Consider the following 57,671-nt stretch of genomic DNA (forward strand, 5'->3'; position numbering starts at 1 on the left):
TGATAGGCTTGCCTACGTCTGGACTACCAACCAGAACTGTGTTTTTATCTTAGTTAGGACTATTATAGCATATTTATAATCTATTTTTATTGCTTCTTCAAATGCCTATCAAAAAAATGAATCGTAGCCAACCAAGAATCCTTGCTCTCTTTCATCAGTAAACGCCAAACTTTTCGATAACGATGATTTGGTTGATAGGCCACCGTCAACATGTGACCTGTTTCATGATATTTTTTAAATATAATGTAGTGTCCTTTATAATGGGAGACAATATCATCAATTGCTGACGAAGCATCCCATATTTCATCAACAGTACTTCCGAGCAATAAGATTGGTGAATGAATTTGACCAACATCTATTCTAGCAGAGCAATCTTTAGGGAAGGTTTTTCTAAAAAGTTTACTGAACAGATAATCTCTAAGTCGAAACTTTTGATAGGAAAGTTCTTTTTGCAAATACGTCCAAGAGGAAGTATGAGAGTTCCATTTTCCTTTTATTCCTTCATACACCACATCAGAGGGGGAATTTAGTACCAAGCATTGAACGTCATTAAAAAGGCTCTCCTCAGCTAAAACGAATTCTGTTCCCTTAGACCGTCCATGGATTCCAATTCTTTCACTATCTACTTGAGGATGCTGACGTAGATAATCCTTTGCTCCCACAAGGCCCTCTAAAGGAATACGTTCCAAATGTTTTGGTAACCCCTCTAAACCAAAGTAGGCAACTGCTAAGCAAATATAACCTCTGGAAGATAGAAGCTGAGCCATATTCTGTGCCTTTTCAATTCTTCCTTCACTACCGCTCACAATAATCAATGCCGGTGCTTTTAGTGACTTTTTATCATAAAATAGTCTCCCTTGAAAATGTTCCCCGTAAATATCTTGATGACTAATTTGCGAACTCATGTAACGTCTTGAGAAGGTTCTCTCTGCAATAACAGTATTTCCTTGCATAATTTTGATTTTCACAAAAAATTGATCTAGTAAAGGAATTTTAGAAAGAGAACTTGGGAGTTTCTTTTTCTTATTGGTCAAGGGCTTAGCATTAAAAAATAGTCCCATTGTTGAAATGCCTTCATAAGAGCCAGAACAAGATGGAGTTTGTGAAATATCAATAATGCCATTCTTATCTGATACAAAAGTCCCTGTTGATCTCCATAAAACATCATGAGCTAAAAGCATGGGAGCATTGATACAATAATAATCAGTTAGGTACATCTCGACTCGATATGTTTCTCTTGGTTTTAAGCCATTGATGACAATATTGAAAGATTCGTCTGCTAACTCAGACTCTGAGATAAGTTCAATTTGTATAGTCATATCTTCCTCTTTTTGTTAATGCTATTAACAATGTGTTTTTAAATTTGGATAATATCAGATATTTATTTTTTGCTTAATTGTAGAATGAAATTGAACACATAAAAAATCCATAGTGAACCTTGTGTTATGATTTAGGTGTCTAATCAAAATATAACCGAGGTAATCACTATGGACTACAATAATCATAACACGACATTACGCACAAACACTTAAACTTCTAAGAACGATTTTATTTAGAAAAGAGAATCGTTCTAGGAGATAGTATTGCTGCAATTTCACGTGCACTGGGCCGTTCTAGAACAACTATTTATACAGAATTAAAACGTGGTACTGTAATTCAAATTCGACAAGGTAAATCTCAACTTGTATATTTAGCTGATTCTGGACAAGCAACATATGAAAGACAACGTGTTGGCTCCTTTAATACCATGAGAATTGGTGCTATAGAATCTTTTATAAATTGGATTGAAAGCAAGACTTTAGCTAATCGTTGGTCATTTGATGCTGCTGTTGGATATGCTAAACATAAGGGGTTGTTTGTGCGTAATGAAATGGTTTGTACTAAAACTTTATATAACTATCTTCACAAAGGTGTATTAGGTATAAAAGCAATTGATTTACCATTGGTAGTACGGCGTTCCCAACGAAAATCTATTTCTAGAAAACATAAGCGAGAACTTGGTAAATCCATAGAACTTCGCGATCCTAATATTGAAACACGCGAGGAATTCGGACATTGGGAATTAGATACCGTCCGTGGAACAAAAGATAAGACAGACCATGTTTTAATCTCTTTACTTGAGCGTAAAAGCAGATTGTATGTGGCTTTACGGTGTCCCTCAGCGCGTGCTACTGATGTAAAAGAAACACTGCATGCATGGTTAAATACGTTTAAAGATGTTAATCTAGCTTGCTTATGTAAAACAATAACTGCAGATAACGGTTTAGAGTTTTCAGAGATATCTAATTTAGAAAATGAAACCTTGTCTATTTATTTTGCTAGACCTTATTCTGCTTGGGAACGTGGATCAAACGAAAGGCATAATGGTTTACTTCGTAGATGTATACCGAAAGGAATGCCAATAAAAGCCGTTTCAGAGGAAACAATTCAACGAACTCTTCAATAGTGTAATAATTTGCCACGCAAGCTTCTAAATTATAGCCCCCCCCCTTGGATGTCTTTCTTGAAGAAGTTAATAGAATTGTAGATTTGGATACTGTTCAATTTCATATTGCAATTTAAAATTTTAAATAATTGTTTTGAAAAACCCTTATTTTATCACTTAATTTATCATTGTTAGATATAAGATGTAAGGATTTCACTTTATCTCTAATTTCTCCTAATAAATCTAAAACACCTTCTGATGTAATATTAGATTCAAGATAATCTAACATTTCTGAAAATTTTTTTTGACATAAAGAAAATTGTAACTTACTCTTTATAGATTCATCCGTAAAAGAAATTAATGCAATAAATGATTGCCTTGCATCAAAATTTTTAATTAATTCAATATAAATTGGGTTTGCATCCCATGCTTCTCCACTTCCATTAGTCAAGAATACAGATACTATTACTTTTACATATTGGAAATTCATTTGCGAAGGAATAGTACCATGATTACCTACTACAGCACGCAATTGCCTTGCAAAAGAAGGTTCATTATAAAAATTATTAAAACTATTATGAGCCATCATTAAATGTTCTAAAGACACTTTGATTATGGGAGCTTTTACAGTATCTGGCAAGTAAGACATTCCTCCCACAACTTCTAAAAATCTCTTTGCCTCATTTTTAGTTTGGTTATCTCCATTCGCCAAAAATGTTGCATATCTGATACCAAAATCCGATTTTACTTCTTCAGATATTATTTTCCATAATTCAGGTGCTAAATTATTTATATTACTTCTTGTCTGTTGACTTGTTTTTTCGTCAATGTATATACCAAAAAATCCCTTTGCCAATGCATCAGCTTTTTCAATGCTTAATTCAGTAAAAAATGGAACTATCATTGACGCTTGGACATCATCAATCACTTCGGATTTAATATTTGATAATAGCTGACCAATTTTAACCTGTATACTTGATGGTGGGGTTGCGATTACTTCTTTAATACATATCTCTAACCAGGAAATTATATTTAGCCCTGTTAATTCTGCCTGATTAGGATGTGCTGCACTTGCCCAATTCCTCATATAGCGTATGAAGTCTAAATGCTTATACCCTATTTGTGTAATCAAACCAATTTCCAATGCACCCTTAATTAAATCAAAATCATCTAACTTCAATAAATCTTCTGGTGAAGTAAATTGTTTTCTTCTCTCATCACTTATTACAACATCATAGAAATACTTAATATCTCCGTTTATCACTCTAATTCTTAGTTGTTTAATCGTTTCGTCCCACAAATAATTTAATGCTGCATCAAACAAGCCTGTCGATACTGCAACAAAAAACTTAGACAAATAATACGATTCCCTAATCAGCTCATTATTCATCTTATCTATAACAAACGGAAGATTTGCTATTGCAATTTTTCGTTCGTCTAACGAAGATAAAACATTGTCTGTCGGTAACCCTACTGCATGTAACACTGATAAATACATATTATTTGAATCTTGTATAATTTGTGATATCTCACTTTGATTGTTCCTAATTGATAATTCAGTTTCCATAAAATTTTCTCTCCTTTTAAATATTTTTCAACAATATAGATATTAAAGATAGACATCTTTTATAAAAATATTCATAATATAAATCATTTGAAATATCTATTTTATTCTTTTCATGATGTCTTATCCGATATGAATTTCCTATATCTGTCAACACTTTAAATTCAATATCAAACATTTTTTTAATGTGTTCATTTCCATAGCTTATATCATTAATGATTTTTTCTACCGATTTCTTTTTATCCAAAGTAGGATAATAATAAGTTTTAATTCTTTCAAAAGCATCCCAGATTTTTTCAACAGCATAGGAATAATTAGCTTTATTATACAAATCTTCAGCTATCCTTATTAATTCTTCAAGACCAGCTTCATTAATGTTTGTTGAATCATCAAATCCGATTACTTTATTACTTGTAGAATGTATTTCTCCATCTCTAAGCTCTACATTGATATTATTTAATTTAAAGATAGCATTTATTTCATTTTCAAATTGCGAAGATTTTGTAGTATGCCTATCAAAACTTTCAATAACATCGAACACAGTAAATGGAGTCGTCCCTTTTATAAAATCATTAAACTCCTTTATTTCTACATACTCATTGTCTACAAAATGTCTTGGAATATAAAATTTAGTAATGTCATCAAAAGCAAATTCACTAACTGATTTATAATAGTTCCAGTTAGTTTCATCAGTTAAGTAAAATATTTCATTATACTCATTCATCACCTTAAAGAGTTGATGTCTCACTGCATTAGGAAGTTTAACGCTAATTTTTTTATTTATTATTAGAGTTTTATTTCTTTCTGAAAAAGGGATATACATAGCTGGCTTCATTCTATATATTTTCCAACTAAAGACATCTCTCCCAGACAATTTACTTGTGGCAACTATCTCATACCCATCTTCATTTAGTAAAGTATTTATTCTTTCTAAATATCGTTCCCAAGCTCCATTTTCATCTCTCACTTCTGGATGAAATACTTCACAAAGAAAATTTAGCAAAATATTATCTTCACCATCAAGCAGCTGAAATCTTTCGTCTTCGAATATCCAATCGTCTGAATAATCGCCATTATGTGTATGCATTATAATTTCTTCTTCTGCATTCTCCACTCTTGAATCTCTACTTTCCCAATCTGCTAAGTTATACAATCTTTTCAAAAATCCAACAACATCAAATCGACCATAATAAGGGTAAAATATATTTTCTGTTATTAACCAATTATCTTCCGTTATTCCTTTTTTGAATAAGTCAAAAATGTCTCGTCTTGTAACACCTGTAATTTTATTCAAAGTATAATCTCCTCATATTAAATTTTCACACATTCTACTATTTCCTCAATATCACAATCCAATGCATTGCAAATTCTAAGCAAAACATCCGTAGTTACATTTTGCCCGTTCTTCATTTTGTAAAATGTACTTTTACTCACTTTTGCCTTTTCCATCAATTCATTATTTGTCATATCTAAATCAATGAGTTTTTTGAACAATCTTTTATAACTAAAAGCCCTCATTTTTATCCTCCGTTCAAGAAAACTATATTTAGTATATTATATCACAAAATATACTTTTTTCATAAATATATTCTCTTTAATCAAACTCGCACAAATAAAAGAAAAAGACGATATTTTTTTTCTCTATCGCCTTTGGTTACCATCTTTATGAAATTTTTTATTTTACAAAACTGGAATTTATATGAATGATGTGAATACTGTACAAACCCTAGTTTAAAGCATAATATAAAGTATCTATATAGGAAGAATTCTTGCCATACTTGTTCTTTACATCACGCTCCTAATTAATCTAAAAACGTAGTTTTCATATATTTTAGGAAATCATTTGATTTTCGAAGAACCTCTTCGAATACATCTATTTTACTTTTTTCTGATAAGCCAAATGTATTTGAAATCTTACTATATTCTTTACCTTTTCTGTGTCCAGATCCAGTAGATCTTAACTTCTGTAAATCCCTTAAAAACTTAATATGATTTTCATATCCAACAGCCTCATTTGATTGTATCCATCTTTCAAGTTTACTTATTCCTTTAATATCAGTTTGAACATCTCCAAGAACGATTAATTGCTTTTCATTAAGTGAGTCAATCAAAACTTTAACTAACGACAAAACTAATTGATCGAATTCTGGCTGACTTTCCCAAAACGGGATTCTAATTTGAGTTAGATTATATTGATCTTCCACAGATAATGGCAGATATAAATCCCAGCCATATTTTGTGTTCCATTGCTTTATTAAAGAACCATAAAGAACTTGAAATTTATGATCTTCCATATTTGACTCCGTAAATATATTACAGAAATCCCTTTGGAAAGATACCTGGCTTACTCCTTCTTCACCTACTATATTGTAACTTTTCCAGTATCCACGCTCACTTTCAGGTAAATCTCTTCCTAAATCGCCCAAATAAACTGCTACACAATTTTTATGATGATTATCTATTTCAATACCCCATAATGATTGACAACTCAAATATCCATCTCTAATCTCATATAACTCAGGTTTATTTACATATTTTTGTAATACATCACGCTTAAAAAATACTGGTGTTAAATACATAGGAGCATCTGGATTAGACCCAAAATAATTATTCAGCTTATCCGGATTGCACGTATTAAAAATCTCTTTTCCAAACTCGTCAATACCAATAATAAAGTCCTCGTAACTTTCTTTTTTTTCATACGGCCAATAACCACATCCCTCAATTGGCGCTGGTATAAGAATTTTTTTACCCATTAAGATACTATACACATATGTTGGAAAATTCATATCACCGCCCCATAATCCATAAAACAGACTATTATCTTTAGATTCGGTATTAAACTCTTCTAGCCCAAAATCAGATATTTTTCCATCGAACTTAGTTCTAATATCAAAAAAAAGTAAAATTGCCATCTGTTTTGCTGATGAATAATTACGTAAAAACTTCTTTTTAATTTGAATCGTCGTAGCATCAATATATTTAACCGCTTCTTCACTTTCCCCATTTTCATACATAGCCCAATATGATTTACTATTTTTGTTATATCGAAGATTGTTTAGTAAGATAAACTCCTGTGATAACTCAATATAATCTTCCTCAACACCATAAAAATCACGATAATATAAAATAGATTCAAAACCATCTTTTAGCAAATTCGCTTTATACTGATATGCGTATCCATTTCCTTCAAATCCGGGATTTCCTTGCTCGTTAGCAGAAACATCCCACCCAACATCATTATATACCTCATCTATATGATTTAGCGAAACTAACCCACACCAAAATTCTGCATCTGCACCATTCATATCTTTGTGACCGGATACCTGTATCCATTGTTCTTTTCCTAAATTTCTCTTTATATATTCCACGTTCTTGGTCTGCAAAATTATTTCTTTTACTCCATCCATCAAAATAACTCCTAACATAATTTGATTTTTAGGTAGTCTAAACAACGTTGTAAGATATTAATAACCAAACCCATTATTTAGATTTTCTATGTTCTCTATATCTATCATCGTTATTCTATATTCTTATTTAGATCGATTTTATTGCTTCATTGATACCTTGTAAAAAGGCTATAACTGCTGCTCCAACCATCGGTATTCCGTATGGGCTTAACAAGAATCCTACTATCAATGCTTCTATACCTATTGAAAAATCCTTTTGAAACAATGATACGACTCCAACAACGATACACATAAGCATTAGCAAATACAGTATTGTTGTTCCTATGGCAAGTAAAAATGTCAGAAATGCAGTGAGGATACTTAACACCAAGCTAATTGGAAACAAAATTATTTTTAATATCCATCTCATAAATACCCTCCATTTCTACTGAATCATTTTAAAATGCCTTAAAGCATCCATAATAGCTTCCTCTTTTTCCGGTGTGCATTGTGGTATAACCTGTTTTTCTTTTTTTGATTTATTATAATTCTCCCTTAATTCAATACCACACTTCTTTTTAATCTGTGCAATATAAAGTGTTGGAACTTTTAATCCAAATTTTTCTAATATATTCCTTAATTTGTGCATAAGACGCTTTACTTTCAGCACTTGTCAAATCAAGCTCATCAAGCTTAATTTCAACATCTATATGCTTATCGACATCAAGTTTGGACAATAGTGCCACCGCCTCAACGTGAGCAGTCATAGGGAACATGTCTACAGGTTGTACTTCTTTTAGTTCATAGCCATAGTGTGTGAGGATTTCAATGTCCCTTGCCATGGTTGCTGGGTTACAGGATACGTAGACAATGCGTTTTGGTTCCATGCCAGCTGCAGAGGTTAGTACTTCTTCTTTACAGCCTGCACGGATTGGATCGAATACGATGACGTCTGGTCGTACGCCAGCTTTGTAGAGTTTTGGCATTTCTACAGCCGCATCAGCGACGATAAATTCCGTATTATCATAGCCATTTCGACGTGCGTTTTCACGAGCATTGATAATGGCTGGTTTTACGATTTCAATACCGATAACATGTTTTGCCTTATGGGCCAAAAATAGTGAAATAGTACCTGTTCCACAGTACGCATCAATCACTGTTTCATCCCCTTTTAACTCCGCATAGGCTAGCGCTTGGTCATACAGTACTGTAGTTTGTTCAGGATTAACTTGGAAGAAGGAATGTGGGGATAAGGTAAATTGTAAGTCCTTTATATGATCTGTAATTGTTCCATCACCGTAGAAGATATGATTCTTAGGTCCTAATATAACATTGGTACGCTTACTATTTACGTTATGAACGATTGTTTCTACTTGAGGGATGCATTCTGTTAATTTCTCTACCCACTTTTCTTGATGTGGTAAATGGTCGGTAGCAGTTACAAGGATAATCATCCATCCAGATTGTCCGATACGACCGATGACATGACGTAGTACACCCTTACCAGTATGTTCATCATAAGGTTCAATATCAAACTCTTTGGCGATTTGGTAACAAGCTTGAGCAATGATATTATTCCCTTCATCTTGAATAGGACAGTTTGTACCTTGCACGATATCGTGAGAGCCCATCGCATAAAATCCCATTTGAATATCGCCTTTAGTACCGCCTACAGGCATTTGCATTTTATTGCGATATGCCCAAGGTTCTTTAGGCCCTAATGCAGGTTTTACAAGGTCTGGATTTTGATGACCAATGCGTTCGATAACATCCTTCACCTTTTGTGTTTTAAGTGAAAGCTGACCTTCATAGGTAATGTGTTGTAGTTGGCATCCCCCACAGAAGCCATAGAGTTCACAACTAGCATCGATACGATTAGGAGCCATTGTAACAATCTCTAATAGTCTACCTGTAGCATACGTCTTTTTCACCATATTGATGGATACTTTTACAGTTTCTCCAGGTAAGGAAAAAGGAACAAAAACAGTAAAGTCATCTACACGACCTACTCCTTCACCGCTGCTACCAATACCGTGAATGGTTACAAACACTTCATCACCTAGTTTAACAGGTGCATTAAGTATAGCTTGTTGTTTTTTAGATACTACACCGCTCACAGTTTGCTGTGAATTAGAGCGATTCTCTCTTCTATGTTGTTTAGATTTTTTTTTACGAGATGTACGATTTGTACCGTTCATTACACGTCTCTTTTCTTCCAAATTTTAATCATACCAGTCACAATGAGTACGAAGAATACGGTACCAAATTTCACGAGTAATTCTTCACCTTGAATATATGGCATAAGAAGTGGATCTTCCACAATCATTTCGCCTGCAACCCAGCCAAGTAGTGCACCACCAGCCCAAAGAATGGCAGGAAATTTATTGATAATACGAGCAAATAACGTAGAGCAAAATACGATAATTGGAACAGTAATTAACATACCAGCGATAACAAGCTCTAAATGACCTTTAGCGGCACCTACTACACCGATGACATTATCAATACTCATCATCGCATCGGCTACAATAATTGTCCAAATGGCACCCATTAAAGAATTCTTAGCTTCGATATGTGCATCTTCATCTCCACCCTTGAGTAATTGAATGGCAATCCATACAAGCACAAGTCCACCACCTAAATGGATAAGAGGTACCAACGTTAAAGCTTCTACAAGAAGTGTGGCAAAGATAAGGCGCATTAGAATAGCCCCTACCGTACCCCAGATAACAGCCTTCTTTTGTAATTCTGGAGCTAATTTACCAGCCGCCATACCGATAACAACAGCGTTATCTCCTGCTAACAAAATATCTATTAAAATAATCTTACTAATGGTTATCCACGTAGCGGCTTCCAAAAATTCCATTCTGTACTTACCTCAATTCTGTCTACTAATTCTATAACTATCCCTTAACTATACCATAAATCTTCTATTTTCTCATCTACAAGAGAGCTATTAATTTACATAAAAAATCTCTCCTCCTGTGATTAGGAGAAGAGATGTATTACATTATTTCTTAAGTTTTTTAGCGAACAAAGATGCACCTACTACGAGGATTACTGCAGCGATTTTAATGAACAACACGTATGGTTCAACCGTATGGGCAATCAATGTATCCTCTACAGCCATGCCAGCACCTACCCAACCAAGAATACCACCGCCAACATATAAGATAATTGGAAAACGTTCAATAACTTTCACAAATAAAGTACTTCCATAGATGATGATTGGTACAGTAATCAACATACCAATAGCTACCATCGTCATATGACCACCTGCAGCACCAACTACACCGATAACATTATCGATGCCCATAATACCATCTGCAATTACAATAGTAGTAATAGCAGCACGCAAACTATCCTTCGCTTCAATATTATGCTCGCTATCATCATCAGCAATAAGTTTGTAACCGATCCATAAAAGAAGGATACCACCTACTAAACGAAGAGCAGGAATATTGTTCAGTGCCTCTACAAATAAGAATGCCATAACAAGGCGTAAAATAATGGCCCCCGCTGTGCCCCAGAAGATAGCTTTCTTCTGCAAATGAGCCGGTAAATTACGAGCCGCCATACCAATCACAATAGCATTATCACCAGCAAGTAAGATATCGATAACAATGATTTGTAGCATCGCCAATAAACCTTGAATAGATAAGATGTCCAATGTCTCCTCCTTATAATATAACTATAGTATATATATTATAATCGATATAGTTCAATGGTGTAAAATTCAATTTGTAAAATATATATTCATATTTAGCATACTCTATTCCTATTACTTTATTCATATTAATGAGAGAAATATAAGACTACAAATAAAATCTCTACGACACATAAACTCTTTATTTATAGAGTAATAATTAACATATATGGTTCTTTATTTCACTCTATATTTTACTCCATATTTAATTCCTAAATTTTAGGGAGTTTATCTATTAAATTAGACTACTTTATGGTATCGTATTATATATCATTACTAAGGGAGGTTAGTATGTATCAAACATATTCTATACTGCAAAAATTATGGTTGTTCATAAAACTATTTACTCCAATGTGCATTACTCAATTTTCCCTGATTGGGGCTACCTTCATCGCCATCTTTTTAACTGGGCAATATAGTACGACTGATTTAGCTGGTGTCGCTACGGGATATAATTTGTGGCTCCTCTTCTATATCTTTGCACAAGGTACATTAATGGGTATCACGCCAATTATTTCTCAACTATTAGGAGCTAAGAAAACAGGTGATATTCCAATAATCTTTCATCAAGGCCTTTTCATCGGTACAGGACTAGCATTTTTAATTTTATTAATTGGTATATTCGGCTTACGCCCTTTATTGACATATTTAAATCTTGAACCGGCTGCCGCCGAGGTATGTATTAGTTATCTGAAAGCCTTTGCACTTGGTTTATTCCCATTACTCTGGGTAAATACCTTGCGTAACACGGTCGATTCTCACGGATTAACACATTACTCCATGGCCATCGTCTTTACAAGCTTTGTGATTAACGTATTCTTAAATTACGCACTCATCTTTGGTCATTACGGCTTTCCTGAAATCGGTGGTGTTGGTGCTGGCTATGGTATTGCCGGTGCCTGTTGGACCAACTTTATTTTATTTAGCTTAGTCATTCTATTGCATCCTAAGTTAAAAGGCTATCACATCTATAAAGATTTCCATAGCCCTAATTTTCACTATATCCGTGAACAATTACAAGTTGGTATACCCATTGGTTTTTCCATCTTCTTTGAAGCTAGTATCTTTAGCATTGCTGGGCTTTTAATGGTTCACTTTGGATCTGCTGTAGTAGCAGCTCACCAATCGGTTATTTCCTTTACTAATGTTTTCTACTGCTTGCCATTAAGCATTGCCATGTCTTCTACCATTGCCGTTGCTTATGAACTCGGTGCAGGGCGAAAAAAGGAAGCTATTCAATACTCTTATATTTCTCGTGTATTAGCTATCATTATAGCCATTCTCATATGCGCCTTTACATTCACCCATATGGATAATATAGCTGATCTATTTACAAATGATGATGAAGTATATGAGCTTATTTATCACTTCCTCGGATATGGCGTATTCTTTGCAGCCATCGATGCCATAGGTACACCATTACAAGGTATTCTAAGAGCCTACAAGGATGTAAAAGTAGTTCTTTACATCTCGCTCATATCCTATTGGGGCGTATGTTTTCCAACGGCTTATACCCTTGCTAAAAATCCTAATTATGGACCATTTGGCGTATGGATTGGATTATTGGCTAGCGTGGTAGTTGCGGGTATATTATTTACACTTCGTACATACTACATACAACATTACAAACCTAGAACTATTACAAAATAATATAAGCACCTATTGATTACGCTCAAGTGTAAGTAATCAATAGGTGCTTTTTTATTTTAAAGCCTCTTGTTTCTCTACTTTGGACATACGGAAGAAATTATATAGCGTTTCTGCCGTCTTATAATTCATAGATTCTACATTTGCAAGTTCATCAATAGATGCCTCTTTCATTGCCTCTAAACTATTAAAGTGAGCCCATAAGGCCTTACGGCGTTTAGGACCGATACCTTCAATATGATCTAGAATAGATTCAAGATTTCGCTTGCCCCGCAACTTACGGTGATAGGTAATGGCAAAACGATGCGCTTCATCACGAATTTGTTGAAGTAATTGAAGCTCCGGCATGTGATGACTCAAAATGATACTTTCAGATTGTCCCTCTACAAAGACCTCTTCAATACGCTTAGCCAAGGAGATAACTGGCACATCTGTAACACCAACGGCACGGATTAACGGCAAAGCCGCATTGAGCTGCCCCTTACCACCATCGATGATAATAAGATCTGGCATAGGCCAGTCTGTTTCATTACCGTAACGACGTTCCATGATTTCAGCCATCGATTTAAAGTCATCAGGTTTACCTTGTGTGGTTTTCAGTTTAAAGCGGCGATATTCCTTCTTCGCAGGCTTGCCACCTTCAAAAACAACCATAGAAGCCACCGTTTCAGTTCCTTGTGTATGAGATATATCAAAACACTCCATACGTTCAGGTAAACGCGGTAAGTCGAGAATCTCGGCTAGTTTCTTAACCGCCCCGCCAGTCTTATCGATTTGGTGCTGCCACTGACGACGACGTTCTTCAAGGAAGGTTTCCGCATTTTCATGAGCCATCTTAATCATGTCCATCTTATAGCCACGTTGTGGCACAGATACTTCTACATGTTGACCTTTAAGCTGTGTAAACCATTCACTTAATAAGTCTCTATCAGAACTATCCATAGGTAGTAATAATTCCTTCGGAATGAAGTTTGTATCTCCATAGTATTGCTTGATAAAGTCCGTCATAATCGTTTCTGGACTATCGCCATCATGTTGCACAAAGTAATTTTCACGGCCTAGAAGACGACCACCACGGATGAATAGCAACTGTACACAGGCCATCGATGTATCAACAGCCAATCCTAAGACGTCTAAGTCGCCACGTTGGGTAACCATGCGTTGCTTTTCTTGTATCTTTTCAATGCTAGACAATTGATCACGATAACGTGCAGCATCTTCAAAGCGTAAGTCCTCTGCAGCAAGCTCCATCTTCTCTTTAATTTCCTTCAGTAAAGGGATAGGCTTACCTTCAAAGAGCTCTATGATTTCGTCAATATACTTTCGATAATCCGATACGGAAATCTTGTTAAAGCACGGTGCTTCACAGTAGTGCATATGATATTGCAAACAGGGTCGCTCTACCTTCATAGACTTACATGTCCTGAGTGGATAGTACTGGCGTATTAATTTCAATACCACATGGACGGATGTAACGTCTGTAAAAGGTCCAAAATACTTGGCTCCATCCCGTTCAAGACGGCGCGTCATATATACGCGTGGGTAATCCTCTTGCACAGAGACTTTTACATATGGGTATGTCTTATCATCACGAAGTCTAATGTTATATTTAGGTTCGTGTTCTTTAATTAAGGTATTCTCTAAAATGAGCGCTTCCATTTCCGTCTTGGTTTGAATGACTTCCACATCGACGGCACGCTTCATCATGGCCGTAACCTTTGGTGCGCGGTTCGCATCATTACGTACATAGGAACGCACACGGTTGCGCAGATTAATAGCTTTACCTACATAGATGATTCGGTTATATTGATCACGCCATAAATAGACACCTGGCGTTGTTGGCAGATGACTGACCTTTTCCAGTAATTCTTCAGACGGCATGTTTCCTCCTTTCCTTGTAGATTACAAGAGAATAGCTTACACACTTCTTTAAATAATGCCCTTTATGAGTTGCAGGATGTAATCTATTCTCTTTATGATTTTTCTTTTATGGAAACTTAAATATATGTACTATTTTATTTCTTATGCTTCGCTGCTTTCATAAATTTCTTAGTCTGTTCCAATACAGGACCTAAGAATTTGCCGGTATAACTTTCTTTCACCTTAGCAATTTCCTCAGGCGTACCAGTAGCCACGATAGTGCCACCGCGATTACCACCTTCAGGACCAAGATCAATAATGTGGTCAGCCATCTTAATCACATCTAAATTATGTTCGATAACGACAACAGTATCCCCGCCCTCTACGAGTTGTTGCAATACATGTAACAACTTACGAATATCTTCAGCATGAAGACCTGTAGTAGGCTCATCGAGGATGTATAGCGTTTTACCAGTGCTACGACGCGCTAGCTCTGTAGCTAATTTAACCCGTTGAGCCTCACCACCAGATAATGTAGTAGCCGCCTGACCTAAACGGATATACCCAAGGCCAACCTCTTGAAGAGTAACCATCTTACGATTGATTTTAGGTATGGCACTAAAAAATTCTACAGCATCATCAACTGTCATATCTAATACATCAGCAATGGATTTGCCTTTATATTTAACCTCCAAAGTTTCACGGTTATAACGCGCCCCTTTGCAGACTTCACAAGGCACATACACATCAGGTAAGAAGTGCATTTCAATCTTGATGATACCATCTCCACGACAGGCCTCACAGCGACCACCTTTTACATTAAAGCTAAAACGACCTTGTTTATAGCCTCGCATCTTAGCTTCTGGCGTTTGACTATATAGTTCGCGAATTGCATCAAATACACCAGTGTATGTAGCTGGATTGGAACGAGGTGTACGACCGATAGGACTTTGGTCAATATTGATGATCTTATCGATGTGTTCTAAACCACGAATCTCTTTATGAGCTCCTACCTTGTGGAAAGAACGATATAACTGATTGGCTAATCCTTTATAGAGGATTTCATTGATCAAAGTAGACTTACCAGAACCACTGACACCAGTAACGACAGTTAATATGCCGATAGGAAATTTTACATTAACATTTTGTAAATTATTTTCCTTAGCCCCCCGAATTTCAATACATTTCTTACCTGGTTTACGACGTTCGTCAGGAAGAGCAATAAACTTACAGCCACTCAAATATTGGCCAGTAATGGAATCTTTGACCTTCATGACTTCGTCTACTGTACCAGCTGCAATGATTTGACCACCATGTTCGCCTGCACCAGGACCGATGTCTACAAGGTAATCAGCAGCACGCATCGTATCTTCGTCATGTTCTACAACAAGCAAAGTATTTCCTAAATCACGTAACCCTTTTAATGTATCGATAAGGCGATCATTATCGCGTTGATGTAAACCGATAGAGGGCTCATCTAGGATATATAATACACCTACTAAGCCAGAGCCGATCTGTGTAGCTAACCGAATACGCTGTGCTTCACCACCAGATAATGTGCCTGCACTACGGTTCATTGTTAGGTAATCGAGACCTACATTATTAAGGAAACCTAGACGAGCATTGATTTCCTTTAAAATTTGAGCACCAATCACTTGTTCACGTTCAGTTAACTGTAGATTACCAAAGAAATCGAGTGCTTCTTTAATAGTTAACTGCGTTACTTCGTTTATATTCTTATCCCCTACAGTAATAGCTAATACTTCAGGTTTAAGACGAGCCCCATGACATGTAGTACACGGCTTAATAGACATAAACTTTTCAAATTCTTCACGCATAGAGTCTGTAGAGGCTTCACTATGACGGCGCTTAACCATCGGTAAAATACCTTCGTACTCAGTAAAGAATTCCTTTATCTCACCTCTCATATTTTCATAGGTGAAACTTACCTTATCCGTCGTACCGTACATCACCTTTTTCTGTAATGCTTTCGGCAATTCATCATAGGTGGAGTCTAAGGAATATCCATTAGCTTTTAATAGACCTTCTACTTGACGCATAAACCACGCATTAGGATTGGAGCTCAAGGCTTGCACGCAACCATCGGCAAAGCTAATAGATCCATCTGGAATAACGCGCTCCTCATCAACCTCCATAGTAGAACCAATCCCTAAACAAGATGGGCACGCACCAAACGGACTATTAAAGGAGAACATACGCGGTTCAATTTTAGGTAATGAAATATGACAATCTGGGCACGCAAAATGTTGGCTATACATGTGTTCAGGTCCGTCTACCTCTTGAATCACAACGATGCCTTCTGCCCATTTTGAAGCGGTCTCCATAGAGTCAGCCAACCGAGATTCAATGCCTTCTTTTACAACGAGACGGTCCACAACGATATCGATGGAATGCTTCTTATTTTTCTCTAATACAATTTCTTCGTCCAAGGTGCGTACTACACCGTCTACTCGAGCACGAACAAAGCCTTCCTTGCGAAGTTGTTCAAATACCGATTTATGTTCCCCCTTTTTACCTTGAATCATAGGGGCTAGCACTAAAACCTTAGTACCTTCTGGAAAGCTCATTACATCATCGGTCATTTGTTGTATTGTTTGCTGGGTAATAGGCTTACCACACTCTGGGCAATGTGCATGACCTACGCGTGCAAATAAGAGACGTAAATAGTCGTAAATCTCCGTAACAGTGCCCACTGTAGAACGAGGATTACGGCTGGTAGTCTTTTGGTCAATAGAAATAGCTGGAGATAAACCTTCAATATAATCGACGTCGGGTTTATCCATTTGTCCCAAAAATTGACGTGCATACGCAGATAGGGACTCAACATAACGTCGTTGCCCTTCTGCGTAAATCGTATCAAATGCTAGGGATGATTTACCAGAACCACTGAGGCCAGTTAAGACAATAAACTGATCACGTGGCAAGGATATATCAATATTTTTTAGGTTATGCTGACGCGCACCTTTTACAATCAATTGGTCTTTCATTATCTTTCCTATTTAAAGAGATGATACCAAACGGCATCATCTCTCCGATTACTAACATGAAATAATATATGTATATTATCGCACATATAGTCTATATAATCTATGTGTTTTCTTACAATCTTTTAAAATTGCTCCTAAGATTTACTTTTTTGACTTGTCCGCTTTCTAGATTTGGCAGAAGCAGGCTTCTTCAACTTGCTATCTCCTGCACTATGCATATCGGACCATTGTTGACGTAATACGCCCAATTGATCACGTAACTTAGCCGCAGCTTCAAATTCAAGCTGCTTAGCGGCGGCCTTCATTTGACGATCTAGCTCTTCAATCTTATTGTACAATTCTTCCGGTGTTATATCTGCCACCTTAGGTGCTGATGTATCTTGAACATATGGTTCGTGTCCATGGTCCATGCCCTCTGAGGATTTTTTTGGGTTTCCTTTTTTCAGTGAAAGTCCCTTTCCATCGGTAACCATATCTTCTTCGATTTTCGTTAATTCGATAAGCTCTTTTACATCTTTAGATACAGATTTAGGCGTAATATTATGTTCAATATTATAAGTCTCTTGCACGGCACGACGACGATCGGTTTCATCGATAGCTCGTTGCATAGAACCTGTTACACGATCTGCGTACATGATAACATGACCATTCACATTACGGGCCGCACGACCTATAGTTTGAATCATAGCCGTATCGGAGCGCAAGAAACCTTCCTTATCCGCATCTAAGATTGCAACCAAGGAAACCTCTGGCATATCGAGACCTTCACGAAGCAAGTTAATACCAACTAATACATCAAATACACCAGCCCGCAAATCACGAATGATTTCAGCTCGCTCAATAGTAACAATATCGGAATGAAGGTAACGAACTCGTACGCCCATTTCCTTCAAGAATTCTGTTAAATCCTCAGCCATTTTCTTCGTTAAAGTCGTAACGAGAACACGCTCATTCTTGGCAGCTCGCTTGTGAATTTCTCCAAGCAAGTCATCCATTTGCCCCTTAATAGGACGAATTTCGATTGATGGATCTAATAAGCCCGTAGGACGAATGATTTGCTCTGCAATATTCGTTTCTACTTCCATTTCGTATGGGCCAGGCGTTGCCGATACGTAAACAATTTGATTGATACGCTCTACAAATTCATCGAATTGAAGCGGTCTATTATCAAGTGCAGATGGAAGACGGAACCCGTATTCTATAAGAGATTCTTTACGGGCACGGTCACCATTGTACATAGCTCGAATTTGAGGCATCGTCACATGAGACTCGTCCACCATGATGAGGAAATCATCTGGAAAATAATCAATCAATGTAAACGGTGCTTCCCCAGCCTTGCGTTCAGACATATGACGTGAATAATTTTCGATACCCGAGCAATAGCCCATCTCTTGCATCATTTCTATATCATAACGCGTACGCTGTTCTAAGCGCTGAGCCTCCAATAGACGGTCAGCAGCTTTTAACTTCGCTAACTGCTCATCTAGTTCGGCTTCAATACGCTCTACGGCAATATTCATCTTCTCTTTCGTCGTCACATAGTGAGATGCCGGATAGACAGCAACGTGCTTTCGTTCCGCAATAACTTCACCCGTCAAGGAATCTACCTCTACGAGGCGGTCGATTTCATCACCAAAGAGCTCCACACGAATGGCTCTTTCACTATAAGCGGCAGGGAAAATATCAATCGTATCCCCTTGTACACGGAAAGTGCCGCGAATAAAGTTCATATCATTTCTCGTATATTGAATATCTACGAGTTTAGATAAGATTTCATCGCGCGACTTCGTTTGACCTAAGCGCAAAGACAATACGAGATCAGAATAGTCCTCAGGGTCACCTAAGCCATAAATACAGCTAACAGAGGCAACGATAATGACATCGCGGCGCTCAAAGAGGCTCATCGTAGCACTATGTCGCAGTTTATCAATTTCATCATTAATAGACGCATCCTTCTCGATATAGGTATCACTAGAAGGAATATAGGCCTCCGGTTGATAAAAATCGTAGTAAGATACAAAGTATTCTACCGCATTATTAGGGAAGAAGCTTTTAAACTCACTACATAATTGAGCAGCCAAGGTTTTATTGTGAGCAATGATTAAGGTCGGCTTTTGAACGGCCTCAATAACCTTGGCCATTGTAAAGGTCTTACCAGTACCAGTGGCACCGAGTAGAACTTGGGCCCATTCACCGCGTTCAATACCTTCTGTTAAAGATTGAATCGCGGTAGGTTGGTCACCTGTAGGCGCAAAGGGCGCCTCCACTTTAAATGGTTGGCCCCCCTCGTAATTATATGTACTATGCTTCATTACTGTTCATCCTGATGTTTACGGATGGCCTTCATCTCTTCATCCGTCAAACGACGACCTACATTTTCCGCTTGATTCAACGTATCCTCACCTTCTAAGACTTCGATGAGCATAGCAATAGAAAAGCGATCTAGTGTAGGTGTGGTCTTCTGGATTTCATCAGCCATCATCCAATCTGATTCAGTATAGTTATTAATACGTTCTGTAATTTCTTCCCAGTTTGAAAGTAGCAATCGTGTAATGGGGCGATATAGTTCAATGCCAAAATACTCGATTAAACTAACAATTTTATTCATATTTTCTAGGCTAACATTACATTCATTTTTTTTATTTTCAGATTCTACATATTCAAGTAAGAATTCCCGGTTATATTTATTTGTCACCTTGAATCATTCCTTTATCAAATAGTGCATTAGCAAATTCTTTTGCATTGAATGGACGCAAGTCATCCATACCTTCGCCAACGCCAATCCAGCGTACGGGTACGCCTAGTTCCTCTTTAATAGAGATAACTACGCCACCTTTTGCCGTACCATCTAGTTTAGTTACAACAATACCATTTACTGGTACAGCTTGACCAAATAATTTAGCTTGGCTTACTGCATTTTGACCCGTAGTACCATCTAAAACGAGCAATGTTTGATGCGGTGCACCTTCTACGTGATTATTCGCTACGCGCCCCATCTTTTTAAGCTCTTCCATAAGGTTAACCTTAGTATGTAGACGACCAGCCGTATCTACGATAACAAGGTCTGCATTACGAGCTTTCGCAGCTTCCATTGCATCATATACAACGGCAGCAGGATCTGCGCCTTCTTTATGTTTAACAATCGGCACACCAACGCGATCAGCCCATATGGATAATTGGTCAGCTGCAGCGGCACGGAATGTATCACCTGCAGCAATGATAACCTTTTTACCTTCTTTAGTATAATAATTAGCCAATTTAGCGATTGTCGTTGTTTTACCAACACCATTTACACCAACTACGAGGATAACCTCAGGATGGTGCAAAGTAATTTCATCTTCTTGATCGATGAGCATTTCCGTGATGCGGTCTTCCATGAACGGCATTACATCGCCTGTATGATTGATGATACCTTCTGTTACACCACGACGAATTTCTTTCATCAAGTATTCTGTCGTCTTAGGCCCTAGATCACTAGTAAGCATAACTGCTTCTAAATCATCTAAAAAATCATCATCGATTTGCGCATAACCAATAACGATACTTTCTACATTTTTTACAAAAGACTTACGAGTTTTTTCTAAACCGTCTTTAATTCTATCAAAGAATCCAAATGCCATTATGCTAGATCCTCCTTCACATCTTCAAATGCTACTGTTAATAATCGTGATACACCGCGTTCCACCATGGTTACCCCTTGAAGTACTTCGGCAGCTTCCATCGTCTTTTTACGGTGAGATACAACGATAAATTGTGTTTCTTTATTTACTCGATTTAAGTAGGAACTAAATCGTTCAACATTGGCTTCGTCAAGCGCCGCGTCAACTTCGTCAAGCACGCAGAACGGAGCTGGACGATAATCGAGGAATGAGAACAATAAAGCGATAACCGTAAGAGCACGCTCGCCACCCGATAAGAGTGTCAATTGTTGACGCTTTTTCCCTGGTGGTTGAATGTAGAAGTCAATACCACCCGTCAAAATATTATCTGGATCAGTCAGTACAATTTGCGCAGTACCACCACCAAACAATTGGCTGAATACTTCTTGGAATCTACAGCCTACCACATCCAATACATCGTATAGCTGTGTACTCATAGCCTTATCCATTTCGGCAATAACCGCCTGTAGTTGCGTCTTTGCCGTATCTAAGTCAGCTAATTGTGTAGTTAAGAAATCATATCGTTCTTTAGTCTCTTCGTATTCCTCAACGGCATTTGGATTGACTGGACCCAGTTCGGCAATTTCAGCCATCAAACGAGCTTGCTCATCCTTCCAATCGTTAACAGATCCTTCAATGCGAAGGGCTTGAGCATCTTCCAAAGTAAAACCTAGCTCTTGTAATTCTTCTACAAAGCGCTCACAGTCCATGCGATGACGTGTAATTTTACCTTCCATATCAACAAGACGACCTTGCACCACTTTATAGCGTTGATTTAATCGGTCTTGCTCACTGAGGATAGATTCCATTTCATCGCGCCCCGTAGATGTTTTATCATAGGCTTCATCACGAAGAGCACGTAATCGTTCAACCTCAGCCGTAGCAGAGGACAACTCTTGTTCTGCAGCTTCTTGAGCCTTAGGTAATTCCTCTTCACAACGTTGTGTAGTACTCACTAACAAATTACGAAGTGGTGTTAAGCGCTCAATAATACTAGAAATAGATTGATTACGCTGTTCACGTTGTGTTTCCCGTTCCTGAATGGTATGTCGCAAGGTATCACAAGTAAGGCGAGCTTCTGTAAAAGCTTCATACGCCTCTTGTTGCACCTTTTGCAACACAGTCAATCGATCCATCAACGCCCCTTGATTACCATCCACACCATGATCCTCTTGCAAAGAAGTTAATGCAGTTTCTTGATCTTTCAAGTTAGCAGTTGTAGTAGCCAAATCAATATCAATATGTACTAAACGTTGCTCTTCTTCATGGAGAACACGTTTCTTACGATCTAGCTGATTTTGTATATTTTGTACCTTTGTTTCGCTCGCCACATAGAGTAAATTTGTATGTTGATAGCTTTCATCAAGAGTCGCTTGTTCCTTTTCAGCCTCTTCAACCCGTTTTTCAAGGCGTTCTAAGTTAGCTATTAAGGAGCAAATTTGTCCTTCAATTTGTACCAGTTCTTGTTCAAGACTAGCAGCCTCTTCCTTGCGGCTCAATACAGAAGCACGCTTACGCTTTGTGGCACCACCGGTTAACGAACCACCAGGTTGAAATTGTTCCCCTGTAAGAGTTACGATGCGCAATTGCTGATTGTATTTTTTCTGTAATCCAATGGCATCATCCATGGAAGATACTACCAAGGTGCGCCCCAACAGGTATTGGAAAATATGAGCGTACTTATTATCAAAGGAAATACAATCAACAGCAGTGCCTAATACACAGCTTTCATGTAAAGCCGGTGTATCATATGGTTTACCTTTTACTGAATCCATCGGCAAGAAGGTTACACGACCACCTTGGATAGATTTCAAATAATTGACACCCTCCGCAGCAGCGCGAGCTGTAGTAGTCACAACATGGTTAACACTTCCGCCTAAGGCCGTTTCGATAGCCGTAGTATATTTGTCCTCTACCGTAAAGAGATCACCAACAGCGCCTGTGATTTGTTCGCGCCAGGACCCTTTACCGTTGAGGATGTTCTTTGTGCCTTCTAAGTAACCTTCGTGCTGTTCCTCCCACTGTGCTAAGAGTTCTAATCGACCTTTTGCACGTTGTTCTTGAGTGCGCAGCTTTTGTAATTTCTTACGCTCTTCACGCGCTTTCATAGCCGCATTCTTAGCATCATCAACGAGGGCTTGTCGTTGAGCAGATAAGGCATTAAATTTTTGACCTAGCGTTTCAAATTCAGAACGAGCGACTTGTAGTTCACTATCTACCTGTGCTATCTCAGATTCTAGAATAGCACATTGATTTTTGCTTTCTACCTTGCGAGCTTCTAAGCTCCGAATACTAGCCTTAGCCGTTTCAATAGCACTCACAACTTCTAATTGACGTTGCTCAAAAGCCTCTCGATTAGATTGCAAGGATTGGAACTTAGCTTGTTCTGCCCTTACATCTTCAACAGCCTTTTTGTAGGTTCCTTCTAATTCTTTTAAATTAGACTCTTTCTCTACTAATTGAGCACTTTCATCTTGAATCAATTGATTTAAGATGCGCAATTGTTGCTCCTCGCCCTTTTGCGTAGCCTCTAGCTCGCTAATGCGCATAGACGTTTCATCTAATTCACGGCGCGCTGTTTTTAATTGCTCTTCTAAGAGACGTAAATGACCAGCTAAGCGTTCTTCATCACGTTGTTTTTCAGTATACTGAGCCTCCCACAACTTAAGCTGTTCCTGCTCTTTTGACGAGGACGATTGCAATTCGTGACGACGAGCCTCTAATTTAGACAATTCAGTTTGAAGCTCAATTTCTTCATCTTTAAAAGCAATATTATCGTTTTCAAAACGCGTTAAAAGACGATCAGAGGTCTTATAATTGTGAAAGCCTAAAGCTCCATCATAATCGCGCTTTGTACGGCTTAAGGTCATATATTTTTTAGTCTTTTCTGCTTTTTCAGACAAAGGGCCTAATTGCTCTTCAATGGTAGCCATTACGTCACGTACACGCTCCATATTACGGTCTGTACTGGCAATACGACGCAATGCATCTTCTTTATTGATCTTAAAGCGAGAAATACCTGCTACATCTTCAAAGATAAGACGACGTTCTTCAGGTTTAGAATTTAAAATAGCGTCAATTCGGTTCTGACCAATGATGGCCATGGAATCTCTACCAAGACCGGTATCTGCTAGTAAAAGATGTATGTCCTTTAAACGACAAGATCGCTTATTAATGAGAAACTCACTTTCACCAGTACGATAGATACGGCGTGTTATAGCCACCTCAGCCATATCTATATCTAATTGTTGGTCACTATTGTCAAACACAAGTGTAACCTCAGCAGCGCTCATAGGTTTGCGCTTTTCCGTACCAGAGAAAATAATATCCTCTGCTTTTTGACCGCGCAAATTACGGACATTGGATTCTCCCAATACCCATTTCATAGCATCCGTAATATTACTTTTACCACTTCCGTTAGGACCAATAACGGCAGTCATTCCTGGTGAGAATTTTACAATCGTTTTATCAGCAAACGATTTAAAGCCCTTTAATTCCAACCGAAGTAATTGCATGACTGCCTCCTTTCTACTAACAATCCCGAATAATCATATCTTTAATTATAACATATATTGTAGGCCATCAATACAGCAAAGAACGGTATTTCTCGTGCTATCTTCGCACCATTCAAATGCATACTGCGGATACTGAATCTGAAAATATTTAACGTTTCGATTATTAAGGCCTCGCACCTTAGATGTTAAGCGTCTCGGATAAGAAATAACAATATTATGCTGTACTGCAATACCATTATTCCTAATATAATTTGTTCTATCATTATTAGTGTTATCTATATATCCACTATTATCAGCATTAACTCTACTTAATTCTAGGTTTCCATAAGTAGTGAATTCAGTTAGAGTAAAACAATCGTTACTTAGTGAGTACGTATACTGAGACACATGCTCATCAATACAACGTTCAATTCGCTGCTTATACTGTTCATTCACAACTAGCTCTCCCATAGCTGGTTCATATGGACCTGCCACTAAGCTATTACCGGAATCTAATTCTTCTGTACTTTGTAAACCCGTACGAATGACTTCAATACCATGCTGTTCAAACCAATCTTTTAAAAATGCACAATACTGTATAGCTAGCTCAGTACTTAGTGGTTCATATTCTCCAGCTCTATACTGGTCGGCTAGCTCTGTATTTTCTATAACTAGTACGGGATAGATACGTACAAAATCAGGTCGTAATGCGGCTACCGTAATGGCCGTTTCTATTATGGTTTGCCAAGTCTCTCCTTTTAGTCCTGGTAAAAGTTGAACGCCAACAGTCATATCACGATGTTTTAATCGTGCAACAGCCTCTACTACCTCTTGTGCCGTATGCCCTCTCTTAGCATCAACTAAAATACCATCATTCATAGACTGCACACCAAGTTCTACAGTTTTTACTCCATAAGACTGTAATAATGTAATCGCTTCATCACCTACAGCATCAGGTCTTGTAGAGCAACGTATGCCATCAATGAAACCTTGTTGAAGCATTTCATAAGCAGGCATTAATAATTTATGTTGTAAATCTTTAGGAATAGCCGTAAATGATCCACCATAAAAGGCAACCTCCCAAAACTTTTCATTACGCTTTGTCCCTACATAGTCTTTGATTGTTTGTTGTATATATTCTGTAGTTAGGTGACTAATACCAGATTGGCCCGTAATACGAGATTGATTGCAAAATGTACACACATAGGGACAACCTACGTGAGGTATAAAAAAGGGAATCATACCAAATGGTTTCATAGACACCTCCTCTTCTTATGTAAAAATTATTATTCATCTAGTATTATATAGATTATTGTTCATCTATCATTATATAGATCATTATTCATCTACCATTATATAGATTATTACTCACATACTATATTAGTCACATACTATTATACAAAAAAAAGCGCCATTCGGCGCTTTTCTATTTATCAGCCATCAACTTTTCTAAAGTCAATTGAGCCGCATGTTGTTCTGCAATTTTTTTACTTTTACCAGAGCCGGCCTCGTAAGTAACACCATTAATTTCAACCTCCATATGGAAGGTTTTAGCATGATCGGGACCACTTTCACTGAGCAAATGATAGACAATATGTTTATCCCCATCACGTTGCACATATTCTTGTAATAATGTCTTATAATCTTTGCCCCGCTTACCTTCTAAGGCTTGCATGATATAGGTAGTTAAATGCTTTAAAACAAAGGCCATAGCCGTTTGATAATCTGTAGAAATATAAATGGCACCGATGAGAGACTCAAAGGTATCCGCTAATATAGAGTTTCGATCGTTACCACCGGAAGCGCGTTCTCCATGACCGAGTAATAAATATTGTCCTAGCTGCAAAGAACGGCTCACAGATGCTAAAGAATCTTCACACACTGTAGCGGCCTTAATTTTCGTTAAATTACCTTCAGCCATATCTGGATATGTCTTAAATAGATATTCCCCAATAATAAGATCCAAAACAGCATCGCCTAAAAACTCTAATCGCTGATTGTGATGAATATGCTTTGATTTATGTTCATTCGCATAAGAAGTATGTGTAAAAGCACAATCTATAATGGATATATCTGACACAGGTATGTCTAAACGAGCAACAAGCTCATGAAGAGATTCTTCACGAGCTTGTGTTATCTTACTCTTATGCGTTTCGATAGTAACCATTAAGCTTCATAACGGCGAATGCAAAGTGTACCGTTATGACCACCAAAACCGAAAGAGTTAGAAAGTGCACATTTTACTTGGAGTTCACGTGCGCCTTCACGAACATAGTCCAGATCCAAACCTTCATCAGGATTGTCACAGTTAATTGTAGGGTGAACTTTACCAGTTTCAATCGCCATTGCCATTACGATAGTTTCAATAGCACCAGCAGCACCTAACAAGTGACCTGTCATGGATTTTGTAGAGTTAACAGCGATATTTTTAGCATGATCGCCGAACAATTCTTTAATAGCTAATGTTTCATTTTGGTCATTAAGGCCAGTAGATGTACCATGAGCATTGATATAGTTAACGTCTTTAGGGTCGATACCTGCATCTTTAATGGCTAATTCCATACATTTACGAGCTTGAACACCACCTGGAGCTGGTGCAGTGATGTGGTAAGCATCACCATTACTACCATAACCCACAACTTCAGCATAGATATGTGCACCGCGTGCTTTTGCGTGTTCTAATTCTTCAAGAACTACGATACCAGAACCTTCACCCATTACGAAACCATCACGGTCACGGTCAAATGGACGGGACGCTTTTGTTGGCTCGTCATTGCGTGTAGACATAGCTTTCATAGCCGCAAAACCAGCTACAGCAGCCGGAGATACCGCAGCTTCAGTACCACCAGCAAACATAACGTCAGCATCACCACGTTGGATGATACGGAATGCATCGCCAATCGCATTTGTACCAGAAGTACAAGCAGTTACGTCTGTAATAACTGGACCTTTAAGACCAAGGCGAATAGATACGCGTGCAGATGTCATATTTGCAATCATCATAGGTACTGCAAATGGACTTACGCGGCCAGGACCTTTTTCGAATAATGTTTCATACACCTCATGGATAGAGTCAATGCCGCCTATACCTGTACCAACTACAGTACCACAGCGATCTAAATCCGCTTTATCTAAATCAAGATCAGCATCTTCACAAGCAAGAACAGCTGCGCCGATAGCAAATTCTACAGAACGGTCCATACGACGAGCTTCTTTCTTGTCTACCCCATAGTTTGTAATATCAAAATCTTTTACTTCACCCGCAATGCGTGTTGCATAGTCAGATGCGTCAAAGCGTGTAATCGGCCCAATACCAGATTGACCTGCCAATAACGCATTGTAGAAGTTCTCTTTACCGATACCTACAGGAGTCACTGCCCCTAAGCCAGTAATTACTACACGTTTTTCCAATTATTCCACCTCTTATAGCTATACAGCCCTTTAAATTAATCAATCTCTGCTACTTGCTGTTTTAATTGAGCAAAGATATCTTTAACTGGCATAATCCTATCGACTTTTCTCATATTATTGCCAGAGAACACCAACCCCGTTTCCACATCACCTTGTTGTGCGCGAGAAAGAGCACGGATAATGCAGAATTTATGGGAACAATGTTTTAAACAGTTATCACACACCGTTGGAGGCGCTACAGTACCATCTAAAACAGATTCAGCAAATTTGTTTTTTATTGCTTGACCAGGCAAACCAACAGGACTTTGAATCAATACTATATCCTCAGGGTTTGTAGCTCGTACATACATTTTTTTCAATTCATCAGATGCATTACATTCATCAGAAGCAGCAAAACGGCTACCCATTTGAACACCACTAGCACCGATTTTTAACATTTCAACGATATCACGGCCATCTAGAACACCACCAGCAGCAATTACTGGAATGTTTTTTACCGCTGCTACAACTTCGGGAACGATTTCTCGAGCGGAACGATCCGTCCCCAGGTGTCCACCAGCTTCACAGCCTTCTACGATTACAGCTGCAGCACCTAAACCTTCAGAAATGCGAGCTAATTTTGCGGACGAAACAATTGGTACAATAGGAGTACCAGACTCTTTGCCCATTGAGAACATATCTCTTGAAAAACCAGCACCTGCTACTACAAGATCAATGCCTTCTTCGATGGCAGTCTTTACTAAACCAGCAAATTGAGTTGCTGCTACCATCGCATTTATACCAATAATACCCGTAGGTGATAATTTTCTAGCTAATTGTATTTCGTATCGTAATTCATCGAAAGGCAAGCCCGATGCCGCAATAAGGCCGATACCACCTTCATTTGCAACGGCTGCTGCCAAGCGAGCTGTAGACAATCTAATCGCCATACCACCTTGAATAATAGGTACTTTGGCCACTAGATTCCCAATGCGAAGTTCAGGGAGCTTCACTATCAAATCCTCCTGTAAATAAAACCGGTTGGGAGGCCACTCGGCCTCCCGTTCGGTTGAATTGTTAGCTTTACAGCTTATTTAGCAGAATCAATATATTCTACTGTATCCTTAACGGTTTTAATTTTTTCTGCAACGTCGTCAGGGATTTCAACATTGAATTCTTCTTCAAATGCCATGATCAATTCAACGATATCTAAGGAGTCAGCGCCTAAGTCGTCGATGAATGTAGAATCAATGGTAACTTCAGCTTCATCAACGCCTAATTGTTCCACAACGATTGCTTTAACTTTATCGAAAGTGTTCATTAGTGGTTCACCTCCTTTCAAAGTGTATTTATATATAGTCTAATTTTACAACTACATTACCATGCCACCATCAACATTGATGACTTGACCCGTAATATAATTAGCAAAATCGCTAGCAAGGAATGTTACTACTGTTGCTACTTCTTCAGCATCAGCCATACGGCCCAATGGAATTTCAGTAACCATAGCTTCTTTAACTTTTTCTGGTAATACATCGGTCATATCTGTGTTGATAAAGCCTGGAGCAATAGCATTAACTGTAATACCACGGCTAGCCAATTCTTTAGCACAGGATTTAGTAAAACCAATTACGCCCGCCTTAGAAGCAGCATAGTTAGTTTGACCAGCATTACCTATAACACCTACAACAGATGTCATGTTAATAATATGACCAGAACGTTGTTTCATCATGATTTTAGATACTGCTTTAGTTACCAAGTAAACACCTTTTAGGTTAATATCGATAACAGCATCAAAATCTTCGTCTTTCATTCGCATTAACAAACCGTCACGTGTAATACCCGCATTATTCACGAGAATATCAATATGACCAAATTCTTTATGAGCTTCTTCCACCATGGAAGCAACTTCATCAGCATTTGCTACATTAGCTTTAAATTTAATGGCTTTTCGACCTAACGCTTGTACAGCTTCAACAGTTTCTTGTGCTGCACCTTCGCTACCGCTATAGTTTACTACAATATCAGCACCAGATTGTGCTAGATTGATAGCTACAGCGCGACCAATGCCACGGGATGCGCCAGTTACAATGGCTACTTTACCCTCTAAATGCATTTTATCGAACCCCCTTCAAAAATTCAAGCGTTTTCTCTAAGGATGCAATGTCTTCAACATTAGCTAATTCCATATCTTTGTTGATCTTTTTAGTAAAACCTGTAAGTACTTTCCCAGGCCCCACTTCAACAAAACGAGTAACACCAAAGTTTACCATTTCAGCTACACAATCTTCCCACAAGACAGGGTTAGCGGCTTGAGTAACTAAGGACTCTTTAATGTCATTTGCATTAGTCAAAATCTTGCCAGTAACATTTGCAACTACAGGAATTTGGGCATCACACACTTGGATCTTATCCAACTCTTCCTTTAAACGAAGAGCTGCTGGTTCCATCAAACGGCTGTGGAATGGAGCACTTACCGGAAGCATTACTGCGCGTTTTGCACCTGCTTCTTTCATTTTTTCAGCTGCTGTTTCCACCGCTGCAGTTTCACCGGCAATAACGATTTGTCCAGGGCAATTGAAGTTAACTGCTTGTACAGAACCTACAGAAGCATTTACTTCTTCACAAATTTCTACAACTCGCTCACGAGGTAATGCCAAAATTGCTGCCATAGCGCCTTTACCCAATGGCACAGCTTCTTGCATATATTCACCGCGTTTATGAACTACATATACTGCGTCTTTAAAGTTCAATACACCGGCTGCTACTAGAGCACTATACTCACCAAGACTATGCCCGCCTACGATGTCAGGCGTAAAGCCTTGTTCTTTTAGAATTTCATAACAAGCTACGGATGCAGTCAAAATAGCTGGTTGTGTATTTGCTGTTTTAACGAGCTCTGTATCAGGACCTTCGAAGCATAATTTACTGATAGAATAACCAAGTGCCTCGTCAGCTTCTTCAAAACGTTGTTTCACAATAGGGTACGCATTATACAAATCTTGTAACATGCCAACTTTTTGAGAACCTTGACCAGGAAAAACAAATGCCGTTTTCATTAGGGGCCTCCTTATTTACTAAGACCTTGAAGATTCTTAATCACAGTTTCAGCTTCAGTCATAATATCTTTAATGATAGTTTCACATGGTTTAACATCTGTTAACATACCAGAAATTTGACCGATCATCACAGAACCTTCTTTTACATTACCCTCAATAGCAGCTAAACGAAGTGTACCAGCACCTAATGCTTCCAATTCCTCTTTAGATCCACCACTGAATTCAAGGGATTTATATTTATGAGCTAACGCATTATCTATAATACGTACAGGATGACCTGTTGTTAAACCAGTCATAACTGTAGCACGATCTTTTGCTTTCAATACAGCATTTTTATAATTTTCATGGGCAATACATTCTTCGGATAATACGAATCGTGTTCCCATTTGTACCGCTTTAGCACCTAATGCAAATGCCGCAGCCATACCACGACCATCTGCAATACCTCCGGCAGCAATAACTGGTACATCTACAGCATCAACTACTTGAGGAATTAATGCCATAGTTGTAATATCACCTACGTGACCACCAGACTCTGTACCTTCAGCAATAATTGCATCAATACCGCCACGTAATAAGCGCTTTGCTAGTAATACTGATGCAACTACAGGAATAACTTTTGTACCAATTTCTTTCAAAGCGGGAACATAAACACCAGGATTACCTGCACCTGTAGTGATAACAGGAACACGTTCTTCCACGACTACTTCCATAACCTCTTTTACAAATGGAGACATGAGCATGATATTACAGCCAAAAGGCTTACTAGTGCGCTCTTTTAATTTATGGATTTCATTACGGAAAATATCAGGAGGCATATGACCAGCACCAATAATCCCAAGTCCACCAGCTTCAGAAACGGCTGCCGCTAATTCTGCAGTACCGAGCCAAGCCATGCCACCTTGAAAGATTGGATACTCAATCTGCAATAAATCACAAATGTCAGTCTTAATCATCTTGATGTGTCCTCCTTAATACCATTTCAAGACCAGGCTTGCCCATGTTAGGCCTGCACCAAATCCTGCAAACGCAACATTATCACCGCGTTTGAAACGTCCCTCGCGATTAGCTTCATCAAGTGCAATCGCTACAGACGCGGCAGATGTATTACCATACTTATGTAAATTAACAAAAACTTTTTCCATCGGCAGATGTAAACGTTTGGCTGCCGAATCAATAATACGAATATTCGCTTGATGAGGAATGAAGTAATCTAATTCATTTAACTCCATATCAGCACGTTCTAAGGATTTTAAAACCGTACGTCCCATCGTTTTAACGGCAAATTTATATACTTCAGGGCCATCCATATGAATAAATGTTAAGCCCTCTTCTACGCGTTGATCATTTGCTACTACAGCAGTGCCACCTGCAGGAATGCAAAGCGCTGATCCTCCAGTGCCATCGGCGCCCATGTCAATACCTTTAATGCCATAGCCTTCAGGTACTTCAGATACTACTGCAGCCCCAGCACCATCACCAAAGAGGATACATGTACCACGATCATTCCAGTTTACTCGACGAGAAAGAATTTCTGCCCCCACAACGAGTACTTTTTTATAAATACCAGAGCTAATATAACTAGCGGCAGTAATCAATCCATATACAAACCCAGAGCACGCCGCTTGTAAATCATAGGCTGCAGCGTTTTTAGCTCCTAAGTTTGCTTGCAATACACAAGCTGCCGAAGGAATAATCATATCTGGTGTTAAGGTAGCAAAGATAATCATGTCGATATCCTCTGCAGAGACATTAGCCATTTGCATAGCTTTTTTTGCTGCCTCGGTCGCCATATAGGATGTATTCATACCTTCCGGTGCAATGCGTCGTTCTTCTATACCCGTACGCTCTCTAATCCATTGATCATTGGTATCAACCATTTTTTCAAGATCAAAGTTTGTTACTACATTGTCAGGAAGGAAGCTCCCAGTACCAATGATTCCTACAGGTTTATTCATCATAGTCATACTTTAAGGCTCCTTCAATATCCATCGTTTCTCTTATGTGTTGAATAATTTTACGCTCTACTAAATCACTAGCAATTTCAATAGCAGTTTTTATTTCTTTTGCTTTAGAACTACCATGAGCAATCATGAATACCCCATTAACTCCTAAGAGCGGAGCACCACCATTTTCTGTGTGATCCAAACGTTTTGCCATCTTTTTCAAGGCTGGCTTTACAAGCATAGCTCCTATCTTGGCGAAAATACTTCCTGCCATGATGCTATCCTTTACTAATTGCGTAAGACCTGTTACTAAACCTTCCGCAAATTTAAGTACCACATTGCCTACGAATCCATCACATACGACAACATCAACGGTACCTTTAGGAATATCGCGACCTTCAATATTACCTTTAAAATTGATAGTCTTCATACCCTCCAAAATCGGATACGTCGCCAATACGACATCGTTCCCCTTTGTGGCCTCTTCACCAATATTTAACAATCCTACAGTAGGATTTTCTTTTCCTAATAAAAGCTTAGCGTATTCAGAGCCCATTAAAGCTCCTTGTACAAGATGTTTAGGTTTACAATTAGAATTTGCACCAGAATCTAACATAACTGTTATACCACTTACCGTTGGCATTGGAGTTGCAATGACAGGGCGATCAATACCTTTAATGCGACCAAGCCCAAATAAAGCCGCTGCAACAGCAGCTCCCGTACTACCTGGAGCAATTACAGCATCACAACGATTATCCCGAACCAACGAAGTAGCGACCACAACAGATGCATCTTTTTTCTTGCGCAATGCTTGACCTGGATGTTCATCCATACCGATTACCTGGCTAGCATGATGTACAGAAATACGTGGATTCTTAGCTTCATTATTAGCTTCTAATATATCAAAAATTTGCTGCTCATCGCCGACGAGCACCACTTCAATGTGTTGATTTGCTCGTACGGCTTCAATGGATCCAAGTACAGTCTCCATTGGAGCAAAGTCGCCACCCATGGCGTCTATTGCAATTTTCATAATTTACACCCTATTCTCTACGGATTCCATAATAAATTTTGCGCGAAACACTTCTTTTATTTTATCTCTTATTATAACCCAAATAAAGAACTTATTACCTCGGCGACGAATAATTTCTGCTTTCGCTACCAAATTAGTACCAGATCCTACTGGGTTCTTATATTTTATATTTCCAACTTCCGCAGAGCAAACAGTCGTCCCCATAACCGCTTTTGCAAGGGAATTTGCTTGAGCATATAAATACTGCGGTTCTACATATCCGAATTGATCTTCCATATCAGCCGTAGTACGTAACATAGATAATGCTTGGTGCCCCTCGGTGACATCAATCAATTCACCAACCACTTCATATGATACATGTTCTACCATTTCATGTGATTGACCTGTAGCCATAACACGAATGCGTTCACGCAATTCAGGAATACCCAATTCTAGTCGATCGAGACGAATTGTTGGCACACTTACACCAAAGTGTGTTGCCAATTCTTCATCAGTAAGAAATGGCGTAATATTCAGTTTTTCTTGTAACTGCTTCTGGCGCTCTTGCTTCTTTAACCGACTCATGGGACCACCTTTTATGACCTAGTATTAATATTACATCCTAAGTATATACAATAATTCCCTTATTGGCAAGACTTTTCATACATATAGTAAGAAATTTTCATAGCATATACAAAATATAGTTGTTTTTTTATATTTTAGTATTTTTGTTTATAAAAAATAAAAATGTGTCACTATCTTATAGAATAATCTTACTATAAAATAATGACACTCGCTATTGATAATAAAACATATAAAACTATATAAAAAAGACGCCTACAAAGTAGGCGTCTCTCTCCGCTCACATATTAAGCATTAGCTACTACTTGTTCACCTTTATAGTGACCACATGTAGGGCAAACACGATGAGGCATCTTAGGTTCGTGGCATTGTGGACATGCTACATAACCAGGAGCTTCTAATTTCCAATTAGCACGACGACGATCGCGACGACATTTAGACAATCTACGTTTAGGTACTGCCATTATCTGCACCTCCTTAGTACAATCATTAGGATAATCTATCATCTTTCTCATCAAGCAAAGCACGTAACTCTGCAAATCGAGGATCCACCACAAAGGATTCACAAGAACAAGGTGAAACATTCAAATTTGCTCCGCAATGAACGCACAATCCTTTGCAATCATCCTGACATAACACTTGAGAGGGCTCATTGATGATTAATGTATCCCTAATTAGTTCAGTTAAGTCAATTTCTTCTCCATCAAAAGAATTCACATCATCCGCAGCATCTCGACAATCACTAAAGATTTCCTGAAAGAAATCTTTTCGATAATGTTCTGTTGTATTTAAACAACGGGAACAATCATAATAGCCTTTAGACTGAATCGAACCTTGAACAATGTAATTTTGACCATCAAACCAAAACTCACCACTAATGGTTATATCATGACGGCTCCAAGGAAAAGCAGTTACGTCACCAAGCTCAGAGGCTGATATCGTATAGCTATAAGGAAATTTCTTTCCTATATGTTCTTTCGCTTGCTCTACTTGCAGTTTCATAATCTTACCTCGACTCATAATATTATAAACATGACATGGTGCTTTGTCAAATAAAAAAGACTATCTCAAGTGGACTCAAGATAGCCTTTTGGTAAGTCAATTACATTTTTTCGAATTGGTCTTTACCAACACCGCAAATTGGGCAAACATAATCAGCTGGTTGATCTTCGAATTTTACGCCTTCAACAGCTTCGTCATAAACCCAACCACATACTACGCATACATATTTTTCCATGTGTATTTCCTCCTTCACTTGAAAATTATTGTTTAATGTTTATCTTTAATTAATTCAGATACTCTATCTGTAATGTAGTATATCAAAGACATCGAAACTTTTCAATACTCATTTTCTTATTTTCTCATTTTTTATAATATTTAATAATCATAGATACTATGCGGTTTTCTACTACTTAACTCATTTGAAATATATTATCATTTAGTTTTTTTATCTTTAGACTACTGCTGAATATTTTATTTTAATCCAATAATTGGAAATTAATTTTGAAAGCATATTGTTTAAATAAATAACTATAATAACCTTATCTAAGGTGTACATAATTACTATATTATACTATTATATAGAGAAGAGATTATATGATTACATATAATCTCCAAATAATATTACGCTTAATCTCTTTAGTATATAAGTATATACTGATGAATATTCTTGACTTTATTAATACTCTAATTTTATATAAGAAAATAAAATTATTCTTATATAAAATTCTCGTATAAAAGTTTAATAAAGTTTCAGTAAATTTAATTGTTATTATAGGAGGCTTTATGCAAACAGCATTAACACAACTTTTACAAATCGAATATCCTATTATCCAAGGCGCTATGGCTTGGGTATCTGAACACAAACTAGTTGCTGCCGTAGCTAATGCAGGTGCTACAGGTGTAATTGCTCTTGGTGGTCGTGATGCAGAATGGACGCGCAACGAAATTCGTGCATGTAAAAACTTAACGGATAAGCCTTTCGGAGTCAACCTCATGTTAATGGCTCCCAATAAAGACGAATTAGTAGATATTATCATTGAAGAAAAACCTGCATTTGTAACACTTGGAGCAGGCAATCCTGTACCATATATTAAACCATTGCAAGATGCAGGCATTAAAGTTATCCCTGTTGTTCCATCTCTAAAACTTGCTAAACGTATTGAAGAAGCTGGTGCCGATGCAATTATTATTGAGGGTATGGAAGCTGGTGGACATATTGGTAGCCAAACAACCATGTCCTTGATGGAAAATATTTTACCTGAGATTTCCATTCCTGTTGTTGTAGCAGGCGCTATCGTAGATGGTCGTGGTATTGCAGCAGCATTGTTGATGGGTGCTGAAGGTGTACAAATGGGTTCCCGTTTTTTGTTAGCTGAAGAATGCCAAGCCCACATAAATATGAAAGAAGCAATTATCAAAGCCACAGATACAGACTCTGTTGTAACGGGTCTCCTCTCCGGTCACGGTGGAGTACGTAGCTTGAAAAACGAATTCACTACACGTTACTTAGCTGCCGAAACAGATGGTGTTACTACCCCTGAAGAACGTACCAAAATGTCCCAAGGCACTAACAAACGTGCTGCTATCGATGGTGATGTTGTAAATGGTGCGGTACAAGTTGGACAGGGTTTAAACCGACTTACTACTATTGAACCTGCTCACACTATAGTGCAAACAATAATGAATGAAGCTATCATGTCTATTCGTAAAGCACAACGTCTTATTGAAATCGTATAGTTAATAAATTAGGAGTTCCTTATGTTACCATTTCACGGAAAATACCCCAAATTAGATCCCAAAAGTTGTGTTATGCCTGGTGCAGAACTTGCAGGTGATGTTGAACTAAAAGAATATGCTTCCATTTGGCAAAACTGTGCACTTCGCGGTGATGTAAATAAAATTGTAGTAGGTCGCTATTCCAATGTACAGGATAACTCTGTATTACACGTTGATGACGACAAGGCTTGCATTCTTGGAGATTATGTAACAATTGGCCATGGTGCAATAGTACATGCTAGTACTATCGAAGATAATGTATTAGTTGGAATGGGCGCTATTGTATTGAGCGGTTGTCATATTGGCTCTGGCTCTATTATTGCTGCTGGTGCAGTCATAAAGGAGAACACCGTAATCCCACCTAATTCTTTAGTTGTTGGAATCCCAGCTCGCATAGCTCGTACAGATGAAACGCAAATCGAACGTATTCACAATCAAGCACTAAAATATAAACACTTGTGGACTGTAGAATATGGCATGCTTCCTGATGCGGGTGGCGAGGAATACGATAAGAACGCAAAAATCGTATAATCAGATATACACTAAAAGTGGATAGTTGATTAACTCAACTATCCGCTTCTTTTCTATATATTATATTTACTTTTATTAACTGCTATTTAGTGCTACTTAGCGCTATTTAATTTTGATTGAATGATTTGCTCTACCATAAGAGCTGTCCCCATTGTTAAAGCTATAGGAAACAACATCTCTACAGAGAAACGAGATAATTCAAGCATAAAGACACAAGATGTCATAGGCATTTTTTGTGCAAGGCCTAAGAATACTACGGCCCCTACAAAAGCAGACATTCCCAAAGATACTGGCGCTATAGCAATAGCCCATACGGTACCAAATACGATCCCCAAAGTACTGCCTAACATCATAGATGGTGTAATACGACCACCATATGCACCAGCGGCCAAAGCAAGTAAAACAGCTACCCATTTGGATCCAAATAAACCTAATGCATATGTCCATGTGATATCGTTCGTAAAAGTCAACTCATTGCCTGCTTTACCATTTCCAAGAATTTCAGGAAAATACATGGACAAAGCACCAATTAATGTAAAAGCAACAATTGATATAGGAATCATTACAGGACTACTACGATGAATGGCAGGTAGCTTACTTTGTGTAATATTAAATAAAACAACACCAATTGCAATAATAGCGCCTAAAACGATAGAAAACTCTACATAATGACTCCCTAAACTGGGTTGTGCCATTGTATATTGAATGACATCTCCTACGCCAGCTTGTCGCGTCACAAATGTAGCCAAGCCACAACATAAAAGGGCTGCACTCATAGCGCGTACATTCCAAGTAAGAAGCAAAGTTTCTAATGTAAAAATTGCCGCAGATAATGGTGAATTATAAACTGCAGCTAGGCCAGCGCCTGCAGCACATGCAATTAATAATTGACGATCTTCTTGTTTTATATCAAAATGTTTAACTAGAAAGGTGGTAATACCAGCGCTAGCCTCACGTGGTGCAACTTCTCGACCTAATGGAGAACCAATACCTACCGTAATTATTTGTAATGTTGCATGTAAAACAGTAGTAATTGGATTCATATCCATTTTACCAGAAACTGCCGTTTTTATATCTACAACGCCTTTACCATATCGGTGAATTAAAACCCAACCTACGCCACCTATCACGCCACAGATGATTAAGGGTATCAATCGTTCTACTGGTGATACTCGGGCCACAGCTACACCAAAGCTTAAATGATCAGAAGAAGAATAATTATATACGAAATGTTGAATTCCATGTAATAAATGCGTATAGGAAGCTCCTACTAACCCCGCTATAAAGCCAACTATAATAATGAGACCTATCAATCGTTTATCAAAAGCCATACTTACTCCATTGCTAATACAATTTCCCCAGCCGCTAATGTCTTTTTAACATCTATAATGCGTTGATTTGAGGAACCTCTGAAGCGCAATGCAGGGTCCCTAAGTTCATCTACAAAGCGGCCATCTACGAGAATGTCAATTTCTTGTAATAAGGCACTTCGTAACTCATCTTCTAAGATATCATCTATTTCATAGCCTGAATAGGCCCAAATCTTCTTTTCTGGCGCCGCTGCACGAACAGCTCTCACCACCGGTAATAAGCCTTGTACATTTTGAAATGGCTCCCCACCTAATAATGTTAACCCTGAACATGTAGGGTTCTTCACATAGGAAACTACTAAATCTGTCTCAGCTTGCGTCCACACCTTACCGGCATTAAAATCTTGGTATTCTTCGTTAAAACAATTATAACAACAATGTGTACACCCTGTTACAAATATAGATGTACGAATCCCTTCTCCATTGGCAATATCATATTGTCTTATTTGCCCATATCTCATCATAACCTCCATAGTAGTGCCTATCAACTTTGATTAACACTATATAGATATATTTCAATTTCTCATATATACAGTAAAAGCTGTGCCTTAGGCACAGCTTTTAGCATTTACAGAACTATCGTATTTAGAATTAAAATCGTATCTATTAAAATATCCACATCATTAGATATCTATGATAATTATATTAATCTATATAACAGTTTATCTTAATATATAGAATAATTATTAAAACTATACCTCTAATAATCTTAAATATGCATTACACGATCTTTAATTTCCTTTGTGCGCCCTTCATTCCAGAAGTTTTCGCCAAGGTATCCACAAGTACGACGGATAACAGTTAATTTATCGCGGTTTGTATTGTGGCAACGAGGGCATTCCCACTCGTTATGTTCGTTTACCTTGATTTCGCCATCAAAGCCACATTCGTGACAGTAGTCAGACTTGGTATTGAATTCAGCGTAAGAAATATGATCATAAATATATTGAATCATAGTCAAAACAGCTGGAATATTATTAGTCATATTAGGAATTTCCGCATAGGAAATACAGCCACCGGTAGATTTCTTTTGGAACTCAGATTCAAAAGAGAACTTATCAAATACATTAATCTCTTCTCGTACGCTTACATGATAACTATTAGTATAATAACCTTTATCCGTAATGTCCTCAATAATACCAAAACGAGCGCGATCCAAAGAAGAGAATCGATGGGTTAAACTTTCAGCAGGTGTACCATATAATGCAAAGCCCATGTTATGTTTAACTCGCCATTCATCAACAGCTGCATTTAAGCGATCCATAATCTTCATCGCAAAAACGCGACCTTTCTCGCCTGTATTCGATTCACCGGTAATTAAGCGAGTTGCTTCATAAATACCAATATATCCCAAGGAAATAGTCGCATAACCGCCAGTCAAGAATTTGGCAATTTTCTCGCCTTTTTTAAGTCTTGCAATAGCACCGTGTTGCCAATGGATTGGTGACACATCACTCACTACGTCCTTAAGTAATTCATAACGAAGCATTAGTGCTTTTTCTGCCAACTCAAGTCGTTTGTCTAAAATTTCAAAATATCGTTCTTCACTACCGCGGGCTAGAATGCCAATTTGAGGTAAGTTTAAACTTACTACACCAATGTTAAAACGTCCATCAAACTTGTATTCACCATTTTCATCCTTCCAAGGAGATAAGAAGGATCGACAGCCCATAGGACTAAAGACATTACCTGAGTAGTTTTCCTTCATTTTTTTTGCAGAAATATAGTCAGGGTACATGCGCTTAGCCGTACATTGTCCTGCCAATTCAGTTAAGTAATAGTATGGACTATCTGGTGTTACATTATGCTCATCAAGAACATAAATCAACTTAGGAAAGGCTGGTGTAATATATACATCGGCTTCGTTTTTTACACCTTTAATACGTTGGCGCAAAATTTCTTCTGTAATAAGAGCCGCTTCCTTCGCGTATTCATAGTTTGGTTGGAAATACATAAATAATGTCACAAATGGAGATTGACCATTTGTAGTCATCAATGTATTAATTTGGTATTGAATCGTTTGAATACCATCTTTAACCTCTTTACGCGTACGTTTCCACGCAATTTCACGAGCCTTTTCCATATTAGGCTCCATGCCGTAAATCTCAACTTGCTCTTCAATAACATTATCGAGGATTTTTTCATAAGATTTACGTACAAATGGTGCCAAAATACGGTCAATACCATTAATACTTTGGCCACCATATTGACCAGATGCTACTTGTGCAATGATTTGTGTTGTTACAGTACAAGCAACTTGGAAAGACTTAGGTGTATCAATTTTCTTACCATTGATTACTGTACCATTTGTAAGCATGTCTTCCAAATTAATCAAGCAACAGTTAAACATAGGTTGAATAATATAATCCATATCATGGAAGTGGATGGCTCCACTATCATGAGCTTCTAAAATATCGGTAGGAATCAATTTACGACGAGCAATATCCTTAGATACTTCACCAGCAATTAAATCCCGTTGGGTAGATACAATAGCAGCATCCTTATTAGAGTTTTCATCAAGAACACTGATATTACTACGATCTAATAAACCAATTACATCATCATCAGTTGTATTTTGACGACGTTTAAAAGCTTGAACAGCTTTGTAACCTTCATAGGCACGTGCCGTTGCAGGATTATGATACTCAATCAACTTATAATACACTTGATCTTCAATAGCATAAATTGTCATATCTTTTTGAAGCTTAGTAGCATATTCCTCAATTTCATTTGCAATACGCTGTGCCAAGCCCTCTTCGTACAACCCTGTACTACTATGTTCAGCTTTTTCAATAGCCAAAGCAATCTTGTTTTTGTCGAATGGTACCTTCGTGCCATCACGCTTAATGACCTGCAACATATTGGCAACCTCCCCATTTTGTTACTGCCAAAATATATGTTAAGAAGTATAAAAAGTATGTCTAATCACACTTTTTATAAATTTATATGTAAAAATGTAAAGAATTATTAGAAAAACCCTCTATTTTTACCGCCCTCTCAGTATACTATATATGGTGGTTGTTTTCAACCCCAAATACAATATAAAGTAAAAATAGGTCCCTCTATCTATGCCAATATGACATGGATAAAAGAACCTATATAAATTATAATGCAAAGCCAAATAGACGAGTCAAGAAATTACCCTTTTTCCCCACCCAACTAGATGGGACAGAAGGATAAAATGTGCGATTAGCTAAGAGGTCGCGTTCATTAAGATGGATATTTGGTAACAAATCTTTTTTATACGTATTGTCTAATTTAGAAATTGCTTCCACATAACCTTGGTACGCCTCGACATCACAGCCATTGCTATAACCAGTGCCAAAGAAATGAATTAAACCATTGCGATATAATTCAATAGCCCTATCATAGTTAGTGTTACCATGATCAAAAGATGCCATATTACATTGAATCAAAATACCTTTATCAACCCATTCTAATAGTTGTTCAGGTTTAGTAAATAATTGTCCATAAGTTTCTACTTCACTAATAATAGGTACAATACCCATATCTAGTAGACTTAACAACCATGCATTAATATGATGCACTTTGCTATTTTGTGGAAGAGCAACTAATATAAAAGGGCTATCTCCCAATTTATATTGATTGCGATGAAAAGCTATATATTCAATCATTTCATCACAAAGCATTACGCGAGCTCCACTGTGAATAGTTACATCTACTAGCTGTTCCTTAAGCGCAACTTTTACTTCATTAACTAAAGATTTCATAGCATTCCATGTGTTCAGATCCATAGATACTGTTACATCAGGCGTACTAAAAATATCTGTAATACCTTGTTCAGACAAGGACTTAATCATTTTTACTGATTCTGCCATTGTTTGAGGCCCTTGTGGACCTAACACAGCTGGCAAAATGCAACCATGTAAATCAACCACGCGACTCATAATCTTTCCCTTCTACTTTCGATTCTCTGTTCAAAAATCGACCTCTTTCATAAAGTTCATGTTCTTCTCATTTAAGTTTATAATTCATTTTACATTCACGATTATAGCAAGGGAGTAGTCGCTTGTACAGTGGTTTTTCTATAAAAATAAATAAATTATTATATGTTCATTTAATACAATTTTTATATATTCATTTTTCTTTCATAAAATATGACTCATAATCTCTATAATTATGAGTCATATTTTACACATTATTATATTAATATTTTTTTAATTTTTAAATGTACCTTTATCTTTTATCATGACTAATATAATAAGCTAATTTTACTACCGATATACCAATGATTATACCAATTGTATCAATCAATACATCAGAAAGTTGAGAGCTGCGACCTAGAGAAAATAATTGTATAAATTCGTCTAGACAAGCTATTACTATACCCACTCCTATAGTTTTTACTACTGTGCCATATTCAATATAGCGGCGTAGAACTACATATAAAACACCACCAAGAATTGTGAACTCTGTAAGGTGGGCTAATTTTCGAACAATCCTATTTAAGGCCCATATATTTCCGTAAAAGCCTAATTTATCAGCTATAGGGGCAAGCCACTCTGCAAAAATAAGACTAAACCCATCAGAGTTCCCTCCATTTTGCAAGGAATTATCCCATATAAAAAACACAATTAGACATAACACAATATATAGTATCCAACGTTTCATACTACTCTCCTAAACGCCACAATACATATAGCTGTATTAATCTCTATCAAAAATATCTCGTGTATAAACTTTATTTTTTACACCTTCTAAGCTACTATCCCAGCGATTAGCTACAATAACATCACTAACACGCTTAAAGTCTTCAAAATTACGAATAACTGGCGAATTAAAGAAGTCTTCTGCATCTAGTGTAGGTTCATATACTACCACAGCAATCCCCTTCGCCTTAATACGTTTCATAACACCTTGAATGGCTGATGCTCTAAAATTATCAGAGTTCATTTTCATGGTCAAGCGATAGATACCAACAATTTTCGGATTTTTAGCAATAATAGTATCTGCCACATGATCTTTACGTGTTCTATTCGCATCGACAATGGCAGAAATTAAGTTTTGTGGTACATCATTATAATTAGCTAATAATTGCTTTGTATCTTTTGGCAAGCAATAACCACCATAACCAAAAGAAGGATTATTATAAAAATCTCCAATACGAGGATCTAAACAAACCCCCTTGATGATTTGACTTGTGCTAAGGCCACGTACTTCAGCATAGGAGTCTAACTCATTGAAATACGCTACACGTAATGCTAAATACGTATTAGCAAACAATTTAATTGCTTCCGCTTCCGTAGAATCAGTATATAATTGTGGAATATTTTCTTTAATAGCACCTTCTGCTAATAATTGGCCAAAACAACGTGCTCTGTCAGAATCCTCGCCCACAACAATACGGGATGGATGTAAATTATCGTATAAGGCTTTACCTTCACGCAAGAATTCTGGCGAGAAAATTAAATTCTCCGTATTAAATTCTTTGCGCATTTGTACCGTATAGCCTACTGGTACAGTTGATTTAATAATCATTACTGCATCAGGATTAATCTCTAGCACAGTTTTAATAACTTGTTCAACAGAAGATGTGTCAAAGAAGTTTTTTTGTGGGTCATAATTTGTAGGTGTCGAAATGATAACATAATCTGCACTGTTAAAAGCTTCTACTGGGTCAAGTGTAGCTTTGAAGTTTAACTCCTTAGTAGCTAAATACTCTTGCAATTCAGCATCTACAATAGGCGTCTCTTTGCGATTTAACATATCTACTTTTTCTGGGATGATATCGAGGGCTACTACTTCATTATGTTGAGCTAACAACACACCATTGGAAAGGCCTACATAGCCTGTACCAGCAATTGCAATTTTCATTTATTTGCCCTCCATCATATAGAAATCTTTATACCATATGGCAAAACGCTTTAACCCTTCTCGTAAGGTTGTATTAGGTTTAAAGCCAAAATCTGCTTCTAACGCACTTGTATCAGCATATGTAACAGGCACATCCCCTGGTTGCATAGGCACTAATTCTTTATGTTCTTCAAAATTATAATCCTTTGGTAAAACACCAGCAGAAACCAATTCCTCTGAAAGAATGCGCACAAAATCAAGTAAATTTTCTGGGTTGCTATTGCCGATATTATAAATAGCGTACGGTGGAACCGGCAAGCCATCCGCACCATTGCGACGCTCTGGTGCAGTAGACATAACCTTAGAAACGCCTTCTACAATATCATCGATATAGGTAAAATCACGCTTACAATTGCCGTAGTTGAAGATTTTAATTGTCCCACCATTACGTAATGTATTTGTAAAACCAAAGTATGCCATATCTGGACGACCTGCAGGACCGTATACAGTGAAGAAACGAAGCCCTGTGCTAGGGATGTTATATAATTTAGCATACGAATAAGCCAATAACTCATTTGATTTTTTTGTAGCTGCATAAAGAGATACAGGATTATCTACTTTATCCTCTGTAGAGTATGGAATTTGTTTATTTGCACCATATACAGAAGAAGATGATGCATACACTAAATGCTCTACACCTCTTTCACCATCATCATAAGAATGACGACAAGCTTCTAGAATATTATAAAATCCAATAATATTAGACTCGATATAGGCGTCGGGGTTAGTAATAGAGTAACGAACCCCTGCTTGAGCTGCTAGATTCACTACAACTTGTGGTTTATAGATAGCAAAAATTTCATCAACAAAGAACTTATCTGCAATATTCCCTTTTTTAAAAATCCATATATTCTTATTATTTTTGCTAAGTTCATCAATCTGTTGCAATCGATACTCTTTCAATGCTACATCATAGTAATCATTAACAGAATCTATGCCAATAATTTGAGTCCCTTCTGCTTCAGATAGTAAGGACATAACTAGATTAGCCCCTACAAATCCAGCGGCACCTGTTACAAGGATTACCGTGTTGTTTAAATCTACATTTTTTGAAAGCATATGTACTCCTTTCATAGTTCTATTAATTATGTCGTTTTACTTTACTTAAGACTTTTTTATAGCCAGAAGCAATAATTATGCGCTCAGATGGAATGACGTATAAAATAGCCACATATAATACAACACATAAAAGCATACAGACGACGGTCCACCATACTGCATCATAGAGATGTAAAATACTATAGGCAATTAACCCAACTATAGATGCTGTAATGAGATATACACTGATATTAGATATTATGCGAAATGCACTCATATTGACAAATAAAGCTAGTAGCAACATAGAAGCTGCTAGCATTTCCATTCTTACTAACGATCGAGCATATACAAAGGTACTGAAATCATATTGAATACAAATATAAATAACTGGTATTAAAACTACTAGATGTAATATTTGAGTCCAAAATGATAGATTAGGCATCCCTTTTGCACGAAATATTTCGGAAATCAAATTAGCTGTTACAGTCATAATAGCCGAACTCAATGCCCACGAACCTAATACAATGCCCGCTAACGTCCATTGTGGTCCTAGTAAAAGCTGAACAACAAAGTCTTGAAATACAAATAATCCTGCACCTAGAGGTACCAAAAATAGAGCCATATAGCGTTGGAATGTAAAGAATGTATTCGAAAAGGCCTGTTGATTATTTTGCACACGACTTAAAGCCGCGAATAATACAGGAGCCAAAGATGCTGTAGCCATAGCCATTACAGTCGTAACAATAGCCATTGGCATCTTATATATACCCAAATAATAAGCATCTAAAAAACGGCTAATAATGAATGTATCCACCCAAGCAGTGAGCCATATAGAAAATGCTTCAGCTAAAGACCATGCACTATAGTTAAACATATTCATAAAGACGCGACTACTAAAAAACAGATGAATTTGATTCTTCCGACTCTTTAATAATGCCAACGCCGTAAATAGCTGAGACCCTAGCATACCAGCAATTAAAGACCAATAATCGTACCCCATAAGCGCCATTGGTATAGATATCAATATAGGTGTAAGAATTGTTATGAGCCTAATATTTAAAAGAAACTTGAAATTAAAATCTCTTCGATACAATGCCATTTGGACACTACTAAAAGCAGATAAAGGAATCATAGCGCCCATCACGGCTAAAGGTATACCTAAGCCATCATTACCTACTAATACAGCCAATTCATCACGACCGATTATGATAGCGCTCCATAAAACTAGAGAAAACACTAGGTTGGCAATAAAGGCCACATCTGTAGCCTCTTGCTTATCTTGGGCACTTTCAAACTCATGCTGAACAAGAAATTTTTGAAAACCCGCATCAGCAAGCATTTCCGCAAAAGATATAACCATCATAATCGTCGCCAATATGCCGAATGCAGTCGGTGCTAACATATGAGCCAATATTATATTTGTCAGTGGTGTGATAAGCTTTGCCAAAACCTCTGTAATAACAGACCATTTAGCAGCAGCTACGATTTTAGTATCCATTATTTCTTATTGATATTCTTAATGCCTCTCAAGAATAGTTCATGATGAGCTTCACATTCCAAATAATTTTGTATTGCTAAATAACTCGTTTTGCCCAAAATAAGTTCTACCAATTTTCGGCCCAATAAAGCATTAATAGCGCGTACAATAAATGATCTACCTAAAAACTCACGCAAATAACGTTTTACATGTGTATCAGCAAAGACCCTATAAGCTTGAGTCACAAAGTGAGGGTCTTTAATTTCTTCACTACGTTTTCTATAATCCTCTAATGTTTCTGTAGCTTCAACTTCTGTGGCTAATCGTGTACCATTATCGGTTCTACGAATAGGCAATTCAGACACCACAAAATCATCCTTAGTTACGTCTACAGTAACTAGTATTGAATCTTTAATAAACTCTTGATGGTTTACAAAAAAATCGGAATTAAAGATAAAGTTGCCTTGTCCATAAATGATAGTGCCTCCCTGGTAATCTTCACGAGACCCTACACAATGATTATGTTGACAGATAACGAGATTCGCTCCACTATCGACAAATTTACGGCAATATCTCTGTAGCATAGGAGATGGATAGCGATAGAATTCCTTGCCGCCGTGATATAGAACGATGACGTAGTCGCATTGTGCCTTTAAAACTTTCACTTCGTCAAAGCTTTCTAGCACATCAAAAGGATTAGCCCCCATTGTATGACAAGTAGCCATAGTAAACTCGTTCTCTGTACAAAGATAGAATCCAATACGTATATCATCTTTTTCAAAGATAAATGGCTTCTTAGCCTCTTTCAAATTAGCTCCAGCTCCAGCATGAGCAATCTTATGCTGCTTCAACAAATTTAATGTTGTCGTCAACCCTTCCACCCCTTGATCTAAAGAGTGGTTATTAGCCAGTGTTAAAAATAACGGCTCTAACGCCTTATATCCATTAATTGTTTTTGTAGGCGCAATTAAATTATTACCAAATTTTACGATGGGTGTCTCTATATCAGTAAAAGGAACCTCTAAATTGAAAACATTTAAATCCGATTGCTTCAAAATTTCATAAAGCTCTTTTCCTACAAAAGCTTCTCCATTACCGTTTTCAAATAATGTTTTATTAATATCCGTAGGAACTAAATCAGCCCCGATGTACATTCTCAAGATGTAACCACTCTCCTAATTCATAATCCTTTGACATAGGACGAAATCTTTCAAATCCAGCACCAGGAAAAAATGTTAATTCTCCAATAAATAGATGCCCTTTAATTTCATAAAAATCAACACGCAAAAATGGACACCCTTTGCTAAGCTCCATCGCAACCTGTTGCATTTCACCATATGTGTCTGGCTTTGGAAACTCTGTAGGTAACGGTGGATAATGTCCAAAATGAATTCCCATAGGATTCCAATCGATATCATAGAAGTTCATACGCGTTCCTGTTTTAGAAAAACGATTAGAACATACTACTGTTAACTTTGGTTCACCATGAAAGCAATACATCTTATAATCTAATATGTCATTGCTACCTAACTCCGACAAATATTCCTCTCCGATAATACGTCGAGGAACATTCTTATAAGGCCACTCTCTAGCAATACGTGAATAATCCCGTTTTAAGAATGTTCTTAATTTAGCTTTTGCTGCTTCCCAATCAAGTGTTGATTTATCTTTACAAATAACGATGCCTCCACTATCATGTGTACATTTCAAAACGAATTGATTAGGCAACCTATCAAGGTCAATATCATCTACAGAGTTCCATACGGAAATCGTAGGTATTATATACTGATTACCTACACGTTGAGCAATAAGATGTTTAGCTTCATGTTTATCAACCATCACTGTTTGTATTGGGTCTCTAAAATTAACCTTAAGCCATTGTAACTTTTCGCTGAAAGTTTTTGGATTTTCTAAATCTAAAGGGTATCCCATATACTTAGGAAATACCTTCTTCAAAAAGTCTTCATCAGACAAAGAGTCATAATAACCCGATTTAATTAATACTCTCGTTCGATAGTAAGGTTTTGTTAAAAAGGACATACCGACCCTAAACAGTTTGCTGAACTTCATGTTTACGTCCTTTCCGAAGAATTTGTACCTCTAAATAAAACAACATCATATAAAAATAAGTACTCTTACTTTCATAAGAAACCATACCCATATCCATAACAATTTGTGAAAGGAATAAAATAAGTACCATTATATATTCATTACTATGTATATCGCGATAGCGAATTAAATTATATGCTACATATAGATACATTGAATAATATGCTATTAAACCAATAACACCCGTGCCAGCTAATAACTCAATATAATTATTATGCAAGTAGTAATTATCTTTACCATACACGAAAAAAGTATATACAGATGGATTATTGATACCTACACCAGTTATGGGAGATTGATAAAATAAGTCCCATCCAATATCTACCAAAGCTAAACGAATAATAGTGGATGAGTCCCCCCCTGTGCCTGTAAAGGCTTCCATCATGTTAGACATTCGGTCTAATACTTCAGAGAACATCGGCAATTGCAAGACCGCAATACCTATAATGGTAAGACCTAATAAGGAACCAATAACTTTTACAATAGAATTGACCGCATTAGCACTACGAAAACTTTTAAAAATAAAGAGTAATACTGTACCAACACCAACAAAAACTAAGGCCTTACGACTACCTGTAGCCGCTAAAATACCAAGTGTTGGTAATGCAATGACATGCCACCAACGAGGTCGATCGTATAGCATATAATACAAGGTCATAACAATAGCATTGGCCCCCAATAGCCCTACCGTATTCGCATTCAATGCATCATTAGCAATACGCGCTGAGGATGATAAAACAGTAATAAAATAATCTAAACCGTAGAAATAAACAGTATAGAAACAAACTATATAGCCTGTCCACATGCCAATCTTTAATAATGTATCCACCGATTTTTTATCTTGATAACACATGTATAAAATGATGAGCATAAAGAATATCTTGACCATATCAAAACTTCGGCTCATAGCTACGGAAACATCTGTGGCATTAATCGCACTTAGATAACAAGCACCAATAAAAAGCAACATATAAGCATGCATCCAATTAAGCCGTAGTTTAATAACACCTTGCTCTCTTATTAGATAAAAAATAATGAGCCCAAATAAGCATACAAACAATACATACGCACCATAGTTCGCTTCGCCAAGGGCAAAGGAAATGGTCAACGACAACACTAAAAAGATTAGAGTTATGAACCATATCATGCGATCAGCAAGAGCCGTAATATTTAACTTCAATGGTTCTCCTCCTTACAACTCATAAAACTTCTAACCAACGTTTAGCGATTTTCCATAGTGGAAATTCATCGCGTACTTTGATTGCTTCCTGTGAAAGCTTAGCTGCTAGTGCAGGATCTTTTAATATACTGCGCATAGCTTCATACATAGCCTGCGTATCACCTACAGGCACAAGGATACCATTCTCTCCACTTTTAATTACCATGCGAGCACCGCCTACAGGACAGTCTGTAACTACTGCCGGCAGCCCCATGCCCAATGCTTCCAACATAGAATTTGAAATGCCTTCAAAATCAGAAGATGATACAAACATGGAACAAGGAGCTACCTTTTCTAAAATATTGCTAGCAAAGCCAGGCAATAAAACGCGATCTTCTAAATTAAGAGAATTAATTTGAGCTCGTAGTTCATCCTCTAATACACCTTGTCCATAAATGACGAGTTTATACTCTGGAAACTCGTTTGCCAACATACTGAAGGCATTAATCATCATAGGCAAATTCTTTTGCGGATGCAAACGACAAGCTGTAATAATTGTCTTTTCTCGTTCCCCCTCTATTGGTGGTGGCAATTTACCATTAATAGGATTGGGGATAATAACACCGCGATTTTGAACAGATTTCGGGAAATAAGAACGAGCATCTTCCGTTTGAAATACTAGTGCATCTGCAAATCGAAAAGCAAAATTGCGCAACGCTTGTTGATGCCAACCAATAGGAACTTTGCGTGGATTATTGCGCTCAGAAAACACAATGCGATTTTTTATAAACCAAGAGCTAATCGCTAAGATAAAACTCGATGCAGACAAGAAAGATAAACATGTCGCATTTGGTCTAGTCTTTAAGATTTTGATTAGTTCCTTTATTTCTTGCATAAAGCGAATGACTTTATTAGAGCTTGTAGTATGAATTTCGATTTGTTCAATACCTTCCTCTAACGCATATTCATTACCATATCGATTAGGGCTTGTTTGGATAACTGTAATATGATGACCATCATGTACCCACTGACGAGCCAACTCTGTTAAGATTCGTTCAGCCCCATCGTTACCAAGGGAGATGGTGACAATTATTATTTCCTTTTTCATAAGCCTTCCTTTTGGATATATTCTGCCAGTCTTACATAGGCTTGTGCCATTGATACCTTAGGTTGCCAACCTAGGGATTTTAACTTCTTAGAACTTAAGAACATATGCACTGTCGGTGCATAGCCAAGCCCTTGCACATCGTTTGGAATATCAAAGATGACTTCACTCTTATCATTGCTAACATGAGTTGCCACTAAATGAGCAATGCTTGCAATAGAACGCGTCTCCTCATCATGACAAACATTATATGCTTCACCAGGTACCCCTGCTTTTAAAAGAGTTAAAAGCCCAGTTAAGGCATCAGTAATATAGCAATAATTCGACATAGAATCGCCCTTTGTATGAAGTATAATGGCTTCTTTTTTAATAGCACTCTTGGTAAACTGCATAAAAACGCGATTATCAGCTACTGGAACACCTGGCCCAAAAGTTTGAGCTAGTCTAGCTATTACAACAGGAACGCCATACTCCACAGCATAGGACTTGCAATAACATTCACAAAGTCTTTTGCTTTCGGAGTAGGAGCTACGAACGTTTAGATGATCCAAATAGCCTATTCTTTCCTCTGTCATAACTTGGCCAGATTCATAAGGTACCCCATATTGCTCCATACTGGATAAGTAAACTAGTTTCTTTACCTTTTGACGGCGACCTAACTCAAGCATGGCCTCCGTACCATAAATAGAGGTACGGATAGTTTCTACAGGATGCTCTACAAAAAACTTAGACTGTGTCGGTGCGGCTCCATGCAAAATATAATCACATGGCACATCAATAGATTCTAATGAACCATCCACTAGAGCTAACGATTTATTATCTAAATACTCACCAAGAATGTTTTTTGCCTTTTCATGGCTTCGCACATGACCAATCACTTTTAAATCCAGGTCATGAGTCTCATTGGCAAGTATAAGTAATTTTATAAACATAGATCCAATAAGCCCCGTTGCACCAGTTATAAGAATGCGTTGATGACGGAGGAAATGAAAGTAATTTTTTTCCTGTACTAAAGCCGTTAACTCGCGTTGAATAACGGAATTACTCATCTTTTAATCCTCCTAGCTCACGATTTTTAATAATCCCTGTGAACATATAATAATCAGATGGAGTTGTAATCTTTATATTTTCAGTTTCCCCTAACACAGGGTATAAAGTATAACCATAGTGCATCATCATCGATGCGGAATCAATAAAGTCATGAATGCCCTCATCTTTTGCACGATTATGAACTGATATAATATCATCCAATCTAAAACTCTGCGGAGCTTTAGCCATAAGACATTCATTACGATTTAAAATGCGGTTAATAGAACCATTTTGGGTAACCATAACCGTTTCGATAGCTGGAGTAACAGTAATGGCAGAACCCTTTGACTCAACAGATTCTATGTTTCTCTCTATGGTAGAGTTATCTACAAGTGGACGAACCCCATCATGAATCAATACAGTCACCGCGTCATCAGGGAATAAACGCTTAGCCTCTACTAGCCCATTATATTGGGATTCCAAAGCACTTTCACCACCAGGCACAATGGATAATACCTTTTGTAACCCCGCCTTTTCTATGAGTTGTTTAGTATGATCAATCCATTCTGCTTTACAGGCAAGAACAATCCCATCAATAGTCTTCGTTTGTTCAAATACATCTAAGGTTTGAATCAAAATCGGTCTACCGTTCCATTCTAAAAATTGTTTTGGCGTCTTGCTATTTTTCATACGAGCACCTACGCCACCCGCAAAGATTACTGCTATTCGTTTCATAGGCCCTCCTTATGGTTGAGCTTCTTTTTTGGCATAATGTATGCCTTTATACTCCTTGTAAGGTGTATGTAAATCAGCAAATACTGCATCATGTTTTGCTACACGTTGCTCTACAGGTGGTAATTGCATATAGTCGCCCCAAATAAGACGCAAATATCTCTCATACCCTTTCATAACAGGTATTTGATGACCTTCAAAGTCTTTATATACAACAGAAGCAAAGTCCTCTCTAGGATGACGTAGCTTCATACCTTTTAAGCTACCGATTAACTCCGTACACTCATCACTCGTATCAAAGTCGTATTGAGTCATTCTCTTTTCTGCAAATCGCCAAATATGATAGCGTATAGATTGACTTGAAAAGATTTTATAAATATAACCCGCTAAAGCGCGATATGTTGGTCCCTTATTATCAGGCAAACGCTGTGCATTAAAGAGTGCAAAAGTCATGGCCCACATCAACTGCAATGCACGACTAATTTTGCCGGGTGCACAGCCATCGATAGGCATAATTTCAAGTGCCAAACCATGACAAACATCTTCATGCATACTATGACGATTGATAAAAGTCGTATTATTGTCTCTAATAGAAGCTCCTGCATCATGATAGATATGATTTCGATCAGTACGACAATACGTAAATCGTTCAGTATCAGCATATTTTGGCCATAATTCAGCTAACTTTTCATAATCTGGACGAGGCATGAAAAGATCTAAATCATCATCCCAAGGGATAAAGCCGTTATGACGTATAGCCCCAATGAGACCACCGCCGCAAAGATAAAAGCGCAAATTATGTTTATCACAGAACTCTTTAAAGTACAGTAACATATTCAGCTCTTTTTCTTGTATTTCCTTTGTCATAGATGTACTCATAGGGACCTCTTTCAACGTAATACAGCTAATACTGTATCAATCATCGTTTTTATATCTTGTAAAAAAGAAAACTCCTTAATACTCCTTAAATTCCAAGCCATCTTACCCGGTAAAACCTCATTTATATAGACTTCATCAACATTCTGAGCATTTTGTAAAAGTTGATCTTCATCTTTATAAGTAATACTGGCAACACTGGTAACACCAGCAGGTAATAATAAGGTAGCTTTCATTTCATCTGTATAAGCAGCCACATAACGTGGAACCTCAGGTCTTGTACCGACAAAGCTCATATCTCCTAAAAGGATATTAATAAGCTGAGGCAATTCATCGAGACGACAGTTGCGAAGCATATTGCCTACCTTCGTAACACGCATATCATTTTGTGATGTCACTTGTGCACCTAAAGATTCCGCATTTTTTACCATAGTACGGAACTTATAGATGCCAAAGGTACGACCGTACTGTGTCACTCGAGTTTGACGAAAAAAAACCTCTCCCTCACTATCTCGTTTAATCATGATGGCTAGTACCAAGAATATAGGGCTTAATGTAATAAGCATTCCCGCTGCCATTACGCGGTCAAAAATGCTTTTACAAAGAAGGCTTATACGCCTTTGCTTTAATATTTCAAAATAGGGACGAACCGCTTCACACTGAAGCTCTTTTGGTAGATCATGAAAGTTCTTTACTAGCATTCGGTAATAATCCTTTTAAACTGCTCAATGATATATTGCACTTCTTCATCTGTAAGGAGCGTATGAAGTGGCAATGTAATTTCATTTTTAAATTGGTCATAAGCATTTGGATAATCATCGATTGTAAAGCCTAAGTTTTTGTAAGCCGTATGCATTGGAATTGGCTTATAATGGACATTCGTCGCAATGCCAGCCTCAGCCATAGCTTCAATAACCTTGTTGCGGTATTGCGCATCACGGCCGTCTAAACGGACTAAATACAAGTGACCACTACTTTCATGCTCATCTGTATAATGGCTCAACAATGTAACAGGTAAATCTTTCAAACCTGTATCGTAAGCTTCGATAATCTCCTTACGACGAGCTAAAAGTTTTGGATATCGTTCTAATTGAGCCAAACCGATAGCCGCCATAATATCCGTCATATTACATTTATAATATGTGCCCTTGATATCATATTCCCATGCACCAGCTTTTGTTTTAGCAAGCGCATCTTTATCCTGACCATGTAAGGATAACAATTGGAATTGCTTGTAGATAGCTTCATCGTCATAACCATCTATGTGGCGCCATGTAGCACAACCACCTTCAGCAGTAGTAAAATTTTTTACTGCATGAAAGGAAAAGCTACTAAAATCGGCTACATTACCTGTTGGTACCCCTTTATAAGAAGCACCAAAAGAATGCGCACAGTCCGCTACGATAGGAATATGACCTAATGCTGATTGAATATCATTAGATGGTGTAAAGAGAGATTTCTTTTCCTCTACAATGGATCGCAAACGTTCATAATCACAAGGCACACCCGCAATATCTACAGGGATGATAGCCTTTGTTTTTGGTGTGATAGCGCGAGCGACTGCATCGTAATCCATTTCATAGGAATCTTTTTGTGTATCAACAAGTACTAATGTAGCGCCTACATGAACTACAGGACTCGCACTAGCTGTATATGAGTAAGCACTAGTTATGACTTCGTCTCCAGGTCCAATTCCCAATACGCGAAGGGACATTTCAAGCGCTGCCGTAGCAGAGTTTAAACAAACGGATTTAGGTGTACCTAATTGGTGAGCTACCTTTTTTTCTAAGTCTTTAGTACGAGGACCTGTCGTAATCCACCCACTTTTTAAGGCTTCAACGACTTCATTGATTTCTAACTCTGTAATATCTGGAGGAGAAAAATTAATTTTCATATACATCACCTCAATACTTTCTGTACCATATTGATACACTTGATTTATCTCATAAAATATTGATTAAAACAGTTATATTACGCGTCAATCACGATAGATCCTAAAAGAGGAATGCCCACTTGTGAAAGGCGTTTCTTAGCTTCAATCAAATCTTTTGGACTAGCTACTTCATTTTTAACAACTAGTATTACACCATCTGATTTTTCAGCCAATACAACGGCATCTGTAACAGATAATACGGGTGGTGTATCGATGATAACCACATCATATTCATCACGTATATACTCAAAAATCGTAGGTAATTTGCTAGAGTCTACAATATCAGATGGATATTCAACAACTTCACCAGCCGTAAGCACATCTAAATGAGGCACTACATTACGATGAATCGTCAAATCTTCATCCATCATTACCGCATTGGTAAGACCTTTATTTTGTACATTAAAGGCTATATGTTGTGCTGGATTGCGTAGATTACCATCTACTAGAAGAACTTTATTATTATTTTTAGATAAAGCTAATGCTGTATTAGCTGCCACTTCAGAAGTTCCTTCACCACTAGTAGCTGCAGTAATGCAAATAAGTTTACATTTATGTTGGTTACATACATATTGAAGATTGCTACGCAATGTACGATATGCTTCCACAAGTGGTGTATCACCACGTTCATTAGAAATTAGTCTAATCATATTAACCTCTCATTTTGCGCAACAATGCTACGATACGATTACTAGGCTCCTCGTATTCTTTTTCTTTATGATTTGGAATTACGCCCAAGTTTTGAATACCAAGAATATCATTAATTTCTTGTACAGATTGAACTTTGCGATTACCGAAGAATTGGCCCAATGTATAGAGGCAACCAAAGATGAGGCCTAAAATGGCAGAGCCTAATAGAATAAGAACCTTACGTGGAGCAATCGCCTTTTCTGGTAATGTAGGAGGATCAACGATTTGA

52 protein-coding genes (1 of these 52 running past the window's edge) are annotated in these 57,671 nt (G+C 37.5%); 4 read left to right on the plus strand and 48 right to left on the minus strand.

Features of this window, described 5'->3' with window-relative positions:
• Positions 1–86: 86 nt before the first annotated feature.
• On the minus strand, positions 87–1,319 hold the full coding sequence (locus ACLRYO_RS08780) for an acyl-CoA thioesterase/BAAT N-terminal domain-containing protein (RefSeq protein WP_413084818.1): 1,233 nt from the start codon (positions 1,317–1,319) through the stop codon (positions 87–89).
• A gap of 272 nt (positions 1,320–1,591) precedes the next feature.
• Here ACLRYO_RS08780 and ACLRYO_RS08785 point away from each other — a divergent pair, with 272 nt between their 5' ends.
• Entirely contained in the window at positions 1,592–2,446 is an 855-nt protein-coding gene (locus ACLRYO_RS08785) for an IS30 family transposase (RefSeq protein WP_412191716.1), read from the plus strand.
• Between the two features lie 112 nt (positions 2,447–2,558).
• Here the strand turns inward: ACLRYO_RS08785 and ACLRYO_RS08790 are convergent, their stop codons facing one another.
• The 8 genes from ACLRYO_RS08790 to ACLRYO_RS08825 all read right to left on the minus strand — a co-directional run bounded on the left by ACLRYO_RS08790 (position 2,559) and on the right by ACLRYO_RS08825 (position 11,048).
• Complete coding sequence (locus ACLRYO_RS08790; protein WP_278457443.1) at positions 2,559–3,992, minus strand: hypothetical protein; 1,434 nt, start codon at positions 3,990–3,992, stop codon at positions 2,559–2,561.
• Between the two features lie 16 nt (positions 3,993–4,008).
• On the minus strand, positions 4,009–5,283 hold the full coding sequence (locus tag ACLRYO_RS08795; protein ID WP_278457441.1) for a hypothetical protein: 1,275 nt from the start codon (positions 5,281–5,283) through the stop codon (positions 4,009–4,011).
• 17 nt (positions 5,284–5,300) lie between these two features.
• Positions 5,301–5,507, minus strand: a complete 207-nt coding sequence (locus tag ACLRYO_RS08800; protein ID WP_176815303.1) for a helix-turn-helix domain-containing protein — start codon at positions 5,505–5,507, stop codon at positions 5,301–5,303.
• Between the two features lie 284 nt (positions 5,508–5,791).
• A complete protein-coding gene (locus ACLRYO_RS08805; protein ID WP_278457438.1) occupies positions 5,792–7,399 on the minus strand; it encodes a hypothetical protein in 1,608 nt (535 codons plus the stop codon).
• Between the two features lie 127 nt (positions 7,400–7,526).
• On the minus strand, positions 7,527–7,808 hold the full coding sequence (locus tag ACLRYO_RS08810) for a CD1845 family protein (RefSeq protein WP_278457437.1): 282 nt from the start codon (positions 7,806–7,808) through the stop codon (positions 7,527–7,529).
• Between the two features lie 148 nt (positions 7,809–7,956).
• The gene (rlmD, locus tag ACLRYO_RS08815) at positions 7,957–9,576 is read right to left on the minus strand and encodes a 23S rRNA (uracil(1939)-C(5))-methyltransferase RlmD (protein WP_413084819.1); all 1,620 of its coding nucleotides are present in this window, start codon (positions 9,574–9,576) and stop codon (positions 7,957–7,959) included.
• Complete coding sequence (locus ACLRYO_RS08820) at positions 9,576–10,244, minus strand: TerC family protein (RefSeq protein WP_278457433.1); 669 nt, start codon at positions 10,242–10,244, stop codon at positions 9,576–9,578. Before ACLRYO_RS08820 ends, rlmD begins: the two co-directional genes overlap by 1 nt.
• A 144-nt stretch (positions 10,245–10,388) precedes the next feature.
• Positions 10,389–11,048, minus strand: a complete 660-nt coding sequence (locus ACLRYO_RS08825; RefSeq protein WP_278457431.1) for a TerC family protein — start codon at positions 11,046–11,048, stop codon at positions 10,389–10,391.
• A gap of 327 nt (positions 11,049–11,375) precedes the next feature.
• On the opposite strand from ACLRYO_RS08825, the gene ACLRYO_RS08830 reads away from it, so the two are divergent.
• Positions 11,376–12,734, plus strand: coding sequence for an MATE family efflux transporter (locus ACLRYO_RS08830; RefSeq protein ID WP_413084820.1), 1,359 nt, complete (start codon positions 11,376–11,378; stop codon positions 12,732–12,734).
• Positions 12,735–12,785: 51 nt separating this feature from the next.
• Here the strand turns inward: ACLRYO_RS08830 and uvrC are convergent, their stop codons facing one another.
• The 20 genes from uvrC to ACLRYO_RS08930 form a co-directional block, all read right to left on the minus strand.
• Complete coding sequence (uvrC, locus tag ACLRYO_RS08835; protein WP_413084821.1) at positions 12,786–14,612, minus strand: excinuclease ABC subunit UvrC; 1,827 nt, start codon at positions 14,610–14,612, stop codon at positions 12,786–12,788.
• Between the two features lie 134 nt (positions 14,613–14,746).
• On the minus strand, positions 14,747–17,599 hold the full coding sequence (gene uvrA / locus ACLRYO_RS08840; protein WP_413084822.1) for an excinuclease ABC subunit UvrA: 2,853 nt from the start codon (positions 17,597–17,599) through the stop codon (positions 14,747–14,749).
• A gap of 134 nt (positions 17,600–17,733) precedes the next feature.
• On the minus strand, positions 17,734–19,911 hold the full coding sequence (gene uvrB / locus ACLRYO_RS08845) for an excinuclease ABC subunit UvrB (protein WP_413084823.1): 2,178 nt from the start codon (positions 19,909–19,911) through the stop codon (positions 17,734–17,736).
• Positions 19,911–20,207, minus strand: coding sequence for a hypothetical protein (locus tag ACLRYO_RS08850; RefSeq protein ID WP_227036835.1), 297 nt, complete (start codon positions 20,205–20,207; stop codon positions 19,911–19,913). The genes uvrB and ACLRYO_RS08850 overlap by 1 nt, the downstream gene beginning before the upstream one ends.
• Positions 20,208–20,283: 76 nt before the next feature.
• Entirely contained in the window at positions 20,284–21,219 is a 936-nt protein-coding gene (ftsY, locus tag ACLRYO_RS08855) for a signal recognition particle-docking protein FtsY (protein ID WP_278457421.1), read from the minus strand.
• Positions 21,219–24,773 carry a chromosome segregation protein SMC gene (gene smc / locus ACLRYO_RS08860; RefSeq protein ID WP_278618045.1) on the minus strand — a complete coding sequence of 1,185 codons (3,555 nt, stop codon included), beginning with the start codon at positions 24,771–24,773 and terminating at the stop codon, positions 21,219–21,221. The genes ftsY and smc overlap by 1 nt, the downstream gene beginning before the upstream one ends.
• Positions 24,774–24,818: 45 nt before the next feature.
• On the minus strand, positions 24,819–26,009 hold the full coding sequence (locus ACLRYO_RS08865) for an elongator complex protein 3 (RefSeq protein WP_278618043.1): 1,191 nt from the start codon (positions 26,007–26,009) through the stop codon (positions 24,819–24,821).
• A 169-nt stretch (positions 26,010–26,178) separates the two neighbouring features.
• On the minus strand, positions 26,179–26,919 hold the full coding sequence (gene rnc, locus ACLRYO_RS08870) for a ribonuclease III (RefSeq protein WP_004693448.1): 741 nt from the start codon (positions 26,917–26,919) through the stop codon (positions 26,179–26,181).
• The gene (fabF, locus tag ACLRYO_RS08875) at positions 26,919–28,163 is read right to left on the minus strand and encodes a beta-ketoacyl-ACP synthase II (RefSeq protein ID WP_004697295.1); all 1,245 of its coding nucleotides are present in this window, start codon (positions 28,161–28,163) and stop codon (positions 26,919–26,921) included. The genes rnc and fabF overlap by 1 nt, the downstream gene beginning before the upstream one ends.
• Positions 28,164–28,198: 35 nt before the next feature.
• Positions 28,199–29,155 (minus strand): NAD(P)H-dependent flavin oxidoreductase, encoded by a 957-nt coding sequence (locus tag ACLRYO_RS08880; RefSeq protein ID WP_278457414.1) that lies wholly within the window; start codon positions 29,153–29,155, stop codon positions 28,199–28,201.
• A 77-nt stretch (positions 29,156–29,232) separates the two neighbouring features.
• Positions 29,233–29,463 carry an acyl carrier protein gene (locus ACLRYO_RS08885; RefSeq protein WP_004693441.1) on the minus strand — a complete coding sequence of 77 codons (231 nt, stop codon included), beginning with the start codon at positions 29,461–29,463 and terminating at the stop codon, positions 29,233–29,235.
• Between the two features lie 51 nt (positions 29,464–29,514).
• Positions 29,515–30,258 carry a 3-oxoacyl-[acyl-carrier-protein] reductase gene (gene fabG, locus ACLRYO_RS08890; protein ID WP_123138028.1) on the minus strand — a complete coding sequence of 248 codons (744 nt, stop codon included), beginning with the start codon at positions 30,256–30,258 and terminating at the stop codon, positions 29,515–29,517.
• A 1-nt stretch (position 30,259) separates the two neighbouring features.
• Positions 30,260–31,201 carry an ACP S-malonyltransferase gene (fabD, locus tag ACLRYO_RS08895; protein ID WP_021148003.1) on the minus strand — a complete coding sequence of 314 codons (942 nt, stop codon included), beginning with the start codon at positions 31,199–31,201 and terminating at the stop codon, positions 30,260–30,262.
• A gap of 11 nt (positions 31,202–31,212) precedes the next feature.
• Entirely contained in the window at positions 31,213–32,157 is a 945-nt protein-coding gene (fabK, locus tag ACLRYO_RS08900) for an enoyl-[acyl-carrier-protein] reductase FabK (protein WP_008600662.1), read from the minus strand.
• A gap of 15 nt (positions 32,158–32,172) precedes the next feature.
• A complete protein-coding gene (locus ACLRYO_RS08905) occupies positions 32,173–33,168 on the minus strand; it encodes a beta-ketoacyl-ACP synthase III (protein WP_008713708.1) in 996 nt (331 codons plus the stop codon).
• On the minus strand, positions 33,152–34,180 hold the full coding sequence (plsX, locus tag ACLRYO_RS08910) for a phosphate acyltransferase PlsX (protein WP_287533052.1): 1,029 nt from the start codon (positions 34,178–34,180) through the stop codon (positions 33,152–33,154). The genes ACLRYO_RS08905 and plsX overlap by 17 nt, the downstream gene beginning before the upstream one ends.
• Before the next feature lie 3 nt (positions 34,181–34,183).
• On the minus strand, positions 34,184–34,744 hold the full coding sequence (gene fapR / locus ACLRYO_RS08915) for a transcription factor FapR (protein ID WP_008713703.1): 561 nt from the start codon (positions 34,742–34,744) through the stop codon (positions 34,184–34,186).
• A gap of 284 nt (positions 34,745–35,028) precedes the next feature.
• Positions 35,029–35,205: a 50S ribosomal protein L32 gene (gene rpmF / locus ACLRYO_RS08920; protein WP_004693428.1), complete on the minus strand. Its 177-nt coding sequence runs from the start codon at positions 35,203–35,205 to the stop codon at positions 35,029–35,031.
• Between the two features lie 25 nt (positions 35,206–35,230).
• Entirely contained in the window at positions 35,231–35,743 is a 513-nt protein-coding gene (locus ACLRYO_RS08925; protein WP_412225019.1) for a YceD family protein, read from the minus strand.
• Positions 35,744–35,843: 100 nt separating this feature from the next.
• Positions 35,844–35,978: a rubredoxin gene (locus ACLRYO_RS08930; protein ID WP_004693422.1), complete on the minus strand. Its 135-nt coding sequence runs from the start codon at positions 35,976–35,978 to the stop codon at positions 35,844–35,846.
• Positions 35,979–36,526: 548 nt separating this feature from the next.
• Here ACLRYO_RS08930 and ACLRYO_RS08935 point away from each other — a divergent pair.
• Together ACLRYO_RS08935 and ACLRYO_RS08940 are read left to right on the plus strand one after the other, a co-directional pair.
• Positions 36,527–37,480, plus strand: a complete 954-nt coding sequence (locus ACLRYO_RS08935) for a nitronate monooxygenase (RefSeq protein WP_412225017.1) — start codon at positions 36,527–36,529, stop codon at positions 37,478–37,480.
• Between the two features lie 21 nt (positions 37,481–37,501).
• Positions 37,502–38,050 carry a gamma carbonic anhydrase family protein gene (locus ACLRYO_RS08940; RefSeq protein WP_042986397.1) on the plus strand — a complete coding sequence of 183 codons (549 nt, stop codon included), beginning with the start codon at positions 37,502–37,504 and terminating at the stop codon, positions 38,048–38,050.
• Between the two features lie 92 nt (positions 38,051–38,142).
• On the opposite strand, the gene ACLRYO_RS08945 is transcribed toward ACLRYO_RS08940, so the two are convergent.
• From ACLRYO_RS08945 to ACLRYO_RS09035, 19 genes are all read right to left on the minus strand, one after another.
• Positions 38,143–39,381 (minus strand): chloride channel protein, encoded by a 1,239-nt coding sequence (locus ACLRYO_RS08945; RefSeq protein ID WP_412225014.1) that lies wholly within the window; start codon positions 39,379–39,381, stop codon positions 38,143–38,145.
• A gap of 2 nt (positions 39,382–39,383) precedes the next feature.
• On the minus strand, positions 39,384–39,881 hold the full coding sequence (gene nrdG / locus ACLRYO_RS08950) for an anaerobic ribonucleoside-triphosphate reductase activating protein (protein WP_316138641.1): 498 nt from the start codon (positions 39,879–39,881) through the stop codon (positions 39,384–39,386).
• 248 nt (positions 39,882–40,129) lie between these two features.
• On the minus strand, positions 40,130–42,280 hold the full coding sequence (gene nrdD, locus ACLRYO_RS08955) for an anaerobic ribonucleoside-triphosphate reductase (RefSeq protein WP_413084825.1): 2,151 nt from the start codon (positions 42,278–42,280) through the stop codon (positions 40,130–40,132).
• 244 nt (positions 42,281–42,524) lie between these two features.
• Entirely contained in the window at positions 42,525–43,328 is an 804-nt protein-coding gene (locus ACLRYO_RS08960) for a tyrosine-protein phosphatase (RefSeq protein WP_412225011.1), read from the minus strand.
• A gap of 289 nt (positions 43,329–43,617) precedes the next feature.
• Positions 43,618–44,052: a VanZ family protein gene (locus ACLRYO_RS08965; RefSeq protein ID WP_413084826.1), complete on the minus strand. Its 435-nt coding sequence runs from the start codon at positions 44,050–44,052 to the stop codon at positions 43,618–43,620.
• Between the two features lie 36 nt (positions 44,053–44,088).
• Positions 44,089–45,255 (minus strand): nucleotide sugar dehydrogenase, encoded by a 1,167-nt coding sequence (locus ACLRYO_RS08970; protein ID WP_412225008.1) that lies wholly within the window; start codon positions 45,253–45,255, stop codon positions 44,089–44,091.
• Entirely contained in the window at positions 45,256–46,353 is a 1,098-nt protein-coding gene (locus tag ACLRYO_RS08975) for an NAD-dependent epimerase/dehydratase family protein (protein WP_412225007.1), read from the minus strand.
• A 22-nt stretch (positions 46,354–46,375) separates the two neighbouring features.
• Positions 46,376–47,830 (minus strand): lipopolysaccharide biosynthesis protein, encoded by a 1,455-nt coding sequence (locus ACLRYO_RS08980; protein ID WP_412225005.1) that lies wholly within the window; start codon positions 47,828–47,830, stop codon positions 46,376–46,378.
• Complete coding sequence (locus ACLRYO_RS08985) at positions 47,830–48,963, minus strand: CapA family protein (protein WP_412225327.1); 1,134 nt, start codon at positions 48,961–48,963, stop codon at positions 47,830–47,832. Before ACLRYO_RS08985 ends, ACLRYO_RS08980 begins: the two co-directional genes overlap by 1 nt.
• Complete coding sequence (locus tag ACLRYO_RS08990) at positions 48,947–49,879, minus strand: ATP-grasp fold amidoligase family protein (RefSeq protein ID WP_042986393.1); 933 nt, start codon at positions 49,877–49,879, stop codon at positions 48,947–48,949. Before ACLRYO_RS08990 ends, ACLRYO_RS08985 begins: the two co-directional genes overlap by 17 nt.
• Complete coding sequence (locus tag ACLRYO_RS08995; protein WP_413084827.1) at positions 49,857–51,098, minus strand: O-antigen ligase family protein; 1,242 nt, start codon at positions 51,096–51,098, stop codon at positions 49,857–49,859. The genes ACLRYO_RS08990 and ACLRYO_RS08995 overlap by 23 nt, the downstream gene beginning before the upstream one ends.
• Positions 51,099–51,117: 19 nt before the next feature.
• The gene (locus tag ACLRYO_RS09000) at positions 51,118–52,185 is read right to left on the minus strand and encodes a glycosyltransferase (protein WP_413084828.1); all 1,068 of its coding nucleotides are present in this window, start codon (positions 52,183–52,185) and stop codon (positions 51,118–51,120) included.
• Complete coding sequence (locus ACLRYO_RS09005) at positions 52,182–53,231, minus strand: NAD-dependent epimerase/dehydratase family protein (RefSeq protein ID WP_413084829.1); 1,050 nt, start codon at positions 53,229–53,231, stop codon at positions 52,182–52,184. Before ACLRYO_RS09005 ends, ACLRYO_RS09000 begins: the two co-directional genes overlap by 4 nt.
• A complete protein-coding gene (locus tag ACLRYO_RS09010; RefSeq protein WP_278606843.1) occupies positions 53,224–53,946 on the minus strand; it encodes an IspD/TarI family cytidylyltransferase in 723 nt (240 codons plus the stop codon). Before ACLRYO_RS09010 ends, ACLRYO_RS09005 begins: the two co-directional genes overlap by 8 nt.
• A gap of 9 nt (positions 53,947–53,955) precedes the next feature.
• Positions 53,956–54,822, minus strand: coding sequence for a LicD family protein (locus tag ACLRYO_RS09015; RefSeq protein WP_004697209.1), 867 nt, complete (start codon positions 54,820–54,822; stop codon positions 53,956–53,958).
• Between the two features lie 11 nt (positions 54,823–54,833).
• A complete protein-coding gene (locus ACLRYO_RS09020) occupies positions 54,834–55,520 on the minus strand; it encodes a sugar transferase (protein WP_021147979.1) in 687 nt (228 codons plus the stop codon).
• The gene (locus ACLRYO_RS09025) at positions 55,514–56,713 is read right to left on the minus strand and encodes a DegT/DnrJ/EryC1/StrS family aminotransferase (protein ID WP_413084830.1); all 1,200 of its coding nucleotides are present in this window, start codon (positions 56,711–56,713) and stop codon (positions 55,514–55,516) included. The genes ACLRYO_RS09020 and ACLRYO_RS09025 overlap by 7 nt, the downstream gene beginning before the upstream one ends.
• A 77-nt stretch (positions 56,714–56,790) precedes the next feature.
• Positions 56,791–57,402, minus strand: a complete 612-nt coding sequence (locus tag ACLRYO_RS09030) for a CpsD/CapB family tyrosine-protein kinase (RefSeq protein ID WP_413084831.1) — start codon at positions 57,400–57,402, stop codon at positions 56,791–56,793.
• A gap of 1 nt (position 57,403) precedes the next feature.
• Positions 57,404–57,671, minus strand: partial view of a GumC family protein gene (locus ACLRYO_RS09035; protein WP_413084832.1) — the 3' end only. The gene runs 1,178 nt beyond the window's last position; 268 of the gene's 1,446 nt are visible here — the last part of the coding sequence; its start codon lies off the right edge, out of view — the gene reads right to left on this strand; its stop codon occupies positions 57,404–57,406.

The sequence above is a fragment of the Veillonella parvula genome (assembly GCF_047241225.1).
GTDB classification, from domain to species: Bacteria; Bacillota; Negativicutes; order Veillonellales; family Veillonellaceae; genus Veillonella; species Veillonella parvula_O.

Coding starts and splice junctions, on each gene's coding strand:
- uvrC (WP_413084821.1), bottom strand. CDS start 14,612: ATGCCGTCTGAAGAATTACTGGAAAAGGTCAGTCATCTGCCAACAACG.
- rpmF (WP_004693428.1), bottom strand. CDS start 35,205: ATGGCAGTACCTAAACGTAGATTGTCTAAATGTCGTCGCGATCGTCGT.
- ACLRYO_RS08925 (WP_412225019.1), bottom strand. CDS start 35,743: ATGAAACTGCAAGTAGAGCAAGCGAAAGAACATATAGGAAAGAAATTT.
- nrdD (WP_413084825.1), bottom strand. CDS start 42,280: ATGTTGCAGGTCATTAAGCGTGATGGCACGAAGGTACCATTCGACAAA.
- ACLRYO_RS08800 (WP_176815303.1), bottom strand. CDS start 5,507: ATGAGGGCTTTTAGTTATAAAAGATTGTTCAAAAAACTCATTGATTTA.
- ACLRYO_RS09005 (WP_413084829.1), bottom strand. CDS start 53,231: ATGAGTAATTCCGTTATTCAACGCGAGTTAACGGCTTTAGTACAGGAA.
- ACLRYO_RS08985 (WP_412225327.1), bottom strand. CDS start 48,963: ATGTACATCGGGGCTGATTTAGTTCCTACGGATATTAATAAAACATTA.
- ACLRYO_RS08960 (WP_412225011.1), bottom strand. CDS start 43,328: ATGAGTCGCGTGGTTGATTTACATGGTTGCATTTTGCCAGCTGTGTTA.
- ACLRYO_RS08940 (WP_042986397.1), top strand. CDS start 37,502: ATGTTACCATTTCACGGAAAATACCCCAAATTAGATCCCAAAAGTTGT.
- ACLRYO_RS08885 (WP_004693441.1), bottom strand. CDS start 29,463: ATGAACACTTTCGATAAAGTTAAAGCAATCGTTGTGGAACAATTAGGC.
- ACLRYO_RS09030 (WP_413084831.1), bottom strand. CDS start 57,402: ATGATTAGACTAATTTCTAATGAACGTGGTGATACACCACTTGTGGAA.
- ACLRYO_RS08905 (WP_008713708.1), bottom strand. CDS start 33,168: ATGACTATGATGAATAAACCTGTAGGAATCATTGGTACTGGGAGCTTC.
- ACLRYO_RS09000 (WP_413084828.1), bottom strand. CDS start 52,185: ATGAAAAAGGAAATAATAATTGTCACCATCTCCCTTGGTAACGATGGG.
- ACLRYO_RS08810 (WP_278457437.1), bottom strand. CDS start 7,808: ATGAGATGGATATTAAAAATAATTTTGTTTCCAATTAGCTTGGTGTTA.
- ACLRYO_RS09020 (WP_021147979.1), bottom strand. CDS start 55,520: ATGCTAGTAAAGAACTTTCATGATCTACCAAAAGAGCTTCAGTGTGAA.
- ACLRYO_RS08975 (WP_412225007.1), bottom strand. CDS start 46,353: ATGCTTTCAAAAAATGTAGATTTAAACAACACGGTAATCCTTGTAACA.
- rlmD (WP_413084819.1), bottom strand. CDS start 9,576: ATGAACGGTACAAATCGTACATCTCGTAAAAAAAAATCTAAACAACAT.
- ACLRYO_RS08805 (WP_278457438.1), bottom strand. CDS start 7,399: ATGGATGGAGTAAAAGAAATAATTTTGCAGACCAAGAACGTGGAATAT.
- ACLRYO_RS08945 (WP_412225014.1), bottom strand. CDS start 39,381: ATGGCTTTTGATAAACGATTGATAGGTCTCATTATTATAGTTGGCTTT.
- fapR (WP_008713703.1), bottom strand. CDS start 34,744: ATGAGTCGGTTAAAGAAGCAAGAGCGCCAGAAGCAGTTACAAGAAAAA.
- ACLRYO_RS08820 (WP_278457433.1), bottom strand. CDS start 10,244: ATGGAATTTTTGGAAGCCGCTACGTGGATAACCATTAGTAAGATTATT.
- ACLRYO_RS08930 (WP_004693422.1), bottom strand. CDS start 35,978: ATGGAAAAATATGTATGCGTAGTATGTGGTTGGGTTTATGACGAAGCT.
- ACLRYO_RS08790 (WP_278457443.1), bottom strand. CDS start 3,992: ATGGAAACTGAATTATCAATTAGGAACAATCAAAGTGAGATATCACAA.
- ACLRYO_RS08980 (WP_412225005.1), bottom strand. CDS start 47,830: ATGGATACTAAAATCGTAGCTGCTGCTAAATGGTCTGTTATTACAGAG.
- ACLRYO_RS08965 (WP_413084826.1), bottom strand. CDS start 44,052: ATGAAACGTTGGATACTATATATTGTGTTATGTCTAATTGTGTTTTTT.
- smc (WP_278618045.1), bottom strand. CDS start 24,773: ATGCAATTACTTCGGTTGGAATTAAAGGGCTTTAAATCGTTTGCTGAT.
- fabK (WP_008600662.1), bottom strand. CDS start 32,157: ATGATTAAGACTGACATTTGTGATTTATTGCAGATTGAGTATCCAATC.
- fabG (WP_123138028.1), bottom strand. CDS start 30,258: ATGCATTTAGAGGGTAAAGTAGCCATTGTAACTGGCGCATCCCGTGGC.
- uvrB (WP_413084823.1), bottom strand. CDS start 19,911: ATGAAGCATAGTACATATAATTACGAGGGGGGCCAACCATTTAAAGTG.
- ACLRYO_RS09010 (WP_278606843.1), bottom strand. CDS start 53,946: ATGAAACGAATAGCAGTAATCTTTGCGGGTGGCGTAGGTGCTCGTATG.
- ACLRYO_RS08990 (WP_042986393.1), bottom strand. CDS start 49,879: ATGAAGTTCAGCAAACTGTTTAGGGTCGGTATGTCCTTTTTAACAAAA.
- ACLRYO_RS08865 (WP_278618043.1), bottom strand. CDS start 26,009: ATGAAACCATTTGGTATGATTCCCTTTTTTATACCTCACGTAGGTTGT.
- ACLRYO_RS08970 (WP_412225008.1), bottom strand. CDS start 45,255: ATGAAAATTGCAATTGCTGGTACAGGCTATGTAGGCCTTTCCAATGGT.
- ACLRYO_RS08935 (WP_412225017.1), top strand. CDS start 36,527: ATGCAAACAGCATTAACACAACTTTTACAAATCGAATATCCTATTATC.
- nrdG (WP_316138641.1), bottom strand. CDS start 39,881: ATGAGATATGGGCAAATAAGACAATATGATATTGCCAATGGAGAAGGG.
- ACLRYO_RS08780 (WP_413084818.1), bottom strand. CDS start 1,319: ATGACTATACAAATTGAACTTATCTCAGAGTCTGAGTTAGCAGACGAA.
- rnc (WP_004693448.1), bottom strand. CDS start 26,919: ATGGTTACTATCGAAACGCATAAGAGTAAGATAACACAAGCTCGTGAA.
- ACLRYO_RS08830 (WP_413084820.1), top strand. CDS start 11,376: ATGTATCAAACATATTCTATACTGCAAAAATTATGGTTGTTCATAAAA.
- ACLRYO_RS09025 (WP_413084830.1), bottom strand. CDS start 56,713: ATGAAAATTAATTTTTCTCCTCCAGATATTACAGAGTTAGAAATCAAT.
- ACLRYO_RS08850 (WP_227036835.1), bottom strand. CDS start 20,207: ATGAATAAAATTGTTAGTTTAATCGAGTATTTTGGCATTGAACTATAT.
- ACLRYO_RS09015 (WP_004697209.1), bottom strand. CDS start 54,822: ATGAGTACATCTATGACAAAGGAAATACAAGAAAAAGAGCTGAATATG.
- fabD (WP_021148003.1), bottom strand. CDS start 31,201: ATGAAAACGGCATTTGTTTTTCCTGGTCAAGGTTCTCAAAAAGTTGGC.
- ftsY (WP_278457421.1), bottom strand. CDS start 21,219: ATGGCATTTGGATTCTTTGATAGAATTAAAGACGGTTTAGAAAAAACT.
- uvrA (WP_413084822.1), bottom strand. CDS start 17,599: ATGAAAGACCAATTGATTGTAAAAGGTGCGCGTCAGCATAACCTAAAA.
- plsX (WP_287533052.1), bottom strand. CDS start 34,180: ATGAAAATTGCAATAGACGCCATGGGTGGCGACTTTGCTCCAATGGAG.